Annotated in this window: 55 protein-coding genes and 1 pseudogene (1 of these 56 running past the window's edge); 21 read left to right on the top strand and 35 right to left on the bottom strand. The window is 73.7% G+C overall.

The features are described 5' to 3' along the window. The 3 genes from BLS99_RS24995 to BLS99_RS24985 form a co-directional block, all read right to left on the bottom strand. On the bottom strand, positions 1-83 hold the 5' portion of the coding sequence (locus tag BLS99_RS24995; RefSeq protein WP_245712408.1) for an ArsR/SmtB family transcription factor. It extends 313 nt beyond the left edge of the window; 83 of the gene's 396 nt are visible here — the first part of the coding sequence; its start codon is at positions 81-83; its stop codon lies beyond the left edge, outside the window. Continuing rightward, on the bottom strand, positions 80-736 hold the full coding sequence (locus BLS99_RS24990; protein WP_091054456.1) for an SRPBCC family protein: 657 nt from the start codon (positions 734-736) through the stop codon (positions 80-82). The genes BLS99_RS24995 and BLS99_RS24990 overlap by 4 nt, the downstream gene beginning before the upstream one ends. Positions 737-818: 82 nt before the next feature. Next, positions 819-2,183 carry a cystathionine beta-synthase gene (locus tag BLS99_RS24985; RefSeq protein WP_091054455.1) on the bottom strand — a complete coding sequence of 455 codons (1,365 nt, stop codon included), beginning with the start codon at positions 2,181-2,183 and terminating at the stop codon, positions 819-821. A 179-nt stretch (positions 2,184-2,362) separates the two neighbouring features. Here BLS99_RS24985 and gndA point away from each other — a divergent pair, with 179 nt between their 5' ends. Next, positions 2,363-3,793 carry an NADP-dependent phosphogluconate dehydrogenase gene (gene gndA / locus BLS99_RS24980; RefSeq protein WP_091054454.1) on the top strand — a complete coding sequence of 477 codons (1,431 nt, stop codon included), beginning with the start codon at positions 2,363-2,365 and terminating at the stop codon, positions 3,791-3,793. Positions 3,794-3,853: 60 nt separating this feature from the next. On the opposite strand, the gene BLS99_RS24975 is transcribed toward gndA, so the two are convergent. From BLS99_RS24975 to BLS99_RS26455, 6 genes are all read right to left on the bottom strand, one after another. After that, positions 3,854-4,375 carry an NUDIX domain-containing protein gene (locus tag BLS99_RS24975; protein ID WP_091054453.1) on the bottom strand — a complete coding sequence of 174 codons (522 nt, stop codon included), beginning with the start codon at positions 4,373-4,375 and terminating at the stop codon, positions 3,854-3,856. Continuing rightward, positions 4,372-4,902, bottom strand: coding sequence for an NUDIX hydrolase (locus BLS99_RS24970; RefSeq protein ID WP_091054452.1), 531 nt, complete (start codon positions 4,900-4,902; stop codon positions 4,372-4,374). Before BLS99_RS24970 ends, BLS99_RS24975 begins: the two co-directional genes overlap by 4 nt. Then, positions 4,899-5,465 carry an NUDIX hydrolase gene (locus BLS99_RS24965; protein WP_091054451.1) on the bottom strand — a complete coding sequence of 189 codons (567 nt, stop codon included), beginning with the start codon at positions 5,463-5,465 and terminating at the stop codon, positions 4,899-4,901. Before BLS99_RS24965 ends, BLS99_RS24970 begins: the two co-directional genes overlap by 4 nt. A 72-nt stretch (positions 5,466-5,537) precedes the next feature. Then, positions 5,538-6,419 carry a hypothetical protein gene (locus BLS99_RS24960; RefSeq protein WP_143034952.1) on the bottom strand — a complete coding sequence of 294 codons (882 nt, stop codon included), beginning with the start codon at positions 6,417-6,419 and terminating at the stop codon, positions 5,538-5,540. A 154-nt stretch (positions 6,420-6,573) separates the two neighbouring features. Further along, positions 6,574-6,987: a DUF6220 domain-containing protein gene (locus BLS99_RS24955; RefSeq protein ID WP_143034951.1), complete on the bottom strand. Its 414-nt coding sequence runs from the start codon at positions 6,985-6,987 to the stop codon at positions 6,574-6,576. After that, positions 6,980-7,984, bottom strand: a complete 1,005-nt coding sequence (locus tag BLS99_RS26455; RefSeq protein WP_176953531.1) for a carboxymuconolactone decarboxylase family protein — start codon at positions 7,982-7,984, stop codon at positions 6,980-6,982. The genes BLS99_RS24955 and BLS99_RS26455 overlap by 8 nt, the downstream gene beginning before the upstream one ends. Positions 7,985-8,195: 211 nt before the next feature. On the opposite strand from BLS99_RS26455, the gene BLS99_RS26450 reads away from it, so the two are divergent. Further along, complete coding sequence (locus BLS99_RS26450) at positions 8,196-9,386, top strand: sensor histidine kinase (RefSeq protein WP_176953530.1); 1,191 nt, start codon at positions 8,196-8,198, stop codon at positions 9,384-9,386. Beyond that, positions 9,383-10,045, top strand: coding sequence for a response regulator (locus BLS99_RS24945; protein WP_091054447.1), 663 nt, complete (start codon positions 9,383-9,385; stop codon positions 10,043-10,045). The genes BLS99_RS26450 and BLS99_RS24945 overlap by 4 nt, the downstream gene beginning before the upstream one ends. A gap of 69 nt (positions 10,046-10,114) precedes the next feature. On the opposite strand, the gene BLS99_RS24940 is transcribed toward BLS99_RS24945, so the two are convergent. From BLS99_RS24940 to BLS99_RS24920, 5 genes are all read right to left on the bottom strand, one after another. After that, the gene (locus tag BLS99_RS24940; protein WP_091054446.1) at positions 10,115-10,978 is read right to left on the bottom strand and encodes a YihY/virulence factor BrkB family protein; all 864 of its coding nucleotides are present in this window, start codon (positions 10,976-10,978) and stop codon (positions 10,115-10,117) included. Positions 10,979-11,045: 67 nt separating this feature from the next. Then, the gene (locus BLS99_RS24935; RefSeq protein WP_091054445.1) at positions 11,046-11,486 is read right to left on the bottom strand and encodes a DUF7144 family membrane protein; all 441 of its coding nucleotides are present in this window, start codon (positions 11,484-11,486) and stop codon (positions 11,046-11,048) included. A gap of 107 nt (positions 11,487-11,593) precedes the next feature. Further along, positions 11,594-12,187, bottom strand: coding sequence for an anthranilate synthase component II (locus tag BLS99_RS24930; RefSeq protein ID WP_091054444.1), 594 nt, complete (start codon positions 12,185-12,187; stop codon positions 11,594-11,596). Between the two features lie 16 nt (positions 12,188-12,203). Continuing rightward, entirely contained in the window at positions 12,204-12,500 is a 297-nt protein-coding gene (locus tag BLS99_RS24925) for a hypothetical protein (protein WP_091054443.1), read from the bottom strand. A gap of 1 nt (position 12,501) precedes the next feature. Continuing rightward, positions 12,502-13,419 carry a class E sortase gene (locus BLS99_RS24920; RefSeq protein ID WP_091054442.1) on the bottom strand — a complete coding sequence of 306 codons (918 nt, stop codon included), beginning with the start codon at positions 13,417-13,419 and terminating at the stop codon, positions 12,502-12,504. A 928-nt stretch (positions 13,420-14,347) separates the two neighbouring features. On the opposite strand from BLS99_RS24920, the gene BLS99_RS24915 reads away from it, so the two are divergent. Then, positions 14,348-14,611, top strand: coding sequence for a cell division protein CrgA (locus BLS99_RS24915; protein ID WP_091054441.1), 264 nt, complete (start codon positions 14,348-14,350; stop codon positions 14,609-14,611). Between the two features lie 140 nt (positions 14,612-14,751). Here the strand turns inward: BLS99_RS24915 and BLS99_RS24910 are convergent, their stop codons facing one another. Both BLS99_RS24910 and BLS99_RS24905 read right to left on the bottom strand, forming a co-directional pair. Further along, complete coding sequence (locus tag BLS99_RS24910; protein WP_091054440.1) at positions 14,752-15,921, bottom strand: thiolase family protein; 1,170 nt, start codon at positions 15,919-15,921, stop codon at positions 14,752-14,754. After that, on the bottom strand, positions 15,914-16,432 hold the full coding sequence (locus BLS99_RS24905) for a YbhB/YbcL family Raf kinase inhibitor-like protein (protein WP_091054439.1): 519 nt from the start codon (positions 16,430-16,432) through the stop codon (positions 15,914-15,916). The genes BLS99_RS24910 and BLS99_RS24905 overlap by 8 nt, the downstream gene beginning before the upstream one ends. Before the next feature lie 334 nt (positions 16,433-16,766). Here BLS99_RS24905 and BLS99_RS24900 point away from each other — a divergent pair, with 334 nt between their 5' ends. Beyond that, positions 16,767-17,885: an aminotransferase-like domain-containing protein gene (locus BLS99_RS24900; protein ID WP_342761297.1), complete on the top strand. Its 1,119-nt coding sequence runs from the start codon at positions 16,767-16,769 to the stop codon at positions 17,883-17,885. 413 nt (positions 17,886-18,298) lie between these two features. Here the strand turns inward: BLS99_RS24900 and BLS99_RS24895 are convergent, their stop codons facing one another. Further along, the gene (locus BLS99_RS24895) at positions 18,299-18,598 is read right to left on the bottom strand and encodes a hypothetical protein (RefSeq protein WP_091054437.1); all 300 of its coding nucleotides are present in this window, start codon (positions 18,596-18,598) and stop codon (positions 18,299-18,301) included. Between the two features lie 179 nt (positions 18,599-18,777). Here BLS99_RS24895 and BLS99_RS24890 point away from each other — a divergent pair, with 179 nt between their 5' ends. Together BLS99_RS24890 and BLS99_RS24885 are read left to right on the top strand one after the other, a co-directional pair. Beyond that, a complete protein-coding gene (locus BLS99_RS24890; protein ID WP_091054484.1) occupies positions 18,778-19,290 on the top strand; it encodes a peptidylprolyl isomerase in 513 nt (170 codons plus the stop codon). Between the two features lie 10 nt (positions 19,291-19,300). Continuing rightward, positions 19,301-20,227 (top strand): rhomboid family intramembrane serine protease, encoded by a 927-nt coding sequence (locus BLS99_RS24885; RefSeq protein ID WP_091054436.1) that lies wholly within the window; start codon positions 19,301-19,303, stop codon positions 20,225-20,227. A 378-nt stretch (positions 20,228-20,605) separates the two neighbouring features. Here BLS99_RS24885 and mobA read toward each other — a convergent pair whose 3' ends face one another. From mobA to BLS99_RS24870, 3 genes are all read right to left on the bottom strand, one after another. Next, positions 20,606-21,220: a molybdenum cofactor guanylyltransferase gene (gene mobA, locus BLS99_RS24880; protein ID WP_091054435.1), complete on the bottom strand. Its 615-nt coding sequence runs from the start codon at positions 21,218-21,220 to the stop codon at positions 20,606-20,608. A gap of 152 nt (positions 21,221-21,372) precedes the next feature. Further along, positions 21,373-22,353 (bottom strand): DUF4192 domain-containing protein, encoded by a 981-nt coding sequence (locus BLS99_RS24875; RefSeq protein WP_091054434.1) that lies wholly within the window; start codon positions 22,351-22,353, stop codon positions 21,373-21,375. Between the two features lie 164 nt (positions 22,354-22,517). Further along, a complete protein-coding gene (locus BLS99_RS24870; protein ID WP_091054433.1) occupies positions 22,518-22,922 on the bottom strand; it encodes a hypothetical protein in 405 nt (134 codons plus the stop codon). A gap of 131 nt (positions 22,923-23,053) precedes the next feature. Between BLS99_RS24870 and BLS99_RS24865 the strand changes: the two genes are divergently transcribed. Next, complete coding sequence (locus BLS99_RS24865; RefSeq protein ID WP_091054432.1) at positions 23,054-23,911, top strand: MmyB family transcriptional regulator; 858 nt, start codon at positions 23,054-23,056, stop codon at positions 23,909-23,911. Positions 23,912-23,996: 85 nt separating this feature from the next. Beyond that, positions 23,997-27,539: a DNA polymerase III subunit alpha gene (gene dnaE / locus BLS99_RS24860; protein WP_091054431.1), complete on the top strand. Its 3,543-nt coding sequence runs from the start codon at positions 23,997-23,999 to the stop codon at positions 27,537-27,539. 156 nt (positions 27,540-27,695) lie between these two features. Here the strand turns inward: dnaE and BLS99_RS24855 are convergent, their stop codons facing one another. Continuing rightward, positions 27,696-28,550, bottom strand: a complete 855-nt coding sequence (locus BLS99_RS24855) for an oxidoreductase (RefSeq protein ID WP_091054430.1) — start codon at positions 28,548-28,550, stop codon at positions 27,696-27,698. Between the two features lie 103 nt (positions 28,551-28,653). On the opposite strand from BLS99_RS24855, the gene BLS99_RS24850 reads away from it, so the two are divergent. After that, entirely contained in the window at positions 28,654-29,517 is an 864-nt protein-coding gene (locus BLS99_RS24850) for a LysR family transcriptional regulator (RefSeq protein ID WP_091054429.1), read from the top strand. Positions 29,518-29,603: 86 nt separating this feature from the next. Beyond that, a complete protein-coding gene (locus BLS99_RS24845; RefSeq protein WP_091054428.1) occupies positions 29,604-30,074 on the top strand; it encodes a carboxymuconolactone decarboxylase family protein in 471 nt (156 codons plus the stop codon). Between the two features lie 51 nt (positions 30,075-30,125). On the opposite strand, the gene BLS99_RS24840 is transcribed toward BLS99_RS24845, so the two are convergent. After that, on the bottom strand, positions 30,126-30,473 hold the full coding sequence (locus BLS99_RS24840) for a DoxX family protein (protein ID WP_091054427.1): 348 nt from the start codon (positions 30,471-30,473) through the stop codon (positions 30,126-30,128). A 135-nt stretch (positions 30,474-30,608) separates the two neighbouring features. Here BLS99_RS24840 and BLS99_RS24835 point away from each other — a divergent pair, with 135 nt between their 5' ends. After that, complete coding sequence (locus BLS99_RS24835; protein ID WP_245712411.1) at positions 30,609-31,262, top strand: formylglycine-generating enzyme family protein; 654 nt, start codon at positions 30,609-30,611, stop codon at positions 31,260-31,262. A gap of 46 nt (positions 31,263-31,308) precedes the next feature. Here the strand turns inward: BLS99_RS24835 and BLS99_RS24830 are convergent, their stop codons facing one another. From BLS99_RS24830 to BLS99_RS26700, 5 genes are all read right to left on the bottom strand, one after another. Further along, a complete protein-coding gene (locus BLS99_RS24830; RefSeq protein ID WP_091054426.1) occupies positions 31,309-32,121 on the bottom strand; it encodes an ECF transporter S component family protein in 813 nt (270 codons plus the stop codon). Then, positions 32,114-33,811: an ABC transporter ATP-binding protein gene (locus tag BLS99_RS24825; RefSeq protein WP_091054425.1), complete on the bottom strand. Its 1,698-nt coding sequence runs from the start codon at positions 33,809-33,811 to the stop codon at positions 32,114-32,116. The genes BLS99_RS24830 and BLS99_RS24825 overlap by 8 nt, the downstream gene beginning before the upstream one ends. Then, positions 33,808-35,463, bottom strand: a complete 1,656-nt coding sequence (locus BLS99_RS24820; RefSeq protein WP_245712407.1) for an energy-coupling factor transporter transmembrane component T family protein — start codon at positions 35,461-35,463, stop codon at positions 33,808-33,810. The genes BLS99_RS24825 and BLS99_RS24820 overlap by 4 nt, the downstream gene beginning before the upstream one ends. 2 nt (positions 35,464-35,465) lie before the next feature. Beyond that, positions 35,466-36,014 carry a hypothetical protein gene (locus tag BLS99_RS24815; RefSeq protein ID WP_091054424.1) on the bottom strand — a complete coding sequence of 183 codons (549 nt, stop codon included), beginning with the start codon at positions 36,012-36,014 and terminating at the stop codon, positions 35,466-35,468. A gap of 416 nt (positions 36,015-36,430) precedes the next feature. Beyond that, the gene (locus BLS99_RS26700; RefSeq protein ID WP_091054423.1) at positions 36,431-37,768 is read right to left on the bottom strand and encodes a prenyltransferase/squalene oxidase repeat-containing protein; all 1,338 of its coding nucleotides are present in this window, start codon (positions 37,766-37,768) and stop codon (positions 36,431-36,433) included. 370 nt (positions 37,769-38,138) lie between these two features. Here BLS99_RS26700 and BLS99_RS24805 point away from each other — a divergent pair, with 370 nt between their 5' ends. Next, the gene (locus BLS99_RS24805) at positions 38,139-38,795 is read left to right on the top strand and encodes a TetR/AcrR family transcriptional regulator (protein ID WP_176953529.1); all 657 of its coding nucleotides are present in this window, start codon (positions 38,139-38,141) and stop codon (positions 38,793-38,795) included. On the opposite strand, the pseudogene BLS99_RS24800 reads toward BLS99_RS24805, so the two are convergent. The 8 genes and pseudogenes from BLS99_RS24800 to BLS99_RS24765 form a co-directional block, all read right to left on the bottom strand. Further along, positions 38,723-39,991: pseudogene (locus BLS99_RS24800) on the bottom strand (MinD/ParA family ATP-binding protein); the annotation flags it as partial. The gene BLS99_RS24805 and the pseudogene BLS99_RS24800 overlap by 73 nt on opposite strands. 119 nt (positions 39,992-40,110) lie before the next feature. Continuing rightward, complete coding sequence (locus tag BLS99_RS24795) at positions 40,111-41,274, bottom strand: UvrD-helicase domain-containing protein (protein WP_218126852.1); 1,164 nt, start codon at positions 41,272-41,274, stop codon at positions 40,111-40,113. Positions 41,275-41,633: 359 nt separating this feature from the next. Continuing rightward, entirely contained in the window at positions 41,634-41,873 is a 240-nt protein-coding gene (locus tag BLS99_RS24790; protein WP_091054421.1) for a MoaD/ThiS family protein, read from the bottom strand. 2 nt (positions 41,874-41,875) lie between these two features. Next, positions 41,876-42,919 (bottom strand): GTP 3',8-cyclase MoaA, encoded by a 1,044-nt coding sequence (gene moaA / locus BLS99_RS24785; RefSeq protein ID WP_091054420.1) that lies wholly within the window; start codon positions 42,917-42,919, stop codon positions 41,876-41,878. 20 nt (positions 42,920-42,939) lie between these two features. Further along, complete coding sequence (locus BLS99_RS24780; RefSeq protein WP_218126851.1) at positions 42,940-43,845, bottom strand: fructosamine kinase family protein; 906 nt, start codon at positions 43,843-43,845, stop codon at positions 42,940-42,942. Between the two features lie 320 nt (positions 43,846-44,165). Further along, positions 44,166-45,281, bottom strand: coding sequence for a phosphoserine transaminase (gene serC, locus BLS99_RS24775; protein ID WP_218126850.1), 1,116 nt, complete (start codon positions 45,279-45,281; stop codon positions 44,166-44,168). Between the two features lie 110 nt (positions 45,282-45,391). Then, on the bottom strand, positions 45,392-47,413 hold the full coding sequence (locus tag BLS99_RS24770) for a PIG-L family deacetylase (protein WP_091054419.1): 2,022 nt from the start codon (positions 47,411-47,413) through the stop codon (positions 45,392-45,394). Positions 47,414-47,532: 119 nt separating this feature from the next. Continuing rightward, positions 47,533-48,621, bottom strand: a complete 1,089-nt coding sequence (locus tag BLS99_RS24765) for a citrate synthase 2 (protein WP_091054418.1) — start codon at positions 48,619-48,621, stop codon at positions 47,533-47,535. Between the two features lie 341 nt (positions 48,622-48,962). On the opposite strand from BLS99_RS24765, the gene BLS99_RS24760 reads away from it, so the two are divergent. The 8 genes from BLS99_RS24760 (at position 48,963) to BLS99_RS24725 (ending at position 55,162) form a co-directional block, all read left to right on the top strand. Beyond that, positions 48,963-49,874 (top strand): aldose 1-epimerase family protein, encoded by a 912-nt coding sequence (locus BLS99_RS24760; protein WP_245712406.1) that lies wholly within the window; start codon positions 48,963-48,965, stop codon positions 49,872-49,874. A 193-nt stretch (positions 49,875-50,067) separates the two neighbouring features. Next, positions 50,068-51,228, top strand: coding sequence for a septum site-determining protein Ssd (ssd, locus tag BLS99_RS24755; RefSeq protein WP_091054416.1), 1,161 nt, complete (start codon positions 50,068-50,070; stop codon positions 51,226-51,228). After that, entirely contained in the window at positions 51,225-52,382 is a 1,158-nt protein-coding gene (locus BLS99_RS24750) for a TadA family conjugal transfer-associated ATPase (protein WP_091054415.1), read from the top strand. Before ssd ends, BLS99_RS24750 begins: the two co-directional genes overlap by 4 nt. Beyond that, the gene (locus BLS99_RS24745; RefSeq protein WP_091054414.1) at positions 52,379-53,056 is read left to right on the top strand and encodes a type II secretion system F family protein; all 678 of its coding nucleotides are present in this window, start codon (positions 52,379-52,381) and stop codon (positions 53,054-53,056) included. The genes BLS99_RS24750 and BLS99_RS24745 overlap by 4 nt, the downstream gene beginning before the upstream one ends. Then, positions 53,056-53,655 (top strand): type II secretion system F family protein, encoded by a 600-nt coding sequence (locus BLS99_RS24740; protein WP_091054413.1) that lies wholly within the window; start codon positions 53,056-53,058, stop codon positions 53,653-53,655. The genes BLS99_RS24745 and BLS99_RS24740 overlap by 1 nt, the downstream gene beginning before the upstream one ends. 393 nt (positions 53,656-54,048) lie before the next feature. Next, positions 54,049-54,243 carry a DUF4244 domain-containing protein gene (locus BLS99_RS27715; RefSeq protein WP_091054478.1) on the top strand — a complete coding sequence of 65 codons (195 nt, stop codon included), beginning with the start codon at positions 54,049-54,051 and terminating at the stop codon, positions 54,241-54,243. Positions 54,244-54,452: 209 nt separating this feature from the next. After that, entirely contained in the window at positions 54,453-54,758 is a 306-nt protein-coding gene (locus tag BLS99_RS24730) for a TadE family type IV pilus minor pilin (protein WP_091054412.1), read from the top strand. After that, positions 54,758-55,162 (top strand): Rv3654c family TadE-like protein, encoded by a 405-nt coding sequence (locus BLS99_RS24725; protein ID WP_091054411.1) that lies wholly within the window; start codon positions 54,758-54,760, stop codon positions 55,160-55,162. Before BLS99_RS24730 ends, BLS99_RS24725 begins: the two co-directional genes overlap by 1 nt. Positions 55,163-55,454: the final 292 nt, after the last annotated feature.

The following is a 55,454-nucleotide window of genomic DNA, read 5'->3' as shown; positions in this document are numbered from 1 at the left end:
CCCTCGGCGAGGAGCTCCATGACGCGGCGGCGCACCGGGTCGCCGAGCGCGTCGAACGCGGCCTCGGCACCGTCGCCGCTCACGCCTGCGGCTCCTCCGGAGGGGCGACGGTGTAGAACGCGACGACGTTCTCCAGGGCCGCGTCGGCGGCCTCCCGGTCGTCGCCGTCGTCGACCGCGGCCTGCGCCCAGCCGCCCCCGGCGAGGCGCGCGAACGCGACCCCGTCCGGGCCGGTCATCCACGCCTCGAACTCGGCGGCGTCGAGCGGCGTGCCGGTCTCGAGGTAGACGCCGAGGCCGTACAGGCTGCCGTCCCAGCCGATGCCGACCGCGCCGGGCCCGTACTGGCGCCACATCTCGGGGTCGACGACCGCCTCGTGGACGAGTTCGAGGACGGTGCCGCCCTCGCCCTTGCTCAGGTTCACGGTCATCCAGGAGACCTGGCCGCCGAACTCCCAGGTCGCCGAGAGCGAGTCGGGGGCTTCGCAGCGCTCGACGAGGCCGCCGGCGTTCCCCTCGAACTGGTAGCGGCCGCCGACCTCGAGGTCCCCGCTGACGGGCAGGAACCAGCGCGGCAGGCGCTCGGGACTGGTGAGCGCGTCCCAGACGTCGGCCTGCTCGGCGCGGTACGTGCGGCGGGCGACCAGCACCTTCGTGGCGGCGCCCTCGCGCTCGCCGGTGCGGATCTCCCTGGCCACCATCCTGGCGGCGGTGATCGGGTCTGCGGTTGCCGACATGGCCCCTCCTTGTATAAGTTGAGACTTATATTAGGGGAGGCCGGGCCGCCGCGTCAACGAACCGCCGAAATGACCGCCGGCATCACCGCTCCACGTAGCTGAGCAGGTCCTGCCGCGTCAGCACCCCGACCGGCTTGCCCTCGGCGAACACCATGAGCGCGTCCCGGTCCTGGAGCGCCGCCACCGCCCGCTCCACCTGCTCGCCCGACCCGATCGTCGGCAGCGGCGCACCGATGTGCCGCTCGATCGGATCGTGCAGCGTCGCCTTCCCCCCGAACAGCGCGTCCATCAGGTCCCGCTCCGCCACCGCGCCCGCGACCTCGCCCGACGTCACCGGCGGCTCCGCCTTCAGCACCGGCATCTGGCTCACCCCGAACTGGCGCATGATGTCGATCGCCTCGCGCACCGTGTCCTGCGGATGCACGTGGACCAGCTCGGGGATGTCCCCGCCCTTGCCCGCCAGCACCTCGCCGACCGTCGTCTTCCCGGACCCGCCCATGAACCCGAACTCGGTCATCCACGAGTCGTTGAAGATCTTCGACAGGTACCCGCGGCCCCCGTCGGGGAGGATCACCACGATCACGTCCCCCGGGTCCGCGTCCCGCGCCACCGCGACCGCCCCGACCACCGCCATCCCCGCCGAACCGCCCACCAGCAGGCCCTCCTCGCGGGCCAGGCGGCGCGTCATCGCGAACGACTCCGCGTCCGTCACCTCCACGATCCGGTCCGCCAGGCCCCGGTCGTAGTTCGACGGCCAGAAGTCCTCGCCCACGCCCTCGACCAGGTACGGCCGGCCCGTCCCGCCCGAGTACACCGACCCCTCCGGGTCCGCGCCCACGACCTGCACCCTCCCGCCCGAGACCTCCTTGAGGTACCTCCCGATCCCGGTGATCGTCCCGCCCGTGCCGACCCCCGCGACCAGGTGCGTGATCCGCCCGTCCGTCTGCTCCCAGACCTCCGGGCCCGTCTGCGCGTAATGCGACGCCGGGTTCGCCGGGTTCGAGTACTGGTCCGGCTTCCACGCGCCCTCGATCTCGCCCATCAGGCGGTCCGAGACCTTGTAGTACGAGCGCGGGTCCTCCGGGTCCACCGCCGTCGGGCACACCACGACCTCCGCGCCGTACGCCTTCAGCACGTTCCGCTTGTCCTCCGACACCTTGTCCGGGCACACGAACACGCACCGGTAGCCGCGCTGCTGCGCCACCATCGCCAGGCCCACGCCCGTGTTCCCCGACGTCGGCTCCACGATCGTCCCGCCCGGCTTCAAGGCGCCCGACGCCTCCGCCTCGTCGATCATGCGCTGCGCGATGCGGTCCTTGATGGACCCGCCCGGATTCAGGTACTCGACCTTCGCCAGCACCGTCGCCGGAGCGCCGTCGGTGACGGACCCCAGCTTCACCAGCGGCGTGTTCCCGATGAGACCGAGCACGGATTCGTGATACTGCATGGCCCCAGCCTAAAGCCTCCCCACCGCCCCGCCCCGGGGCCGCGACCCGCGATTCCCCTCCCCGCCGACGGCCCGCCCACGTCCCGCTGCGTGGATACGATCGGCGGTGACGCCTCCCGCGCCGGGCCGACCGGCGAGAATCGGGGCGCACACCTCCACCGCAACGTAGGGAGACAGGCATGAGCACCGCCGACATCGGCGTGGTCGGGCTGGCCGTCATGGGATCCAACCTGGCACGCAACTTCGCCCGGCACGGCTTCACCGTCGCCGTCTACAACCGCACGTACGCCAAGACCACCGAGCTGATCGACGCGCACGGCGGCGAAGGCGACTTCGTGCCCTCCGAGGAGCTCGCCGACTTCGTCGCCTCCCTCAAGCGCCCCCGCAAGGCCATGATCATGGTCCAGGCCGGACCCGCCACCGACGCCGTCATCGACCAGCTCGCCGCCCTCATGGAACCCGGCGACATGATCATCGACGGCGGCAACGCCCACTTCGAGAACACCCGCCGCCGCGAAGCCGCCCTCCGCGACCAGGGCCTCCACTTCGTCGGCACCGGCGTCTCCGGCGGCGAGGAAGGCGCCCTCCTCGGCCCCGCCATCATGCCCGGCGGCTCCGAGGAGTCCTACGAGTCCCTCGGCCCCATCCTCGAGGCCATCGCCGCCAAGGCCCCCGACGGCACCCCCTGCTGCACCCGCCTCGGCCCCGACGGCGCCGGCCACTTCGTCAAGATGGTGCACAACGGCATCGAGTACTCCGACATGCAGCTCATCGGCGAGGCCTACGACCTCCTGCGCCGCGGCGTCGGCATCGAACCCGCCGACCTCGCCAAGATCTTCGCCGAATGGAACGCCGGCGAACTCGACTCCTACCTCATCGAGGTCACCGCCGAAGTCCTCGGCCACACCGACGCCGCCACCGGCAAACCCCTCGTCGACGTCATCGTCGACCAGGCCGGCCAGAAGGGCACCGGACGCTGGACCGTCCAGAACGCCCTCGACCTCGGCGTCCCCGTCACCGGCATCGCCGAGGCCACCTTCGCCCGCGCCCTCTCCTCCGGCACCAAGCAGCGCGAAGGCGCCGTCGACCTGCTCACCGGGCCCAGCGCCAAGACCGACTTCCCCGAGACCTTCGCCGAGGACGTCCGCCAGGCCCTCTACGCCTCCAAGATCGTCGCCTACGCCCAGGGCTTCGACCAGATCGCCGCCGCCTCCGCCGAATACGACTGGGGCATCGACCTCGGCTCCTGCTCGGCCCTGTGGCGCGCCGGCTGCATCATCCGCGCCCGCTTCCTCGACCGCATCACCGACGCGTGGCGCTCGGACCCCGACCTGCCGACGCTCCTGGCGGCACCGGAGTTCACCAAGATCGTCACCGACGCCCAGGACGCCTGGCGCCGCGTCGTCGCCACCGCCGCGCTCGCGGGCATCCCGACGCCGGGCTTCTCCTCGGCGCTGGCGTACTACGACGGGCTGCGCTCGCGGCGCCTCCCGGCCGCCCTCATCCAGGGGCAGCGGGACTTCTTCGGCGCGCACACGTACAAGCGCGTCGACCGCGAGGGCACGTTCCACACCGACTGGTCCGGCGACCGCGCCGAGCACGAGGTCTAGCAGCCGCTGCACGGCACGGCGCCCCCGCTCGTCCGAGCGGGGGCGCCGTCGCGTTCCGGGCTAGTCGACGAACCAGGGGCCGTAGGAGCCGCCGAGGTCCACGGGCGCGGCGGGGCGGTCGCCGTCGCGCAGGCGCTTGACGAGCGCGACGAGCCGATCGGGTTCGAGCATGCCGTCGGTGGACCCGCACTCCTCGATCGGCAGCCACTTGAACACGAGGTCCTTCTCGTAGCCGGTCTCCACGAGCATGCGGGGCGCGAACCGCTCGACGCGCAGGAAGAAGTACCAGTTCTTCTGCACCAGCAGGCGCCCTCCCCGGACGAAGCACGCGTAGATCCCGAAGCCGACCGGGCCCGCGAGCGCGGCGGGGTCGACGGTGAGGGCGGTCTCCTCGTGCAGTTCGCGGGCGGCCGCGGCGGCGAGCGACTCGCCGTCCTCGACGCCGCCGCCGGGGGTGAACCAGCGCTCGACGCCCTCGCGGCAGCGGTTGCCGCCGACGTGGAGGACGGTGTCGTCGGGGGCGAGCAGGACCAGGCGCGCGGAGGTGCGGAACTCGCCGCCGGTCTCGGACTCGATGCTCATCGGACCGAGGTGTCGGCGGTGCGGCTGCCGGCGGGTTCGAGGCGCAGCGGCGCGGTGGGGACGTCGCCGGCGATGAGGCGCTTGATGAGGTGCAGGAGCGGGTCGAACGGGGCGTCGTGGCCGTCGGCGGCGGCGAGCTCGTCGACGCCGATCCACCGGAACTCCAGGTCCTGCTCGTAGGCGTCGCCGCCGCAGACGCGGGGCTCGAACCGGGCGACGCGGGTGAAGAACAGGTAGTTGTCCTGGGTGAAGACCTCGCCGTCGCGGGCGCGGCTGAAGGACCGGCGGGCCACGGGGCCGACCACGTCGGCGGGCGGGACGTGGAGGCCGGTCTCCTCGGACAGCTCGCGCACGGCGGCGTCGAGCGGGGTCTCACCGGGGTCGATGCCGCCGCCGGGCAGGAACCAGCGGGCGGGGCGTTCGGCGGTGGCGGTCCGGCCGATGAACAGGACGGCGTCCTGCTCGTCGATCACGATGCACCGCGCGCCGTACCGGTCGATTCGGGTGGGTTCGTTCGTCGCGCTCACCGGTCAAGTATGGGGGCACGCTCGGTAGTCGTCCAGCCCCTATCGGTGTCCCACGTCCAGGCGCCCCACGGGAGGCGAAGGGGCGCAGCGGGTCTCGGACCGTCCAACAGGTCCTTGAGCAGGGCCGAGACGCCCGCGGGGAACACGAGGGCGTCGACCGCGGCGACCTCGTCGGCGCCGAGCCAGCGGGCGGCGGTGAACTCGGCCCGCTCGATGTCCTCCAGGCCGTCGCGCACGGGGTCGAAGTGCGGCACGCGCACGAAGAAGTACGCGTCCTCGGAGTCGATCACGAGGTCGGGGCCGTCGGACCAGATCCCGGCGGTCTCGGCGACCACCGCCCCGAGCGCGTCCGGTTCGAGCCGCAGGCCGGTCTCCTCGAACACCTCGCGGACCGCCCCGGCCTCCAGCGTCTCCCCCTCGTCGAGCCCGCCCCCGGGGGTGACGTAGTACTCCACGCCCGGCCCCATGTAGTCCCGGCTGTGGAACAGCAGCACCCGCCCCGCCTCGTCCACCAGCAGCACCCGCGCACACCGCCGGCGCCGCACCCTCGACTCCCCGCTCATCCTCCGAGTATGGAGGGCGGGCGGGGCGCCGGCAAAGCGCCGGCGCCCCCGCATCGTCGCGTGGTCCGAGGGTCAGTCGATGATGTCGCCGACCGACGGGGCGGTGACGGCGCGCTTGGCCCAGGCCCGGATCTGGTTCGTGTCGGTGCACTGCTCGATCCGGCGGCGCTGGTTCTCGGAGAGTGAGAGCCCGCGGGCCTCGATGACGTCGATCAGGATCTCCGCCGCGCCCTTCGCCTCGCCGCGGGCTTCGCCGCGCGCCTCCCCTCGGGCTTCCCGATCGGTGAGGAGCTTGCTCTGGTACGGGTAGGTTTCCTGCTGCACTAGGGCCTCCAAGATCGTGCGCGGCCGCTCGCTGAGCTGCCGCATCATGTATTCAGCGTATCGTGCGGCCTGGTCGGGAGGGAGCGCCGCGAGCTCCTCGGATGCTGCCGCGAACAGGCGGCGGCTGTCGGCCGCGTACTGGTGGACGAGGGTGCCGAGCACCATCTGCTCGGCGAGTTCGCCGGTGCCCGACACCGTCGTCAGCTTCGGATAATTGTCAGGGCCGAGCACCAGCGGCTGGAAGACGAACCCGGGGTGGCCGGTCTCGATCGGCTCCGCCGCCCAGTCGGCGACCGACGAGGTCGGGCAGACGACGATCAGGGCGACCGGCGCGCCGATCCGGTGCCGGATGTTGATCTGGTAGGCGGGCCAGGAGAAGCGCTTCCGCTTGTCCTGACCCTGCTGGATCTCCAGGATGATGCCCATCCGGGCGAGGCCGCCCTCGCGGCAGAGGACGACGTTGTCGGCGTTGAGGTCGCGGACCACGGAGTCGGTCGCGCATTCGGAGTAGGGGATCGCTTCGTCGTAGTCGGGGATCGGGATGCCGAGCATCTCGCTGGCGAGGTCGACCGCGAATTCCGGTCGCTCCCGGCAGAGCTTCAAGGGCGTGTCGTGTGCGTGAGTCGTCACTCGCACAACGCTACGAGCACTCGGCGACATGCGCCTCTGACGTAACACGTTGTGCGATCACGTAAGAGATGAGGTTCACTCCAGCCGAGGGGTGAGGCGTGCGCGGGGCGGCCCGCGGCGCGATGCGCCGCGGGCCTGGTCTCCTCTGGGTCCGCTAGGCCGCCACGGGGAGTGCGGTCTCGGGCTTGCGCTCCTCGATGAGGCGCTTGGCGAGCCGGCCGGAGGCTTCGGCCAGGCCCATGATCATGAGGGCGTTGATCGCATGGAAGCCGAAGATGATCTGGCCCGGCACGGTGCCGGCGACGCTCACCAGGGCGATGAGGGACTGGAGCACGACCAGGCCGAACACGCCCGCGGCCATCCCGACGAGCTTCCTGCCGGACCGGGCGAGGGCCGCGAACAGGATGCCCAGGAGGGCGACGACCGCGATCACGCGGCCGTTCACGATGTGCAGGGAGAACGACTCGTCGGGCGAACCGGTCCCCAGGGCCCCGTACCCGGCCAGGAAGAACTGGATCCCGATCAGGGCGTGCATGACGCCCGTCCACACCCGATAGAACTTAAGCATCGACATTCCTCGTCTCGATCTCGTCTTGGACGGCGTCGACGGCGGTCATCGCGCCGAACGCCAGCAGATGGACCACGCAGTGGTCGGTGAAGACCTCGCCCCGCCACGACGCCACATCGGACGCCGCGACCGCCCCGGGCGCCAGCGCCGCCGCCACCGCCAGCCGGGCGCCCAGGCCCGCCTCGCGCGGCAGGGCCGCACCGCCCGCCAGCTCCGGCACGGCGTCCGCGAGGTCCGTGCCCCGCGCGCCCACCGTCCGCGCCACCGACTCCACGGCCGCGTCCGACAGGAGCATCGACCCGTACGCGGCCATCGACCGGACCGCGCCGTACGCTCGCCCCACCGGCGACCCCGCCGCCCACGCCGGCTCCCGCACCGCCGTGCCCCGCGCCCACTGCGGCCGCTCCTCCAGCAGCGGCAGGCTCGCACCCGGCGCCAGGTCCGCCGCCATCGCCTGCCGCAGCAGCCGCGACCCCACCGACCGCCCCAGCCGCGTCGCCAGCACCGGGCTCGGCGCCTCGTTCTCGGCCAGCACCTTCACCATCCGCGTGATGAGCTCGAACACCAGCGCCGTCCCGATGAACCGCGGCGCCGCCTCGGCGAGGAACGGCCCCCGCGCCGTCGGCGCCGCCGCCCAGGCCGCCAGCGCCGCCCACTCCGGCGGCGCCGCACCCGCGCGCAGCGCCTCCGCCAGCTCCGGCTCACCGGCCGCGTGCAGCAGCGTCACGTGCGCGTCGGTGCAGAACCGGCACCCGTTGCGCACCGCGATCACCGTCGCCACGACCTCCTTCGCCCGCCGCTCCTCGGGGCCGCCGACGAGCAGCGACTCCCGCAGCAGCGACCACACCGGCGCCAGCAGCTCCGGTGCGGGCGAGAACATCGTGACCGCCGGGCCCAGCACGCCCAGCTCGCTCTTGACCTGCCGGTACACCTCGGCCACCACGCCCTCGGCGTGCTTCGGATCGACAGGGACGACATGCCTGACTGCGGGGGACATGGGGGCGCCTCCTCGGTTGACTCGGCGGCCCTCACGGCCGCCGCACCCCTCCAGGCTCCCCGGCGCCGCGCCCCGCGGCGTCCGCCCCGAGACGGCAATCCCGGCCTCGCCGCACGCAGCAGCACCGGCCCCCGCGTACACCCAGCGCGGTACGCCCCGCCTGCACCGCGAGCCGACGCCGCAGGTCCGGCCGGGCGTTAGAGTCGGAGGCATGCCGACTCCCCCCGAGACCCGGACGGCCGACCGGCGCCCGCACTCCCTGCCGGGCAGGCGCTTCGACCTCGTCGTCACCGCCGTCATGCTCCTCGACACCCTCGCCGCGGGCCTCATCAAGGACGTCCGCGACGGCATGCCGACGTGGGGCTGGCTCCCGCTCATGCTGGGGCCCCTGGTGTTCCCGCTGTGGCGGCGCCACCCGCGCCTGGTCCTGGTGGTCAGCGTCGGCTCGGTCCTCGCCTCCGGCCCCCTCGGCGTCGGCCCCCTCGCCGTGGTCCCGGCCCTGGTCGCCATCGCCGTCGCCATGTACACCGGCTACCGCGCGCTCTCGGTCACCACGGTGTTCGCCCTCTCCGCGGTCACCGCCCTCGGCAACCTCCACAACGCCGGCTGGACGCTCGACTCCCAGGTCGTCGAGCGCACCCTCCTGGTCGTCGGCTGGCTCCACGTGGCCCTCATCTCCGGTCTCTCCCGGCGCCAGCGCGACGCCTACATGGCCGAGGCCGAGCACGTCCGCGAGGAGGCGGTCAAGCGCAAGGCCGCCGACGAGCGGGTCCGCATCGCCCGCGAGCTCCACGACTCCCTCACCCACTCCATCTCGGTGATCCGCGTCCAGGCCGGCGTCGCACTCCACCTGGCGCGCAAGCGCGGCGACGACCCGCCGCCCGCGCTCGTGGCCGTCGAGGAGGCCGCGAAGGACGCCACCCGGGAGCTGCGCGAGACCCTGACGATGCTCCGCGACGACGACGGCCACCGCCTCGCCCGCCTCGCCGACCTCGCCGACCGCTACCGGGGCCTCGGCTTCACCATCGACGTCGAGTGCGACATCGACCACGCCGCCCCGATGGGCGCCGAGGCCGACCACGCCGCGTACCGGATCGTCCAGGAGGCGCTCACCAACGCCGTCCGCCACTCCGGCGGCGACGCCGTCCGCGTCCGGGTCCACCGCGACGCGGACGCCGTCACCGTCGAGGTCGCCGACAACGGCACCGCCGCCCGCGTCGCCCCCGGCCGCGGCATCACCGGCATGCGCGAACGCGTCGACGCCCTCGGCGGCACCCTCCACGTCGGCCCCGGCGAGTACGGCTTCACCGTCCGCGCCTCCCTCCCCGACCCCGCGGAACCCGCCGCCGACCCGGCCCCCGCCGCACCGGAGCACCGCGCCGAACTCGAGGAGTCGCGGTGATCCGGGTCCTCCTCGCCGACGACCAGCCGCTCATGCGCGGCGGCTTCCGCGCCCTCATCGACGCCGAGGACGACATGACCGTCGTCGCCGAGGCCGCCGACGGCCCCACCGCCGCCCGCCTCGCCGCCGACACCCTCCCCGACGTCGCCCTCCTCGACGTCGAGATGCCCGGCGGCGACGGCATCAGCGCCGTCCGCGCCATCGCCGCCGACGACCGGCTCGCGGGCGTGCGCGTCGTCATGCTCACCAACTACTCCTTCGACGCCTACGTCTTCGACGCCCTCCGCGCCGGCGCCGCCGGGTACCTCGTCAAGGACACCGAGCCCGAGGAGCTCCTGCGCTGCGTCCGCGCCGCCGTCGCCGGGGAGACCCTCCTGTCGCCGCAGATCGCCGCGAAGCTCGTCGCCGAGTACGTCGCCCACCCGCCCTCGCGCCTCGCCGGGCAGGTCGAGGGGCTCACCACGCGCGAGACCGAGATCGTCGCGCTGGTCGCCCGGGGCCTGACGAACACCGAGATCGCCGAGCGGCTGTTCATCAGCCCCGCCACCGCGAAGACGCACGTCCACCGCGCCATGATGAAGCTCGCCGTCCGCGACCGGGCCGGACTGGTGGTGTTCGCGTACGAGTCGGGCCTGGTGCAGCCCAAGGGAAGCGGTTAGGGCACCCGGCCAGGCACCACTCGGCCAGGCAGCACTCGGCCAGGCACCACCCGTTCAGGGAGCGCTCGTTCAGGCGGCGCTCGGTTCGGCCGCCTCGCCCTCGGCGGTCCCGGCCGTGTCCGTCGCCGGATCGGCGGTCGCGTTGTACTCGAAGCCGAACAGCAGCGCCGCGTTGGTGATCCACAGCCACACCAGGAACACGATGACGCCGCCGAGCGCCCCGTACGTCTTGTCGTAGTTCCCGAAGGTCGACGCGTACAGCCCGAACCCGGCCGAGGCGGCCAGCCACAGGACGACGGCCAGGACCGCGCCGGGCGCGCGCAGGCGGAAGCGCGAGCGCTTCGCGGGCGCGAGCCAGTACAGGAGCGCGACGATGACGATGACGAGCACGGTGATCGCGGGCCACTTCACCCACGCCCACACCGTGACCGCGGCGTCGTCGGCGTGCAGGGTCCGCCCGATCGCGCGCGCCACGGTCCCGCCGGTCGCGGCGACGACCGCGCACACGGCGGTGAGGGCGCCGACCACGACGGTGAGCACGATCCGCACGACGAGCACCGTCCACCACTTGCGCGACTCCTCGGTCCCGTTGACCGCGTTGAGGGCCCGCGAGAACGCGGCGACGTAGTTCGAGGCCGCCCACAGTGCGGCGGCGAGGCCGAGCAGCGCGACGAGCCCGGCGGTGCCGGGGTTCATCTGGAGCCGCGCGACCGCGTCCTCGATGATCGACATCGAGTCCCCGGGCACGAGCGAGCCGACCCCGTCGAGGAGCGACGCGGTCGCGTCCTCGCTGAGCAGGCCGATGAGGGAGGTGCCCACGAGGATCGCGGGGAACAGCGAGAGCACCGAGTAGTACGTGAGGGCCGCGGCGGCGTCGCCGCGGTTCTCGGCCGCGTATCGCTTGGCGGCTTTGACGATCGAGCGTCCACCCATCCCTCCACCGTCCCAGACGCGGCGCGCGGGCGGGGCGGTTCGGGAGAACTCGGCGCGTCCGATCCCCCTACCGCTCCAGCGGTTCGTCCTCGCGGCCGGCGGTGGGCCCGGTGGTCAGGGCCCAGATGACGAACACGTCGACGGCGATGACGAGCGTCGCCCACAGCGGGTACTGCGGCGCGAGGAAGAACTGGTTCATGGCCGACACGACCGCGACCAGCACGCCCGCGTACCCGCCGCCGCGCAGCCGCTCCAGCCGCCGCGAACGCGGCGCGCCGACCTGCATGAAGCCGATCACGATGGCGGCCAGGCCGATCGCGATGTTGACCCAGCCCCAGCCGGTGTTGTCGGCGCGGTACCAGTAGCCGCCGCCGGTGAACATGAAGGAGCCGCCGCTCGCCACGGCGTACCCGATGAAGACCTGCCAGGCCCCCACCAGCAGGAGGAGGACGCCGGCGAACGCGGAGCCGGTGCCCCTGCGGCGAGGATTCCAGTCCTCATCGGTCATGCGCGGTCCCCCCCGGGATCGGACGGGCGCGGGCCGCCCCGCACTCAGCCTAGGCGACGACGGCGCGCGACCGCGGCATCCACACTCGACGCCGGGCCCGCGAGCCCTCACGCGCCCCCGCCCGGCGCGAGGCGCCGCAGCCAGTTGGCGAGGAGCGCGCTGCCGTCCTCGGTGAGGATCGACTCGGGGTGGAACTGGACGCCCTCGACGTCGATCCGGCGGTGCCGCAGGCCCATGACGGTCCCGTCGTCACTGGTCGCGGTCACCTGGAGCGGGTCGTGGACGCTGCCGGGCTCGACCGCCAGCGAGTGGTACCTGGTGGCGGTGAACGGGTTCGCGAGCCCGGTGAACACGCCGGAGCCGTCGTGGCGGATCGGGGAGGTCTCGCCGTGGCGCAGTTCGGCCGCGCGCGAGACGACCGCGCCCCAGTGCTCGGCGATCACCTGGTGGCCCAGGCAGACGCCGAGGACGGGGACCTCGCCGGCGAACCGGTCGAGCAGGTCGTGCCCGAGCTTGGCCTCGTCGGGGCGCCCGGGGCCAGGCGAGAGGAGCAGCCCGGTCGGGCGCAGCCGCGCGGCCTCGTCCACATCGGTCCTGTCGGAGCGGCGCACGTCGACGCGGGCCCCGAGGGCCCGCAGGTAGGAGACGATGGTGTGGACGAACGAGTCGCGGAAGTCCACCACCAGGACGCTCCGGGTCACGGCGCGGCCCCGCGGGTCACCCGTCGTCCTCCCCGGTCGGGGACTCGGCGGTCTGCCAGTCGTCGGGGTCGAACTGGGTGTCCTGGCAGTCCACGCCGGGCGTGCAGGTCGGCGACTCGCCGCCGTCCTCGTCGGCGGGCTGGTCGACGTTGACGCCCCCGGCGGGGTCGACGTTGCTCCACGGCATGTGCGGGCGCACGGCCGGGAAGAGCACGAACCACAGCAGCGCGCAGGCGCCCGCGCCGAGCGCGACCGAGCCGATGATCTTGCCGGGCAGGCCGAACGGGAGCTTCCTCCAGATCCACGAGTACACGTCAGGCCTCCGGGTCGATCGCCGCGGGCGGCAGCTCGCCGGCGGGGTCGCGCTCGATCGTGTCGACGAGCTGGCTGTAGACGACGTACCGCTCGTAGTTGTCCCACAGCGGATGGCAGGTGAACAGGGTCAGCCAGTAGTCCTCGTCGCCGGGCTCGGAGCCGGGGTCGCCGGGGACCGGCGCGGTGATGTCGACCTGCGTCTCGTCGACGACGACGTGCTCCTGCACCTCGTACACGTAGAAGTAGTCCTTGGTCTCGATGACGACCTTGTCGCCGGGCTGGAGGTCGCGGATCTTCTGGAAGATCGCGGGCACGTTGTGGCCGGCGAGGGTGAAGTTGCCCTGCTCGCCGGGCATCGCGCCGTCGAGGTAGCGGCCGGGCGCGTACTCGATGTCGGCCGGTTCGGTGCCCTCGACGAGGGTCCAGGACTCGGCGCGGATGTCGGGCGCCCACATGCGGGCGAACACGTCGCCGAGCTCGGGGACGGGGTTGCCCTCGTCGTCCTCCTCGGCCTCCCAGATGGTGTCGAGGTCGGTGGAGAGGGTGTCCTGCTCGGCGTTGATCGCCTCGGAGACGCCGAAGACCTCGTAGGCGGCGTACATGAGCACGACCGCGCCGAGGGTGATGAGGGCTTCGCCGAGGCCGCGGACGGTCGAGCGGAGGCCGCCGCCCTCGCCGCGGTGGCGCTTGACGGTGCGCTTCTTGCGGGCGGCGCTCTCGGCGCCGGGCAGGGCGGGGACGTCGTCGGCGGGGATCACCGGGAGGATCGCGGTGCCGTCCGGCTCGGGGACGAGCGGGGCCTTGGCGAGGCGCGGGGGCCGCAGCGCGGTGGTGGTGTCGAAGTCGGGCTCGGCCGGTTCGGCGGGGGCCATGCCGCCGCCGAAGGCGCCGGGGACCTTCGCTTGCCCGCTCGGCACGCTCGCGCGGCCGGGCCCGGCGGTCCGGGGCGGGCTGGGCTGCTTCGGGGGGCTCTGCGGCCGGGGCGGGCTCGGGGGTCCGGCGGGGGACGCGGCGGGTCCGGGAGGCGCGGCGGGTCCCGCCTGGGGGGCGGCCTGGGGCGGCCCGGGCTGGGGACGGCCGGCCTGCGGGAGCCCGTGCGGCGGCTGTCCTTGCGGCGGTTGCGCGTTCGGGGGCGGGAGGTGCGGAGGAGGGGCGCTCGCGGGTCCGTGCTGCACCGGTCCACCCTGCTGCGGAGCGCTCTGCGGCTGCGCACTCTGCGGCGGTCCGCCGGGCGGCGGTGCCGACGGGGGCGTGACGGGCGGTTGCGGTTGGGGCTGAGGAGGTCGGGGCGCGGCCTGCGGTGCCGGGTCGGGCTGCGGGGTGGTGGTCGGCGGGGGCGTCTGCGGCGCTTCGGGGCGCGGCGGCGGTGCTTCCGCCTGCGGCGGCCGGGCTTCGGGGTGCGGCGGCCGGCCCGCGGCGGGGGCGCCCTGTGGCGGAGCGGGCGGCGGCCCCTGCGGAGGCAGCCGGCGCGGCGGCGGCTCGTCCGCGAAGGGGGACCAGTCCTGATCGCTCACCTGGAACTTCCCCTCAATCGTGCCCGTGTTCTGAACGTGTGGGCGCTGTCGTAACCATAACGCGCGAGGCAATCCTAGGGTTGTCCCGCGAAGGCGAGTATCGCCCGAACGGGCAGCCCACCGCGGGCGCGGGCGCGGCCCGGGAGTGTCGGGCGCGCGGGCGGACGCGGTGCGGTCCATCCGGATGCGCTACTACTCCTTACACGCCGCCGGACCCCGGAATCGGGCAGTGCGCCTCCGGGGTGTGAGCTACGCGATGCCGCGCGGACGGCGCGTCACCGGCGGACGGTACCCTGGGGGCCGGACATGTCCCTCAGTTGGAGAGTCGTCGATGCCGAAGTCACGCATGCGCAAGAAGAAGGTCTACTCGAGCTCGGGCCCGGGTAAGAGCACGACCTCGGGCGAGAGCTACGAGCCCAGCCCGACGTGGGTCCCCATCACCGCCGTCGCCCTCATCGTGATCGGCATCGGCTGGCTCACGCTGTTCTACCTCTCGGGCATGGCGTTCCCCGTGGCGGCCTGGGGCTACTGGAACCTCGCGGTCGGCTTCTCCTGCATGGTCGCGGCCCTGCTCGTCCTCTCGAAGTGGCGCTGACGCACCCCCGCTGAGACCCGAGCGTTCCTCGTATCGCTCGGCCCCGGAACGATGTCGGACCCCCGGCGTACTCTTGTGCCAGGGGTCCCTTAAGGGGGATTTATCAGGATATTTCCTGATGCGCCCCCTTGCTCCGGTTCCTAGAGGAGCTCGAACACCGTCGCGTTGGCCATGCCGCCGCCCTCGCACATCACCTGGAGCCCGCGCCGCAGCCCGGTCTCCCGCATGTGGTGGAGCATCGTCGCGGCCAGCCGCGCGCCCGAGGCGCCCAGCGGGTGCCCGAGGGCGATCGCGCCGCCGTTCGGGTTCAGCCGCTCCTCGTCCGCGCCGGTCTCGGCCAGCCACGCCAGCGGGATCGCCGAGAACGCCTCGTTCACCTCGAACACGTCGATCTCGTCGAGGTCGAGCCCGGTGCGCCGCAGGATCTTCGCGGTCGCCGGGATCGGCCCGTCGAGCATGAGCACCGGGTCCGACCCGACCGCGCACGCCGCCGCGATCCGCGCCAGCGGCCGCACCCCGAGCCGCCGCGCGTGCGCGTCGGTGGTGACCACCAGCGCCGCCGCCCCGTCGGAGATCTGCGACGACGTCCCCGCCGTCACCGACCCGTCCGCCTGGAACACCGGCTTGAGGCCTGCGAGCCGTTCGAGGCTCGTGTCCCGCCGGACGCCCTCGTCGGCGCCGACCGTTCCCGCCGCCGTCGCGACCGGCGCGATCTCGGCCGCGAACAGGCCCTTGTCGGCCGCCGCGGCGGCCTTCTCGTGGCTGGCGAGCGCGAACGCGTCCATCGCCTCCCGGCCGATCCCGTACCTGGCGGCGACCCGCTCGGCCGCCACGCCCTGGTTGAACGGCATCGCCGCGGCCGCGTCGACCTGCGCCGCATAGCGTTCGCGCACCGCCGGACCGTACGGCTCGCCCGCGCCGGCGCCGAGGCTCGACCCCATCGGGACGCGGCTCATCGACTCCACGCCCCCGGCGACGATCACGTCGGCGTGCCCGGCGAGGACCGCCGCGGCCGCGAACGCGACCGCCTGCTGGCTCGACCCGCACTGCCGGTCCACGGTCGTCCCGGGGATCGCGTCGGGCCAGCCCGCGGCGAGGACCGCGTTCCGGGCGACGTTCCAGGACTGCTCGCCGACCTGCGAGACGCAGCCGAGCACCACGTCGTCGACGGCGTCGGGCCCGAGCCCGGACCGCTCCAGGGCCGCGTTCATCGCGTGCGCGGCCAGGTCGACGGCGTGCACGCCCGCGAGGGCGCCGCCGCGGCGCCCCAGCGGCGTGCGGGCGGCGGCGAGGACCACGGCCTCAGGCATTGCGGTACACCGGGGCGATGACGGCGCGCGCGATGGCGTTGAACGTCAGGTGGAACGCCCCGATCGCCATCGACGAGGCCGGGTCGACCGCGACCTGGTCCTTCAGGGCGTGGACGGCGAACAGGTACCGGTGGTCGGGGTCGCCTGGCGGCGGTGCGGCGCCGGCGAAGCCGACCCCGCCGGAGTCGTTGCGCAGCTGGAACGCGCCCAGCGGCGGCGATCCGGCCGCGCCGGTCGCCAGCTCGGTCACCGAGGCGTCCAGGCCCAGGAGCATCCAGTGCCACCAGCCCGAGCCGGTCGGCGCGTCGGGGTCGTAGCAGGTCACCGCGAACGCGGCGGTCTCGGCGGGGAAGCCGGACCAGGCCAGGTGCGGGGACACGTCCTGCCCGGCGACCTGCGCGGCCGGGAGGGTCTCGCCGTCGGCGACGTCGTCGGAGACGAGCGTGAACGACGGGACCGGGGGAAGGAAATCGTAGGGCCAGGGGGCCCGCGTGCGGTCGAGCGACGTCATCGTCCTCCTCCTTCCGGGCCCGCGCGGGCGGCTCGCCGCCCGGGGACCACGGGTTCGATTGTGCTCTCACCAGCCGGGCGCCGCCGCGAGACCTCCGCGGCGGCGCCGCCCGCCGCCGCGGTCCGCCGCTGCGGCGGCTCCCGTCGGCGGCGGCGCGGTGCGGTTCGGCGCGACCGGCTTCTCCTGCACCGTATCGCGCCGGGCTCCTCGCGCGGCGCGGGCCGCGCGGGGAGCCGCCCGGTGCCGCGCCCTGACCGCCCCTGACCCGCCCTCACTCCCCGTGACGCCGGGTGAGGCCCGCCATGGCCTGTGCACATGCCGGTCGACGTCCGCCCTGTGGGCCGCTTACGCTGGTGTCATGCCGAACACCGACGTCATCTCTTTCTCCCGGGGCGCCCCGTCGCTCGACATCGTCGACACCGAGGGCCTCAAGGCCGCGGCCGTGGCCGCCCTCGACGCCGACCCGGCCGGGACCACCGGCTACGGCACGTCCGTGGGCTACCCGGCGCTGCGCGAGTGGATCGCCGCCAAGCACGACGTGAACCCCGAGAACGTGCTGGTCACCAACGGCTCGATGCAGGCCGACGCGTTCCTGTTCGACGCGCTCGTCAAGCCCGACACCCCGGTGATCGTCGAACGGCCCAGCTACGACCGGACCCTCCTGGGCCTGCGCGAGCGCCGCGGCCAGCTCCACCCGGTGCGCGTCCAGGCCGACGGCCTCGACGTCGACGAGCTCGAAGCCCTGCTCAAGGGCGGCGTCCGCCCGCGCCTGGCGCACATCATCCCGAACTTCCAGAACCCGGCCGGCGTGACGCTGTCGGGCGAGAAGCGCACCCGCCTGCTCCAGCTCGCGGGCGAGTACGACTTCACGATCTTCGAGGACGACCCGTACCTCGACATCCGCTTCCGCGGCGGGCAGTTCCCCACCATGCTGGAGCAGGACGACGAGGACCGCGTCGTGTACGCGAGCTCGTTCTCCAAGACCGTGTGCCCGGGCCTGCGCACCGGCTACCTGGTCGGCCCCGCGGACCTGATCGCCTCGATCGCGGCCGCCGCCACCAACACGTACATCGCGCCGAACATGTTCGCGCAGGCCACGATCTACCAGTTCGCGGCCTCGGGCGCGCTCGACCGCTCGATCGCCACCGTGAAGGCCGCCCTGGAGGAGCGCGTCGACCAGCTCGCCGCGTCCCTGCGCGCGCACCTGCCGAACGCCGAGTTCGTGGTGCCCGACGGCGGCTACTTCCTGTGGGTCGACCTCGGCGAGGGCGTCGACTGCGCGAAGGTCGCCGCGGCGGCCGGAGACGAGGGCGTCCAGGTCGTCAAGGGCACCGACTTCGTGCTCGAAGGCGGCGAGTCCTGCCTGCGCCTGGCGTACTCGGCCGTCAAGGCCGACCGGATCGACGAGGGCGTGCGCCGCCTCGCCAAGGCCGTGGAGTCCTCCCGCGCCTGAACAGCGCACCGTCCGTGACGATCCACGGACGTTCCGTCGACAGTGGATGGCGGTTATGCGCCATGGCGTATAACCGCCACCGCCTCGCCCTTCCCAGAACGCGAACGGGGCGCGACAATCGGTTGCGTGGCCGCGGCCCTGCCGCGGCGGTACCCGTTATCCCGCCCCCATGACGCCGGATCGGTGGACTCGCCCACTCCCCCCCGAGGCGAGGCACCGGTCCGGCGTTGCCCTTCCCGGGGTTCCCGATTCCCAAGGCGCGCAAACGGTTCGGGGACCCGTGTCCCCACGGATCCCCGAGTCGCCCGTCCACCGGTCCCACCCGGCGGCGCTCCGCGCCACCGGCCGGCGTCCGGCCGGATTCTTCACTTGTCGCTCCATCGCTGCCGCGGCGTCCCCCCGGATCGCCGCGGTTAGCGGCTGACGCTGTCGACGAGCTCGTCCTGGAGCGCCCGGTCGTCCAGCTCCGTGTCGTCGAGCAGTTCGTCCGCGAGGAGCTGCTCCCCGATCGACTCCGTCCGCTGCCGGTACCACAGGTACGCGACGGCCCCGCCGATCGCGAGCCCCGCGCCGATCGCACCCGCGACCCACGGCCACTTCGGTGCCGGGGGCTTGCGCAGCCCCACCTTCGCCAGGACGACGTTGACCCTCGGCGCCGCGGCCTCCTTCGTGCCCCGTGCCGCTGCGAATCCCGCGTCCTTGAACGAGGTCACACCGTGTTTGAAATGGTCCACAGCCTCCCGGGCGGGAGTGGTGGAACGTCGGCTCAAGCCCATCGTGAATGCCTCCTCTAGGTGCCTGTACAACTCATCGTGCACCGGGCTGTGACACCCGTCGAGGGAAACGGGGGAGAAAGTTGGACGAACCTCGGCCGTCTGGCACCATGGACGCCATGACCAAGGCGACGCTGAAGACCAATGCCGGCGACATCACCATCGAGCTGCTCGACAACCACGCGCCCAAGACCGTGGCGAACTTCGTGGGACTGGCCGAGGGCACCAAGGAGTACAAGGACCCCGAGACCGGCGCGGCCGGATCGGGACCGTACTACGACGGTGTCATCTTCCACCGGGTCATCGACGGCTTCATGATCCAGGGCGGCGACCCGACCGGCACCGGCCGCGGCGGCCCCGGGTACCAGTTCGCCGACGAGTTCCACCCCGACCTCCACTTCGGCGAGCCGTACCTCCTCGCCATGGCGAACGCCGGACCGGGCACCAACGGCTCCCAGTTCTTCATCACGCTGGGCCCGACCCCGCACCTCAACTTCCGCCACACCATCTTCGGCAAGGTGAGCGACGAGGACTCCAAGGCCGTCGTCGACCGGATCGGCAAGACCGCCACCGGCCCGATGGACCGCCCGGTCAACGAGATCGTCATCGAGTCCGTCGTCATCGAGAAGTAGTAAGGACTCGATGAGCGAAGAGCAGTCGGCCCCGGTCTGCTATCGCCACCGGAACCGCCAGACCTACCTGCGCTGCGTGCGCTGCGACAAGCCGATCTGCGCCGACTGCCGGATCGACGCCCCCGTGGGCTTCCAGTGCCCCGACTGCGTGGCCGAGGGCCGCCGGACGATGCGCAAGACGCGCTCGTCGTTCGGCGGCGGCGCCCGCGCGGGCGCCGCGGGCACGGTCACGAAGGCCCTCATCGGCGCGAACGTCGCGGTCTTCGTGCTGGCGCTGGTCGCCGGCGGCGGCCTCGCGGCGGCCACGTCCTCGGCGCTGACGCCGCTGCACCTGCTCGGCGCGGAGATCGGGTACCTCCCGGGCTACCGCTCCGAGGTCACCGCAGAGGTCTTCGGGATGTCGATCACCGCGCCGTTCGTGGCCGCAGGCGGGTACTACCGCATGATCACGGGCATGTTCCTGCACTTCGGCGCCATCCACCTCCTGTTCAACATGGTGGTGCTGTGGATGCTCGGGCGGATCCTCGAACGCGACCTCGGCCCCGCGCGGTTCACCGCGGCCTACTTCCTGTCCGGTCTGGCCGGATCGGTCGCGGTGTACCTGTTCTCGTACGACACCTTCACGGCCGGCGCCTCCGGCGCCGTCTACGGCCTGTTCGGGCTGCTCATCATGGTGAACCGCAAGCTCCGGCGCGACAACCAGGGCATCTACGTGCTCCTGGGCCTCAACCTGGTGCTGACGCTCATCATGGGCTTCAGCTTCGCCGGCCACGTGGGCGGCCTCGTGGGCGGCCTGATCTGCGGCGCGATCCTGACCTTCACGCCGCGCGAGCGGCGCCGGCTCCACTGGGTCGGCTTCGCGGTCTTCCTGATCGCGCTCGCCGTGGTCACGTTCATCCAGACCGGCTCCCTCGACAACCGCTTCGACATCGTCTAGCTAATCGACCCCGGGAGGCCGCCGCCAGGCGGCCCCGGGGTCGCTTGCTGTCTCCGGTTCGTATCCGCCCGTGCTGCGGCTCGCGTTCAGCGTGTACGCGACCTTCGTGCGCACCTGGTCGAGCGAGGCTGTTCGCCTTGGGGGCCTCCCCCTCCCCCCTCCCCCCCACCCACCCCTCGCCCACCCGCCCGGATGTCGATTGCCTGCATGGTCGTCAGGGCTGAAGCCGGGGCTTCGGCCGCGGTCGTCGTTGACCGCCTCAGCGGATGGTCGACTCTCGTTCGGCGATGGCGCGATGGCGCGATGGCGCGATGGCGCGATGCGTTCGTGCCGGTTCGGCCGGTCGTCGCGGTGCCGTCGAGTGGGAGTCGCTGCCGCTTATTTCATGTCGGCGGCCCAGGCGCGGGCCTGATCGAGGTCGTCCGGGGTGTCGCAGTCGAACCACGGGGGCGGACTGGCGTCCTCCCAGACCACGGTCTCGACGTCGATCCCGGTGAACAGGAGCCGTGCGGGGGCTCCGGGTTCGACCGCTGCCGCGTTGCGACGGAGCGGGCCGGCCGGCCAGACGCCGCACAGCCACTGGCGGCGACCCGCGTTGTCGCAGAAGAGGGCTCCGGACTCGGGGCCCGCCGCGTTCGCCGTGTCGATGAGGAGCCGCAGCGCCTCGGTCGACAGGAACGGGAGGTCCCCGGCCAGGACCGCTACCCGGGTGCAGTCGCCTGGCACATGCTCCAGGCCGGTCCGCACCGACCGCGCTGGGCCTGAGCCCGGCGGGTCCTCGAGGACCTGGACCGCCCCGTTCGGCAGGGGCGCCGCGTCGGCGGGCCGCGTGCCCACGACCACTCGTGCAGCCGCCCCCTCGCAGGCCGCCAGCACCCGCTCGAGGATCGTGGCGCCTTCGACGACCAGTTCGCATTTCGCGCATCCGGCGAATCGCCGGGCCTTGCCGCCGACCAGGAGGATCGCGGCGAAATCGCTCGGGAGTTCACCCATGCACCCAGCCTAGCGATCAGGTCCGAGGTGCGGTGGCCTGTGGCCGGAGCGGTACCGATGCGTCTATGACGGATTCTTGTCGTCATTCGGTTCCCTTCTGACTTGTGGCGGTGGCGGTGGCGGCGGTGGGGTGGGGCGGGGTCGTGCGGCTCTCATTCCTCTCTTCCTGCGGCTTCCAGTTCCGCGGTGCCGATGTTGGCGAGGGAGGCCGGCGGGTAGCCGGCTTGGAGGGCGGCCCTGAGCATCTGCGCGAGCCGGTAGTTCGGGCTCGACTTGAGGGCCGTGTCGAAGGCTTCGAGGGCGAGGACCCCGTTCCCGAAGCGGTAGGCGGCGAAGCCCGCGACCGTGGCGGCCGGGGCGCGGAGGTCGTCGGCCATGTGGCGGGTCACCCAGGTCCACAGGTCCAGCCGGTTGGACTCGAACTGCCCGGTGCAGATGCGGCGGATCGCGTAGTCGCGGATGTCCAAGTCCCCCAAGGCGAGACCGATCGAGGCGATGTCGTCCGGGCCCGGGAGCGCGGTCGTGCTCATCCAGTGGTCGATCGCGTGGAGGTCCTGGGACCGCTGGGTGGCCCAGTCGAGGTCGGCTTCGGCGGCGAGGGCCGCCGCGACCGCCCGTTCGACCGCGGCGCGGCGGCCCGGTGCGGCCGGGGCGAGGAGTTCGGCGACCTCCGCGCGGTCGGCCGCGGCGTAGCAGCCGGCGAGTGCGACCTCGCAGGAGGCCGGGGAGGTCTCGGGGATCGGGGTGCCCTCGGGCGGGCAGCAGGGCTTGTCGCAGGTGAGGCTGAACCAGCGCCCGTCGGCGACTCGGAGCCGGTCGAGCGGTGGAATCCCGGCGTTGAACAGGCGGGCGGCAGCCCGTTCGATCGACGCCTCGGCGACCTCCTTCTCGCCGTAGGCCACGACCACGCATTCGTCGCATTCGTTGAGGCTGAGCTGCCCGGTCAGGTCCGGCAGGTGCTCCAGGTGGTCGGCGGAGCCGGGCAGGTCGACCCTGAAGGTGCACTGGAGCTGCCGGGCGGCCAGTCCCACGACTACGAGGCTGTGCTCCGGCTTGAAGCCCAGCAGCAGGGGGATCGTGGTGAGGAGGTCGTTGGGGCCGTTGATGCTGATTCGCGCCTGTGTCATGTTCATTGGTCAACTGTCCGCCACATGCGCCGCAGTGTCGAGAAATGTTTTTTGGGCTGTGGATAACTGATTCAGGCGATTTCGCGTTGTGGATTGTTTGGCGTGTCGCCGTCGGCGGTGGTAGCGCGTTTCGGGGCGGCGCGACAGCGCCGCCCCGTTCACCGACGCGATCAGATGCGGGCCGCACCCGCGGCTTCGAGGACCGCGAAGAGCGCGACCAGGGCGGCGCCGCCCAGCAGGACGATGTAGCCCGCGACCGTCAGGTCCACCAGGCCCGTGAACGGCAGCACCGCCAGGGCGAGTGCGGCGATCGCGTTGTTGACGACCACGCCGGTCACCTGGCCGCGCACCAGGTCCGGGTAGCCGGCCACCAGGGCCAGGGCGACCGCGCAGCCGAGCAGGTACACGCCGAACGGCACCGCCCACGCCGGGCCGAGGCCCAGCAGCGAGTCGACCAGGGCGAAGCCCGCGGTCATGAGGAGGCCGAAGGCGGCGCAGGCGACGGCGTCGAGGCGCAGCACCGAGCGCAGACGGGTCTCAGCGGCGGTCGCGGCGGGGGCGGTGAGAGCGGTCATGGTTCCCTCCAAGGGGTCCGGGCGGGACTCGGGTCGTCCCTGCATGCCGCCAATGCTGGACCCGCCGGGTCAGGTCCGCAATGACCTCTGAGGTCATGGCCGGGCGCCGCGGCCGCGGTTACGGTTGCGCGATGAACGTCCAGACCCTCCCCGCGTTCGGCGGGCTCCTGCGCGAGTGGCGCGAGCGCCGCCGCCTGAGCCAGTTCGACCTGTCCGTGCAGACCGGGGTGTCCGCGAGGCACCTGTCGCGCATCGAGACCGGCCGCGCCGAGCCCAGCCGCCGCATGGTGCTGCGCCTCGCCGAAGCCCTCGATGTGCCGCTGCGCGAACGGAACGCGCTGCTCGTCGCCGCCGGGTTCGCGCCCGCGTGGGCCGAGACCGACTACTGGGACGAGCGGCTGGCGGTGGCCCGGGAGGCGATCGGGTGGATCCTGGAGCACCACGACCCGCTCCCGGCCGTGGTGGTCGACCGGTTCGGGAACCTCCTCGACTTCAACGGCGGCGCCGGCGTCCTCATGGAGGGAGTCGACCCGGAGCTGCTGAGCGGGCGCGTCAACCTCGCGCGGGTCGCGCTGCACCCGCGGGGGATGGCGCCGCGGCTGCGGAACTTCGGGGAGGTGCGGCAGTACTTCCTCGACCGGCTGCGGGCGCAGCTCGCCGTGGACGACCACCCCGCGGTGACCGAGCTGATCGAGGAGGTCCTCGCGTACGAGCCGGTCGCGCCCGACGACGGCGGGTGGGACGGGGCCTCCCCGAGCCCGATCGCGCTGCCGCTGCGGGTGCGCAGCCGCCACGGCGACCTGTCGATGTTCACGACCATCGCGACCTTCGGCGCGCCCCGCGACGTGACGGTCTCCGAACTCGCCGTGGAGCTGTTCTTCCCCCTCGACGACACCACCCGCCGGGCGTTCGCGGCGGCCGCCGGCGGGGGTGGGACGGAGCCCATCGGGGCCGCGGAGGCCGCGCGGACGGGCCGGGAGGGGGACTAGGCTGGAGGGTCCGGAGCGGGTCCTCGGCGGGGGCGCGGGACCGGCGTCGGCGAGGACAACACCACAGGTCAAGCGGGAGCGAAGCGTGTCGAACCAGTACGTCCACCTGCACGTGCACAGCGAGTACTCGATGCTCGACGGGGCCGCGAAGCTCAAACCCATGTTCACCGAGGCCGAGCGCCTCCAGATGCCCGCGATCGCGCTCACCGACCACGGCAACATGTACGGCGGCTACGCGTTCTACCAGCAGGCGAAGAAGACCGGGGTCAAGCCGATCATCGGCATCGAGGCGTACCTCGCGCCGCACGACCGGTTCCACAAGAAGCCCGTGTTCTGGGGCGAGCCGGGCCAGCGCCCCGACGACATCTCCGGCGGCGGCGCGTACACGCACATGACGATGCTCGCGAAGGACTCCGCGGGCCTGCGGAACCTGTTCCGCCTCTCCAGCCTCGCGTCCTTCGAGGGCTACTACTACAAGCCGCGCATGGACCGCGAGCTCATCGCCGCGAACGCGGCGGGGATCGTGGCGACGACCGGCTGCCCCTCGGGGGAGGTGCAGACGCGGCTGCGGCTGGGCCAGGTGGAGGAGGCCATGCAGGCGGCCTCGGACTACCGGGACATCTTCGGGGCGGAGAACTACTTCCTGGAGGTCATGGACCACGGGATCGGGATCGAGCAGCGCGTCAAGTCGGAGCTGTACGACCTGGCGAAGAAGCTGGGCCTGCCGCCGCTGGTGACGAACGACTCCCACATCGTGACCGAGGACCAGCGGGACACGCACGAGGCGCTGCTGTGCGTCCAGTCGGGGACGACCCTGGACGACCCGAAGCGGTTCAAGCTCGACGGCGAGGGCTACTTCCTGCGGTCGGCGGACCAGATGTACGGGCTGCGCAGCGACGACTTCTGGCAGGAGGGCTGCGCGAACACGATGCGCGTGGCCGACATGGTGTCGTCGTACGACGACATCTTCGCGGTGCAGGACCGGATGCCGATCATCCAGGTGCCGGAGGGCCACGACCAGGGGACGTGGCTGCGCGAGAAGGTCGCGATCGGCCTGAAGGAGCGGTTCCCGGGCCAGGACGTGCCCGCGGAGTACCTGGAGCGGGCCGAGCTCGAGCTGAACGTCATCATCAACGCCGGGTACCCGTCGTACTTCCTGGTGGTCGCCGACCTCATCTCGCACGCGCGGTCGATCGGGATCTACGTGGGCCCGGGCCGCGGTTCGGCGGCGGGTTCGCTGGTGGCGTACGCCATGAAGATCACGAACATCGACCCGATCGAGCACGGGCTGCTGTTCGAGCGGTTCCTCAACCCCGAGCGCGTCTCGATGCCCGACATCGACATCGACTTCGACGACCGGCGCCGCGGCGAGATGATCACGTACGCGACGGAGAAGTACGGCAAGGAGTTCGTCGCCCAGGTCATCACGTTCGGCACGATCAAGACCAAGGCCGCGATCAAGGACGCCGCGCGCATCCACCACGGCCAGCCCGGGTTCTCGATCGCGGAGCGGATCACGAAGGCGCTGCCGCCGCCGGTGGCGGCGACGGACATCCCGCTGTCGGGGATCATGGACCCGGAGCACCCGCGGTTCAAGGAGGCCGGGGAGGTGCGGAGCCTCATCGAGAACGACGGCGAGGTCCGCACGATCTTCGACACCGCGCTGGGCCTGGAGGGGCTGATCCGGAACGCGGGCGTGCACGCGTGCGCGGTCATCCTCTCGTCGCAGCCCCTGGTGGACTGCATCCCCATGTGGGCCAGGCCGGACGGGTCGATCATCACCGGGTGGGACTACCCGTCCTGTGAGGACATCGGCCTGCTGAAGATGGACTTCCTGGGGCTGCGGAACCTCACCGTCATCGGCGACGCGATCGAGGCGATCAAGATCAACCGGGGCATCGACCTCGACCTGGACACGCTCGCCACGGACGACAAGAAGACGTACGAGCTCCTGTCGCGCGGCGACAGCCTGGGCGTGTTCCAGCTCGACGGCGGGGCCATGCGCGAGCTCCTCAAGCGCATGCAGCCCACCGAGTTCAACGACATCATCGCCGTGAACGCCCTGTACCGGCCGGGCCCAATGGCCGCGAACTCGCACAACAACTACGCCGACCGCAAGAACAAGCGGCAGGACGTCGTCGCGCTCCACCCCGAGCTCGCCGAGGCCCTGGAGGAGATCCTCGCGGAGACGTACGGCCTCATCGTCTACCAGGAGCAGATCATGCGCATCGCGCAGAAGCTCGCCGGGTTCACGATGGGCCAGGCGGACATGCTCCGCAAGGCCATGGGCAAGAAGAAGCTCGACGTGCTGGAGAAGCAGTTCGCGTCGTTCGAGGCGGGCATGCAGGGGAACGGGTTCTCCAAGGAGTCGATCAAGACCCTGTGGGACATCATGCTCCCGTTCGCCGGCTACGCGTTCAACAAGTCGCACGCCGCGGGGTACGCGCTCGTCGGGTACTGGACGGCGTACCTGAAGGCGAACTACCCGGCCGAGTACATGGCGGCGCTGCTCACCTCGGTGGGCGACTCGAAGGACAAGGCCGCGGTGTACCTGTCGGAGTGCCGGCGCATGGGGATCACCGTGATGCCGCCGGACGTGAACGAGTCGCGGCACATGTTCCACCCGGTCGGCAAGGACATCCGGTACGGGCTCGGCGCGGTCCGCAACGTCGGCGCGAACGTGGTCGCGGGGATCATCGAGGCCCGCGAGGAGAAGGGCGCGTACGGGGACTTCAAGGACTTCCTCCAGAAGGTCCCGGCGCCGGTGTGCAACAAGCGGACCGTGGAGTCGCTCATCAAGGCCGGGGCGTTCGACTCGCTCGGGCACGCGCGCCGCGGGCTCGCGGAGGTGCACGAGAAGGCGATCGACGCGATGGTCTCCATCAAGAAGGAGGAGGCGCGCGGCCAGTTCGACCTGTTCGGCGGGATGATGGAGGAGACCACCGACACGCTCGGCGTGGACCTCACCATCGCCGACGACGAGTGGGACCGGCGCGACAAGCTCGCGTTCGAGCGGGAGATGCTGGGCCTGTACGTCTCCGACCACCCGCTGAACGGGTTCGAGCGGCTGCTGTCGGCGAACGCGGACCGGCCGATCGCGCTCCTGCACGGCGAGGACGTCCCGGACGGCGCGAACGTGCGCGTCGCCGGGATCCTCCAGAACGTCGCGAAGCGGGTCACCAAGCAGGGCAAGTTGTGGGCGTCGGCGACCCTGGAGGACCTGGCCGGCTCGATCGAGGTGCGGTTCTTCCCGAACACGTACGAGCTCGTGTCCGAATCGCTCGCCGACGACCTCGTGTGCTGCGTCAAGGGCAAGCTCGACCGGCGCGACGGCACCGCGCAGCTCATCGCCCAGGACCTCGCGGTCCTCGACACGTCGACGGGCCCGGAGTCGAACTCGGCGCCGATCACGCTCGCGCTGCGGGCCGCGTCGGTCAACCCGGCGCTCATCGAGAAGCTGTCCGACACGTTCAAGACCCACCGCGGCGAGGCCCAGGTGCGGGTGCAGCTCGCGAACGGGCCGAAGACGCAGCTGTTCGCGCTCGGCGACGCCTGGCGGGTGCGGCCCTCCATCGAGCTGTCCGCCGACCTGAAGGCGCTCCTCGGCGCGGGCGCCCTCATCGGGTAGGAGTGGGACGCGGACCGGGCCCGCCCTGCACAGGGCGGGCCCGGTCGCCGTTCCCGGGCGCGAACACGGCCGCCGGGGCCGCGGGCCCGCTCAGGGCGCCGACGCTCGTGTCACTGCGGGCGGAGCCACCGCGCTGGCGGTGGCTGCTGGTGGCCGCTAGCCGAAGTCGGTGCCGCGGGCGACCGGCTCCCACTCGGTGAACTCGGCCTGCTGGGCTTTGAGCTCCGCGCCGATCGCGTCTGCCGCGTCGTTGCCGAGCACCAGCCGGAACGGGACGGTCTCGGCCGCCAGCGCGGCGAGGATCGCCGCCGCGGCCTTCGCGGGGTCGCCGGGCTGGGTCCCGGCCGCGTCCGGGAACGCCGTCCGGAACGGGCCCACGGTCGCCGCGTACGCGTCGAGCGGCGCCGACTGGGAGTGCCCGGTCCCGTTCAGGCCGGTGCGGAACGCGCCCGGTTCGACCACGAGCACGTCGATGCCGTGCGGGCGGACCTCCGCGGCGAGCGCCTCGCTCAGCCCCTCCAGGGCGTGCTTGGTCGCCGAGTAGGCGCCCACGCCCGGGAACGACATGCGCCCGCCCATGCTGGAGAGCTGCACGATCGCGCCGGAGCCGTTGGCGCGCATGTGCGGCAGGACCGCCCGGACCAGGTTCGCGGGCCCGAAGAAGTGCAGGTCCATGAGGGTGCGCAGTTCGGCGTCGGTGGTCTCCTCGACCGCGCCGACGTGGCCGCGGCCGGCGTTGTTGACGAGGACGTCGATGCGGCCGTACCACAGGACGGCGTCGGCGACGACCCTGCTGACCTGGGCGGGGTCGGTGACGTCGAGGGCGACCGGGACGAGCCGGTCCGGGTGGGCTTCGGCGAGATCGGCGAGGGCTTTGGGGCGGCGGGCGGTCGCGATGACGGTGTCGCCCGCGGCGAGGGCCGCCTCGGCGATGGCGCGGCCGAAGCCGGAGGCGGTGCCGGTGACGAGCCAGACGCGGCCGTCTGCGGTGCGGGTGGGGTTGGCGTGCATGGGGTTTCCTTCCATCGGTGTCGGGACATTTATCCCCCCGCGGGCCCGGGGGCGTCCAATACCGGTATTCGACGGCGCCATAAACGCGGCTTATGATCGCTGCATGGAGCTGCGGCAGTTGCGGTATCTGGCGGCGATCGCCGCCCACGGGAACCTCGGGCGGGCCGCGAAGGCGCTCTACGTCAGCCAGCCCGCCCTCTCCTACGCGCTCAAGCGGCTCGAAACCGAACTCGGGGTGCGCCTGTTCGACCGGACCCCCGCCGGGGTCGCCCCGACCCCGGCCGGCGTCGACGTCCTGGCCGCGGCCGCCGAGGCGGTCGCCGCCGCCGACCGGGTCGGCGCGGCCGCGCGGCGCCACCGCACCGGCGGCGTGCTGCGGGTCGGCTTCGAGGCCAGCGGCGCCGGGGAGCTCACCACGCGCGCCCGCGCCGAGTTCGCGCGCCGCCGGCCCGGCGTCCAGGTGGTGCCCAAGCGTTTCGACTGGGGCGCCGAGGCCGCGGCCCTGCGCGAGGGCGCCGTCGACGCCGCGTTCGTGTGGCTCCCTGCCGACCTCGGCGACTGCGAGTCCGCGACCGTCCACACCGAGCCGCGCGTCGTCGGCCTCCCCACCGGGCACCGCCTCGCCGGACGCGCGTCCGTCACCCTCGCCGAGACGAGCGGCGAACCCCTCATGTGGACCGACAAGGCCCCGCGCGAATGGGTCGACTGGTGGGCGGTGAACCCCCGCCCCGACGGGTCCGAGCCCCTGTGGGGGCCGAAGAACGACAACGTCGAGGAGATGCTCGAACAGGTCGCCGAAGGCGCCGCCGTCTGCTTCGCGCCCGCCTCCCTCGCCGCCTACTACGCCCGCCCCGACCTGGCGTGGGTGCCGCTCGCCGACGCCGAACCGCTGCGCGTCGCCCTCGCCTGGCATCCGGGGAACCCCCTCGCGGCCGACTTCGCGGCCGTCGTCCGCTCCCTCCTGTGACGCGCATCGCATCGAATGCGGTCACATCGGCGGTCCGGCTTCCGTCAACGGGGTGAAGCGAACCACGGAAGCGAAGGAAGACCGCCATGAGCATCAAGCCCCGCATCGAGAACCCCGCCCAGTACCTGCCCGTCGTCAACGAGATCGCCGCCGCCGTCAACAAGGTGAACGCCGCCGGGGTCCTCCCCGCGACCACCGTCGGCCTCGTGCAGCTGCGCGTCGGCCAGCTCCTCGGCGACAGCTACTTCACCGCCCGCCAGTACGCGGGCGACGGCGACACCCGCGAACGGCTCGGCGCCGTCGCCACCTGGCGCACCTCGCCGCTGTTCACCGACGCCGAGCGCGCCGCGCTCGCGCTGGCCGAGGCCGTCCACACCCCGAACCCGACGGGCGAGCGCGTCAGCGACGAGCTCGTCGACGAGGCCCGCAAGCACCTCAGCGAGGAGGAGATCGTCGTCCTCATCGGGGTCCTCGGGCAGATCGGGTTCTTCATCCCGCTCGCGCTCATCGGCGCCCCGAAGGTCGGTGTCGCGCTTCACGAGCAGTGGGTGCGGTAGCAGGGAACGACGACAGGGCCCGCGCGATGCGCGGGCCCTGTCCCGTCGCCGCTAGGCGAGGACGCCGAGGGTGAGCGCGGCGGCGGCCGGGACCAGGTACATGAAGGGCGCCACCAGGGTCCCCCACGAACGCGCCCGCACCACGGTGACGACGGCGCCGAGGAAGTACAGGACCAGGCCGGCGGCGGCGGCGATCCCGATCCAGGGGACGACCAGGCCGGCGAGGAGCCCGAGCGCGCCGGCGGCCTTCGCGAGGCCGAGCCAGAACCACCAGCTCTGCGGGACGCCGTAGTGGGCGAGGGGCCCGACCACGTACGGGGCCTTCGCCCAGATCGAGTAGGCCGAGAACCCGGTCCAGAGGGCGGCGGCGACGGTGACGATGATGAAGGCGGTGTGCATCGGACTGCTCCGGTTCTGCTGCGGGACGCTGATGCCCGTGTGAACCGCGGGCCGGACCCGACGTGACCGACAGTGACCAGCGTCACTAGCGCGGGATGGGTTCACGGATGCCGCGGTTCCTAAAATGCGGTGGTGATGCCACCGATGCGGCCCGTCCCGGCCGGGACCGCGACCCTCCGCGACCGGCGCACCGAGCGGGCCTGGACCGTCGAGGTCGCGCCGTTCCTCATGGCCGCCACGCAGGTCACGCGCGCGCTCTACGCCGACGTCCTCGGCCGCGAGGACCCGGGCGGGCGCCTGCCCGCGGTCGAGGTGTCATGGCTCGACGCCGTCCGCTGGTGCGACGCGCTCTCGGTCCGCGAAGGGCTGCGGCCGGTCTACGAGGCCGCCGCGGACGGGACCGACAGCGCGGCCGTGGCCCCGGACCGCGGCGCCGACGGCTACCGGCTGCCCACCGAGGCCGAATGGGAGCACGCCTGCCGCGCCGGCACCGACGGGCCGCGCTACGGCGACCTCGACGCGATCGCCTGGTACCGCGGCAACTCCGGTGAACGCCCCCACGAGGTGGGGCTGAAGGAACCGAACGCGTGGGGCCTGCACGACATGCTCGGGAACGCCTGGGAGTGGTGCTTCGACGTGTACGACGCGGAGGTCTACCGGGACTACCGGGTCATCAAGGGCGGCGGCTGGTTCGACGAGCACTGGTCCTGCCGGGCCGGCGTCCGCCGCCGCACCATGCCGGTACTCCGCATCGACGACCTCGGCTTCCGCCTCGCCAGGAACGCGTGAAGGCCCGGGGCCGCCGCCCCGGGCCTGCGACCGCGTCTCTGGACGGCTAGGACCAGTTCGCGCGCCTCGCCGCGCGCCGCAGCACCCGCAGCAGCAGCGGGCCCGTCAGGACCAGCAGCACCGCGGTCGTCACGGCGCGGCCGACGTCCCAGCCCAGGGACGTCGCGATCGTGTACGCGAACAGCCGCGGCAGGTTCTCGTCCAGGCCCCCGCCGGGCACGTACGCGAGGCTCCCCTGGGTGATCGCGAACGGCCAGAACGACAGGTTCATCAACAGCCCGTAGGCGAGCGACGCGACCACCCCGTACCCGGCGAGCAGCGCGACCTCGCCGGCCCGGCCCGGGCGCGAGTCCGGCGTGCGCGGCAGCAGCCCCGCGCCCAGGCCCACGAACGCCGCCGCGAACATCTGGTACGGCATCCACGGGCCCACGCCCCCGGTGAGCAGCGCCGACGCGAACAGCCCCGTGCAGCCCAGGAGGAACCCGAACCCGGCCCCGAACACCCTGCCCGCCAGGATGATCAGGAAGAACACCGTCTCGACCCCGGCGGCGCCCGCCCCGAACGGCCGCACCGCCGCGACCACCGCCGACAGCACCCCGAGCATCGCGACGGCGCGCGCGTCCAGGCCCCCGCCGGTCAACTGGACCACCACGGAGGCCGTCACCAGCGGCAGCAGCAGCGCGAACAGCCAAGGGCCCGAGGTCGTCTCGGTGAGCGCCCCGCCCGGCGCGGCGAGCAGCGGCCACGACATCGCGACCAGGCCGAACCCGGCCGCGAGCACCAGCGCGACCGCCGCGCGGCGGCGCACGGCCGGGCGCGCCGCCGCGAGCGGCGGCCCCTCCGGGCCGGCCTCAGTCATCGCCGGACTCCAGCGCCGCCTCGACCTCGGCCACGGTCATCCAGCCGGGCAGGATCTTCTCCACCTGCGGCGCGAACATCGGCGACGCGGCCGTGATCTGCCGGGCCGGGCCGTCCGCGACGACCTCGCCGTCCGACAGGACCACCACGCGCGAGGCGAACTCGGCGCAGAACTCGACGTCGTGCGTCGAGACGACCACGCAGTGCCCGGCTCCCGCGAGTGTCCCCAGCCGGGCGGCGAGCGCGGCCTTCCCGGGGTAGTCGAGGCCGCGCGTCGGCTCGTCGAGCAGCAGCAGGGGCGGTGCGGCCGTGAGGGTCACGGCCAGCGCGAGGGCGAGCCGCTGCCCTTCGGAGAGGTCCCGGGGGTGGACGCCGGGGTCGACGCCCTCCACGAGGTCGTCGAGGATCTTCGCGCACGTGCCCTTCGGGGCGCGGCCGTCCTCGTCGGCCCCCGCGCACTCGGCGGCGACGGTCTCGGCGTACAGCAGGTCGGCGGCGTCGGCGGGGACGAGCCCGGCGAGGGTGCGCCGCTCCCCGGGGCGCCGCGCGGCCGGGTCGGCGCCGCCGATCGCGACCGTCCCGCCCGAGCGCTTCCCGGTGCCCTGGAGCGCCCACAGGAGGCTGGACTTCCCGGAGCCGTTGCGGCCCATGAGGGCGATGCGCTCGCCCCGGGCGGCGGCCAGGTCGACCCCGGCGACGGCGCGCACCCCCGGGTAGTCGACGGTGAGCCCGCGTGCCTCCAGCAGAGGCGGCCCGGCCTGCGCCGCGGACGGGATGTCGGTACCCCGAGCTACGGTTCCAGCACGCTCGGCGAGGATCTTCCGCAGCGGGGCCGCGTGACGGCGGGCCTCGCGGATCGTCACGGGCGGGCCGGGCCAGCCGGCGAGGCGCCCGAGCCCGACCACCGGAGGCGCGACCGGTGAACGGGCGAGGATCTCGCCGAGGGGACCGGCGGTGCAACGGCCGCCGTCGAGGAGGAGGGCAGAGTCTGCGTATTGGACGACGCGTTCGAGCCGGTGCTCGGCCAGGAGGACGGTGATCCCGAGGTCGTGGACGAGCCGGTGCAGCGCCGAGAGGACCTCGTCGGCCGCGGTCGGGTCGAGTGCGGAGGTCGGTTCGTCGAGGACGAGCGCCGTCGGCCCGGCGACGAGCGCCGCGCCGATCGCCACCCGCTGCCGCTGCCCCGAGGACAGCTGCGCGAGGGCGCGGTCGCGCACGTCGGCGAGGCCGAGGAGGTCGACGATCTCGGTGACGCGCTTGCGCATCGCCGCGGGGGCGACCCCGAGCTGCTCGGCGGTGTAGGCGAGTTCGAGTTCGACCTCGTCGGTCACGAAGCCCGCCAGCGGGTCCTGGCCGACGTAGCCGACGACGTCCGCGAGGTCGGCGGGGGTCGCGCCGCGCACGTCGCGGCCGGCGACGGTGACGCGTCCGTGCATGTCGCCGCCGGTGAAGCGGGGGACGAGCCCGTTGACGGCCTTGAGGAGCGTCGACTTGCCCGCGCCCGTGGGGCCCACGAGCAGGCAGAACTCGCCCTCGGGGAGCGTGAACGACACGTCGTCGAGGACGGGCCGATGGACGGCCGGGCCCGAGTCGGCGGAGTGCCCGCCGATGCCGCGGACGCCGGTCGCACCCGAAGGCGGCGCCCCGTAGGCGAAGGTGACGTGCTCGAACACGATGGCGTCGACGGTCATCGGGTGCCTTCCGTTGCCGAGGTGCCGGTGCCCGCATCGGATGATGGGTTGCCGCCGGGTGCGGTGGTGTCGTCGTCTGCACTGGAATGCGGGTCGTCGTCGTGCGGTGCGATGTCGTTGCTCGCGGTGCCCGCGCGCGGGTTGCCGTGCAGTGCGGCGGAGTCGTCGCCGGCACCGGAATGCGGGTCGTCGTCGTGCGGTGCGATGTCGTTGCTCGCGGTGCCCGCGCGCGGGTTGCCGTGCAGTGCGGCGGAGTCGTCGCCGGCACCGGAATGCGGGTCGCCCTGTGGCGCGCTGTTGTCGTTGGCGCCGCCTGAATGCGAGTCGCGGTCTTGGGTGGCGGGGCCTGGTGCGGCGCTGTCGAGTACGGCACCGTCTGGTTCCGCGCTGGCGCTGTCGGCACGAATGCGTTCGTGGCGGTCCTGCACAGTGGCGGCGCGGCCTGCGGAGGTCGCTCCTGCGGTCGCATTGCGCCCGTTGGTACCGGCAAGCGGCGCCGTGCGGCCGGGTGCCGGTGCGCCGGTCTCCGCGGCGTGCGCGCCCTTCGACCGGGAGATGCCTTCGGGTGTCGAGGGGACCAGGAGGGCGGGGGCGGCGGCGATGAGGACGCCTGCCGCGGCGGCGAGGGGGAGCGGGGGTGCGTGGAGCGGCGCGGTGGCGGGCCACAGCGCGGCGGGCTCGACCGCGAGGCTGACGGCGGTGCCGATCACGGCCGCCGCGCCGGAGGCGACGACGGCCCAGTCCTTGGGGCCGAAGCGGTCCGGCCGGTACCTGGTGTGCGGGACCCGCCTGGAGGCGAACGCGATCCCGAAGACGGCCGCGGCGGCGCCCGCCGCGAGGACCGCCCACGCGAGCGGCGCGGGCGTGGTCGTGCCCAGCAGCGCGTACGCGCCCGCGCAGAGCCCGAAGAGCCCGACGAGGAGCGCGGCGCCGGTGGCGCGGCGGGCCGGTGCCGGGACCCCGGCGGCGCGGCCGTAGCCGCGCGACGCCATGGCCGCCGCGAGGTGCAGCGACCGGTCAAGCGCGTCGTGCAGGACCGGGGCGACGACGGTGCGCATGAGGTTCGCCGGGCTGCGGCTCGTGTTGCCGCGCAGGGCCCTCGCGCGCCGCACCCGGCCGACGCCGGCCACGAGCTGCGGCGCCACCGACAATGCGACGACGACCGCGACGCTCACCTCGTACAGCGCGGCCGGAACCGAGCGCAGGAGCCGCCGCGGGCTCGCGAGCGCGTTCGCGGCGCCCACGCAGACCAGGAGCGTCGCGAGCCGGAGGCCGTCGTACAGGGCCGCGAGGGCGCCCTCGGCCGTGACGTTCCCGCCGAGCCGGAACCCGGCGGCCCACTCCGGGAGCGTCACCGCAGGGAGCGTGAACAGGACGGTCGGCCCGTCCGACCCGCCGAAGACCACGTAGAACGCCATCCGGACCGCGACGGCGCTCAGTCCGATGTAGAGGAACACGCGGTACGCCCCCGACCAGGGCTCGTCGCCGCGGCAGAACGCGACGACCAGCCCGGCGACGGCGGCGATGAGGAGCAGCAGCCACGGGTTCGCCGTGCGCCCGGCGGCGGTGGCGAGGAGCAGCGCCCACCCCCACCAGGCCGCGGGGTGGGCGGTGCGGCGGCGCATGGGCCGGACGGCTGCGGCGGTCGGCACGGTCAGGCGCGCCGGTCGCGTCGGAGCCGCCACACCACGAGCCCGCCGATGATCGCGAGGGCCGCGACGGCGACGATCCAGGTCCAGTCGGCGCCTTCGGACTCGGACTCGGTCTCGGGCGCGGCTGACGCGACGGCGTCGCCGGGCGCGACAGCGGGCGGCGTGGAGCCGTCGCCGAAGGCCCAGCCTTCGAGGTCGCCCTGGTCGGGAGTCGCGTCGGCGCCGCCGACCATCGAGTAGGTCCACTCGTCGTCGCCGGGGTTCGCGTGCCAGTAGGACCAGTACGCGTCGGCGGGCGGTGAAGCGCCGCAGTCGGTTTCGGGGAGCGCGTCGATCCGGCACACCATCCCGCGGATGGAGGCGACCTCGGTGACCGAGAACCCGGCCTGCGCGAGCGCATCGAGCCCGTCCGCCGGACCGGCGGCGCACCCGGTCTTCGGATCGGTTGCGAGCGTGCCGAAGTCGACCACGACGGTGACCCCCGCGCACGGCTCCTGCGCCGTTGCGGACGACGCCGGGCCGGCGAGGCCCGCGAGCAGGAGGAGCAGCACGACGGCGAGACCGGCGCCCGCTCGCCGGGCCGCCGACCGGACACCGGCGGTACTCCGTCGCGCCGCCGGATCGAGCCCGGTCGAAGCGTGCCCGGCCGTCCTACTGCGCCAGGTCGCCCCGAGCGGCGCGAGATCCAGTGCACCTGCGGTTCGAACAGCGTCCGGATCGAGCCCGGCACCCGCCGGCGCCGCGAGGCCGGTCGCGGGCGCAGTGCGCTCGTGGACCGCATCGAGCCGGATTGCTTGTGGCGGTGCGATCGGTCCGGCGAGCGCCGCGCCGCCCCCCGAGGTCGGGAGTGTCCGATCGCGACGCCCCCGGAAGCAAGGGTGGCTCGGGGGTGCGACAGCGCGCAGGCAGCGCCCGCCGGATCGGCGGGCGCTGCCTGCGTGTCGTTCGTCTCTGGGCACGAGCGGGACTACTTGTCCTTGCCCTCGTCGGAGCCGTCGGCCTCGGGCTCGCCCGAAGCGGGGCCCTCGGCGCCGGACTCGTCCGCGGTCTCCGCGTCCTTCACTTCGTCGGTCGCAGCCGAACCGGCGGCCTCGTCAGCGGTGGTGCTCGCACCGGCGGCCGGAGCCGACCCGGCGGCGCCGTTGCCCGCAGCGTCGCCGCCGCGGCGGGCGCGGAGCGCGAAGACCAGGATCAGGGCGCCGATCACGACGACCGCGGCGACGATCGCCCACGGCAGCCACGACGAACCCGACTCGTCCTCGTCCGCCGCGGCGGTGGTGGCGTCACCGGCGTCCGCGGCCTCGCAGCCGTTCGCCGGGACCTCGGAGTCCGCACCGGAGGCGTCGAGCGTCGCGAGGTTCTGGCCCGAGACCGGGACGATCGCCTGGGCGGTCGCCAGCAGGCGGGTCGCCTCGCCGAAGTCCGGGTCCTCCGGGTCGGTGTACATGAACGCGCCCGGCTCGTCGCTGGAGCAGTCGAACTGGAGCGTCAGCAGGAACGCCACCGCGCGCCCGGCCGCCTCGGACCGGTCCGCCGCGAGCAGCGCCTGCGCCGCCATCGCCGTCGAGTTCGCGTTCGCGCCGAAGCCGCCGTCGAACCCGCCGTCCTCGGCCTGCGCCGACTCCAGCCACGCCACGGCCGCCTCCAGGGACGCCGCGCCCGGCTCCCCGAGCGCCACCAGCGCCGAGACCGCCAGGCCGGTCGTGTCCGGGTCGGAGACGCAGTCGTCCCCGCCGTCGACGTCCGCGTAGTTGAACCCGCCGTCGGGGCACTGGACCGCCGCGAGCCCGGCCGCGGCCGTCGCGGCGGCGGGCGTGTCGGTGCGCGAGAGGCCCAGCACGGCCCACGCCGTCGATCCGGCGGTCCCGTCGCCGTAGGTCCCGTTCGCGGTCTGCGCCGCGGCCACCTCGTCGGCGAGCTTGACCCCGCCGAAGTCCGTCGGGTCCCCGCCCGCGGTCGCGACCGTGTACATGACCTTCCCGGCCGAACCGGCGTTGAAGCCCGCGGCGCCGTCGGCCGCCGTGTTCACGTACGGGTCGAGGACCGCCGGGTCGTTGAGCCACTGGAGCGTCGCCTCGACCTGGTCGCCGCCGACACGGGCGGCGAGGAGCCCCAGGACCGCGTCCAGCGAGGTCGCCGGGTCCTGGTTCCAGGCCGTCCCGTCGGACTGGGCGGCCAGCCACGAGGCGGCCGCCTCCGCGGGCTGTTCGAACGGGGCGGACTGGGCGTGGGCGGGCACCGCCACCGAGAGCAGGGTGACGGGCAGGGCCGCTGCGGTGAGCAGACGGCCGGCAAGCTGGCGCATTGCCTGACCTTTCCTTGAGCGAGTGGGGTCTTCGGGCAGGCGGCGGCGCCGCAAGCGCCTGTAGACCACGACAGGCGTTGACAAATCGGGGGCGCGGCGGGCATTCGGGCTCACGCGGGTGGACCGGGCGGGAATGAAGGGTGCTCGGTTGTCGTCCTGGGACGACCGCGACTACCGTTGCGGGTCAGCGCCGGCCTTTCACCGGACTTCCCCCGCGGCGCCTGTTCAGTTTGCGCCCATTCTCGCGGGTGCCCGCGAGGAGTGTCAAGCCGAACGGCTTCGCAGTGCGACCGTTCACTCGCACCTCGTGAGTCAACTCCCGCCTTCCGGTTATTGACCCGTAGCACCGGGTGTCGATACGGTGCACAACGTGAGCAGAAATAAGAACGCCGATTTGGACAGAGTCCTGCGCGCTGCGACACGGGTGTTCCTGGACAGGGGGTTCTCCGCGACCTCCATGTCGGACCTCGTGGCCGCGACCGGCATGAACCGCGCCGGGCTCTACGCCGCGTTCGGCTCCAAGCATCAGCTGTACATCACAGCGCTGCAACGATATAGAGACGACACCGAACCCGAGCTGCGCGCCGTCTCCCGCCGCGCCGAGGACGAGGACGACTCCGGCGGCGACGCGCTCGGCGCCCTCGCCGACCTCCTCGACGTCGTCGTCCGCCACTCCAAGGAGGGCGGCTTCATCGTCCGCGCCGCGGTCGAACTCGCCGACGACCCCGCGACCATGCGCCGCGTCCAGGACGCCTGGAACGACCTCGAAGCGGACCTCGCCGCGATCCTCGCCCGCGCCGTCGCGAGCGGCGAACTGGACCCGGCCGCCGACGCCGGCCGCCTCGCCCGCACCGCCCTCGTGTTCGTCCAGGGCGCGCTCGTCACCGGCCACGCCGACGAGGACGAGAGCCGGCTCGCCGACGCCGCCGCCGGCCTGGTCGACCTCCTGGCCTCCTACAGGCCCTCGGCCACCGCCGCGCCGATGCGCAGCCAGGCCGCGGACGACGCCTTGCTCAACGAGTCGTAGCGGATCGGCTCCCCCGAGTCCAGCAGCTTCTCGTACGGCGCCAGCAGCACCGCCCGGGTCCGGGCCGCGAAGTGCCGCTGCACGGCCGGCAGGTCCACGTCCTTGCGGTGGGCCGGCATCGACACCACCGACACCGCGCCCCGCACCAGGTCGCGCCGCCCGGTCTGCTCCAAGTGGTCGAGCATCCGCGCCGCCGTCTCCGCCGAGTCGTTCCGCGCCGACATCGTCACCACGAGCTGGTCCGTCGCGTCGATCGCCGACTGCCAGTTCTCGGCGCGCACGTTGTTCCCCGTGTCGACCACGATGAGCTTGTAGAACCGCGAGACCGCCTCGCGCAGGTCGCCGAACGACCGCGCCGTCAGCATCTCCCCGGCCGTCGCCGACTCGTCCGACGCGAGCACGTCGAACATCGCGCCGCCCTGCGCCCGCACGTACTGCGACAGGTCGCCGATGCGCCCCGTCGGGCCCTTGAAGTGGTCGAGGTCCCGCAGCAGGTCGCGGACCGTGCGCACATGGAAGTCCTGCTGGGCGCGCATGCCCAGCGTCCCCTGCGTCTCGTTGTTGTCCCACGCGAGCACGTAGCCGCCGCGGTGGCGGCCGAACGTCATGGCGAGCATGAGCACCGCCACGGTCTTGCCCGCGCCGCCCTTCGGGTTCACCACGGTGATCTGGCGCAGGCCCCCGAAGTTGCGGCGCACGGTCTCGACCGCGCGCTGGCGGGCCCGCTCGCGCGGCCCGGGCGGGAGGGCGACGACGCCGAAGCTGAGCCTGTGCAGGGCGCCCCGCAGGCCGGTCTCGGCGACGGGCGCGCGCGGCGGCACGACCCGGCGGGACGCGAAGTCGTCGGCGGTGACGCCGATCCGCTCCAGCGCGCCCGCGTGGTCGGGGAAGAACGGCACCGGGAGCTGCGCGGGGGACCCCTGCGCCGGCGGCGTCGGCCAGCCGTTCGCGGGCGCCGTTCCGGACGGCGCGACGGACGGTGCGGCGGGCATCGGCGTCGCGGTCGGCGGGGGCGCGCTCGGCACGTGGTCGGCGGTGCGCGGGTTGTGGACGGCCTCGGGGCCGGCCGCGAACTGCGCGTTCACCTCCGGCGGCGCACTGTGCACATGGTTCGCGCCTGGCGGCGCACTGAGCACATGGTTCGCGCCTGGCGGCGCGAACGGGGACCAGGCGGGAGCATCCGGCCGGTGCAGAGGAACGGTGTCCTCTTCGGTGTGCTCCATCGGTACTCCCAGCGTGAGACGGCGGTTACCCGACTATTGTGTCCCATGCCCGCGTGTCCGCGCGGGAACTCCGCGTGGTCGGACCGCCCGTGCTACAGCAGTCGCGGCTGCTCAGGGCCCGAGTGCAACTGCGGGACCATCCCGAATGGACTGAACAGTCCCTGGTCCACATCGGCCAGGAGGGGCGATCCGCTGCCGGTGTGCGACACGTAGGCGAGGTCGCGGGTGCGCCCGAGCGCGACGTACAGCTCGCGGCGGGCCGCGGCGGTGTTCGGCCAGTCCTCGGCGGTGACGCCCGTGAGGCACACCACCCGGTACTCGCCCTCGGCGGCGGCGGCCACCGACAGGCCGTCCGGACCGATGACCGCGAACTCGTCGGGCTCGACCCCGAGTTCGGCGAGCCGGTCGGCGAGGGTCGCCACGAAGTGCTTCTCGTCGTCGGCGTCGACCGCGAAGTACCGGCCGATCCCCGAGCCCTCCAGAGCCGGGCGCTCGGGCTGCACGAGGCGGCCCGGGACGCGGCTGATCGGCTCGATCACCTGCGAGGCGGCGACGAGGACGGCGGCGGGGCTGCGGTGGTTGCGCGACAGGCGCATCACGTGCGCCTGCGGGAACTGCTCCCCGAACGCGGCGAACGCGGCCGGCTCGCCGGTGCACAGCGCCGAGTCCGGGTCGCCGGTGGCGGTCACGTCCGACTCCGGCCCGCGGTGGTCGGTGAGCTGGCGGAACAGGCGCATGGGCATGCGCGGCAGGTCGTCGATGAAGAGGTGCCCCAGCTCGGGCGGGGCGGCGGCGGCGAAGTCGTCGAACTCGGCGACGGTGATCGCGGCGGCCTCGCGGCCCAGCAGCGCGCCCAGCTCGCGGCGGATGCGCGCGGCGCCCGGCGTCGAGGCGGCCAGCACCAGGCACTGCCGCGCGGGCACGCCCAGCTCCTGCACCAGGTACGCGGTGCGGCGGATGAGCAGGTGGGTCTTCCCGGTGCCGGGCGAGGCGTTGATGAGCAGCGGCCCGCGGCCGGCGGAGGCGGCCACTCGCTGCATCGCGTCGAGGGAGTCGAGCAGGCCCGCGCCCACCTCGTCCATGCCGGTGAGCAGCGGGGCGGAGTCCAGCCACGGGTCGGGCGTCCGCGTCGTCAGCGCCGGCTCCGGCATGGGCACGGCTTCGCGGACGTATCTGGAATGGGGCCGGTGCGAGCGGCGGCGCCGCTCGGCGGTGGTCCGCATGTCGGCCGAGAGCTCGAACAGCGGTGACGCCACCTGCGGCTGCTTTCGTTCATCAGGACGGCGCACACATGCATCCTCGCAGACAGGCGACGCGCACGAACCGGCGCCTCCCGCCCCGCCCCCCGACCCCCGCCCCGATCCGCCCCCCGACCCGACCGAACATGAAGGAAGCGCACCGTGTCGTACCCCTGGCGTACGGTCATGGATAGGGGCGTCCGTGCAGGACAAATCCGGAATATCCGCTTTCACATTTCGCCGCCCGCGCAGCCCACCGACCGCCCCGCCGCGGCTCCGCCGTATGCCGGAACTTCCGATCACGGTCCGCTCGATCGCCGGGCCTTCGCGGCCCCGCCGCAGCCGCGCACCCCGCGCACCGGCGCCGCGGCCCGGTCTCACCCGCCCGCGAAGGGCGGCAGCACCTCGACCGTGACCCCCGCGGGGAGCACCGTGGCCGGGTCCTTCGCGGCCAGGCCGTCCACCAGCAGCGTCGACGCCGACAGCACCTTGTCGAGCAGCGGGCCGTGCCGCTGCGCCAGGACCGTCTTGAGCTCGCCGACGTCGGCGGCGCTCACCTGCTCCTCGCCGCGTCCCGCGGCCGCCTTCGCGCCCGCGAAGTACCGCACCGTGACCACCCTCAGCCTCCGATCGCCGACATCGGCCGCGCGGGCTGGAGGAACGACGGGTCGTCGATCCCGTGCCCGGGCAGCTTGCCCCACATCGCCTCGCGCCACCGCCCGGCGATCTCCGCGTCGGACGCCCCCTCGCGCATGAGCCCGCGCAGGTCGGTCTCGCCACGCGCGAACAGGCAGTTGCGGACCTGCCCGTCGGCGGTGAGCCGGGTGCGGTCGCAGTCGCCGCAGAACGGGCGCGTGACCGAGCCGATGACGCCCACTTTCGCGGGCCCGCCGTCGACCAGCCACGTCTCGGCCGGGGCCGAGCCGCGGTGCGCCGGATCGGGCGCGAGGTCGAACTCGGCGCGGAGCGCGTCGAGGATCTCGGCGGCCGTGACCATCTCGTCCCGGCGCCACACCCCGGCCGCATCGAGGGGCATCTGCTCGATGAACCGCAGCTCGTAGCCGTGCTCGACCGCGAAGCGCAGCAGCGCGGGCGCTTCGGCGTCGTTGACGCCGCGCATGAGGACGGTGTTGATCTTGACGGGGGCGAGCCCGGCGGCGGCCGCGCCCGCGATGCCGCGCAGCGTCGCCTCCAGGCGGTCGCGCTTGGCGAGCTCCTTGAACGTGGCGGGGTCGAGCGTGTCGAGCGAGACGTTGATCCGGTCGAGCCCGGCGCCCACCAAGGCCTCCGCGAGGCGGTCGAGGCCGATCGCGTTGGTGGTCAAGGAGATCTCGGGGCGCGGCTCCAGGGCCGCGGCCTCCCTGACGATGTCCGTGAGGCCCGGCCGCAGCAGCGGTTCGCCGCCGGTGAAGCGGACTTCGCGCACGCCGAGGTCGCCGACGGCGATGCGGACCAGGCGCGAGACCTCGTCGTCGGTGAGGAGCGTGGGCTTGGGGAGCCACGGCAGCCCGGCCTCGGGCATGCAGTAGGTGCAGCGCAGGTTGCACCGGTCGGTGAGGGAGACGCGGAGGTCCGCGGCGACGCGCCCGTGCCGGTCCCGCAGGGCGCCGGGGCCCTGGGCACGGGCCTCGGGGGCGCCGGGTGCGGGGATCGGTGCAGGCATGCTTCGAGCGTAGTCCCCCACTATGACAGTTTCGTAAAGTGAGACACGAGTCCCATGAGCTGGGAGCGATACGGGCGGCCGAAGAGCGTGGTGTGGACCAGGAGCGGGAAGACCTGGTGCAGCGGCGTGCGCTCCTCCCAGCCGTCGGCGAGCGGCGCGGCCTCGTCGTACGCGGCGAGGACGGTCTCCAGCAGCGGCGTCCCGCCCCACAGGCGCAGGTTCGCCAGGTCGGTCTCGCGGTGGCCGCCGTGCGCGGCCGGGTCGATGAGCCACGCCCGCTCCTCTCCCCACAGGACGTTCCCCCACCACAGGTCGCCGTGGACGCGCGCGGGCGGCTCCTGCGGCCCGGCGAGCCGGTCGAGGCGCGCGGCGAACCGCTCGATCGCGGCGACGTCCCCGGCGTCGAGCGCCCCGTTGTCGCGCGACGGCCCCAGGTACGGGGCGATGCGCCTGGCCGCGTACCACTCGGCCCAGGCCGGCCCGGCCGGGTCGTTGTCCATGAAGGTCTCGCCGATGAAGCCGCGCCAGGGCGCGCCGAACGCGTCGGCGCCCGCGAGGTGCATGCGGGCGAGGTCGCGCCCGAGCGCGGCGGCGTGCTCGCGGGTCGGCTCGGCCGGTTCGATCCAGGGCTCGACGAGCATCGCGTCGTCGGCGTACAGCAGCGGCACGGCCGCTCCCGTCGCCTCGCCGAGCCAGCGGAGCCCGTTGGCCTCGGCGGCGAGGTAACCGGGGGTGCGGCCCTCGGTGAACTTCGCGAACAGGTGCGAGCCGTCGTCGAACGTGAGCCGTTGCGCCGATGCGGAACCGGCGCTCGGCGTCGCGGCGGGCATCGCGAAGTCGCCGGCCTTGACCGGGGTCGTGCGCACCCGCTGGTGCTCGATGAGCTGCGGCAGCAGCCGGAGCTCGACGTCCGATGCAGTGGTCACGCCCCCAACGGTAGCCGCCCCGGGCGCCGCCCGCGCGCACGCACGAAAGGCCGCGACGGCCGGCGCCGCGACCGGGAGGAGGCGGTCCGTCCACGTTCGACCCGCCGGGGCTTCACCGAGTCGCCGCAGTGCAGTGCAGTGCAGTGCAGTGCAGTGCGACGCGTCGGGCCGGGCCGCGGCCCGGCCCGTTCGGTGCGCGGTGATCGGTTCGAGGGGTCTCGGCGGCGGGCGTTGTCGGTCCCCGCCGGTACGGTCGTGACGGTCGGGCGGCTCGGCATGCGGGTGCCGGGTCGCCCGGCCGGCCGAAGCCGGCGGTCGTGCTAGCCGAGCTTCGCGGCCACGAAGTCGATGGCCTCGGTGAGCTTGGCGGTGTCCGCCGGGTCCACGGCCGGGTAGGTCGCGATGCGGAGCTGGTTGCGGCCCAGCTTGCGGTACGGCTCGGTGTCGACGACCCCGTTGGCTCGCAGCACCTTCGCGATCTCGGCGGCGTCGACGCCCTCGAAGTCGACCGTGGCGACCACGTTCGAGCGGAGGGAGGGGTCGGTCACGAACGGAGTGGCGAACGCGCTCGCGTCCGCCCAGGAGTAGATCGCACCGGCCGACTCGGCGCAGCGCTTCGCGGCGGCGTCGAGCCCGCCCGCGGCGTTGAGCGCGTCGACCTGCTCGGCGGCGAGCACCACGGTGGCCACGGCCGGCGTGTTGTACGTCTGCTCCTTGCGGGAGTTGTCGATCGCCGTCTTGAGGTCGAGGAACGCGGGGATGTACCGGCCGGAGGCGGCGATGCGCTCGGCGCGCTCGATCGCGGCGGGGCTGAGAACCGCGATCCACAGGCCACCGTCGGAGGCGAGGCCCTTCTGCGGCGCGAAGTAGTAGCAGTCGGTCTCGGTGAGGTCGACCGGCAGGCCCGCGGCGGCGGAGGTCGCGTCGTGGAGCATGAGCGCGCCCTCGTGCGCGACGCGCTTGACGTCGACGGCGACACCGGTGGAGGTCTCGTTGTGCGGGGTGGCGTAGACGTCCACGCCCTCCTCGTAGGACAGGTACGCGGCGGTGCCGGGCTCGGCGGTGACGATCGTCGGGTCGCCCAGGTGCGGGGCGATCTTGACCGCCTTCGCGAACTTGGACCCGAACTCGCCGAACGTCGCGGCCTGGGCGCGGTCGTCGACGAGGCCGAACACGGCGACCTCCCAGAACGCGGTGGCGCCGCCGACGCCGAGGACGACCTCGTACCCGTCGGGGAGGCCGAAGAACTCGGCGAGGCCGGCGCGCAGGCGACCGACCTGCGACTTGACGGCCTTCTGGCGGTGGGAGGTGCCCATGACGGACCTGCCGAGACCGGACAGCGCGCTCATGGCCTCGGACGGCACCTTGGAGGGGCCGGATCCGAAGCGCCCGTCGGCGGGCAGCAGCTCTGCGGGGATGGTGATCTGGTCGGTCACGGTAAGGCTCCCATCTGGGTCGGTCCTGGGCCTCACTGTAAACCCGGGCCTGCGGGGCGTGATCGCGCGGTACCGGCCCGGCCGCAGGCTGGGACGCGAGGACCGGCAGGTCAGGCCGCGGGCGCCCAGCCGACGGGCGGCGGCGCGCCGGGCCCGGCCTGCGCCGTCCACAGTTCACCGTCGGCCGCGAGCGCCCACAGGCGCAGCGTCCCGTCGGAGCCGAACGCGGCCGCGGGGCGCTTGAGGACGGTGACGTCGCCGCGGGTCCACGGCCGCGACAGGAGCGTGTACGGGCCGCCGTGGTCGAGGTCGGCGAGGGCGAGGACGAGGACGGCGGGGGCGCCGCTGCCGTCGTCGCAGGCGACCGCGAGGGCCCCGTCGGGGCCGATGGCGAGTGCGGGGGCGAGGAGCCCGCCTTCGAGGGGGACCACCGTCCCGGTCCACGTCTCGCCCTGTCCGTAGTGGAGGACGACGTCGCTGCTGCCGGCGGCGCGGGAGGCGATGACGGCGCGCCCGTCGGGGCCCTGGGCGGCGGTGACGGCGCTCGCGGGGATGTGGACGGCGCCGTCGGGCCCGGGCAGGTCGAGGTCGCGGCGGGTCCAGGAGGTGCCGTCGCCCTCCCAGGCGGCGGTGTTGCCGGGCGTGGCGGCGACGATGGTGAACGCGCCGGCCGCGCCGTACGCGGCGGGCGCCTCGTGGACGGGGGGCCCGTCGAGGTGCGTCCATGCGCTCCAGGCGGTGCCGGTGCGGGTGCGGACGGCGAGGCCGCCGTCGGGGTGGCGCAGGCAGGCGACGGCGGTGGTGCCGTCGTCGGCGGCGGCGGGCTGGCCGACGGTGCGGGCGGGGCCGCCGGTCCCGGCGGGGTTGCCGAGGTCGGTCCATTCGCCGGTGTCGAGGTCGAGGCAGTGGAGGTCGCGCACGTGGCCTGCGGGGTCGCGCGTGAAGCCGGGCCCGATCGCGTAGAGGCGGTTGCCGGCGCGGGTGAGCGCGGGGAGAAGCGGGGGCCCGCCGAGGTCCTCCCAGGCGCCGCCGCGGAGGATCGCGGCCCGGTCGCCGCGGACGGCGGCGGGCAGGATCTCGCCGTCGCGGTCGACGGCCGCGACGGCCTGCGTGTAGCGGGGGTGGGTGGCGTGGCCGTAGGTGGTGCCGGCGCCGGGGCCGACGATGAGGCGGTCGCCGCATCCGGCGGCGTGGCCGCAGCCGCCGCCGTCGGCCCACGCGTAGGCGTCGAGGGCGGCGCCCTTCGCGTCGAGGTCGGCGGGGCCGAGGTTGCCGGGCCAGCGGCGGTTGTAGTAGCCGCGCCAGGACTCGACGGCCTTCGCGCCGCCCCAGGCGGTGACGGCGTCCCAGGCGAACAGGGCGGCGGCGGTGTGGTCGATGTGGTCGGAGAAGCCGTCCTGCTCGGCGCCGAGCCGTTCGCCGGCGACCGGGTCGGGGTCGGGGTCGAGGGTGTTGACCGCGACGGGTGCGTACCGTTCGAGCAGTTCGACGAGGCTGGCGCGCACGGTGGCGCGGTCGACGGTGGACTCGGAGGTGAGCGGCGAGTCGGCGGGCGCGAGGACCGCGGCGGCGTCGAGGCGGCCCTCCCACAGGGCGAGGAGCCGCGTGAACTCGCCGGTGACGCGCCCGAGGTTCGTCCATAGCGAGCAGAGCACGAGGTGCACGCCGGGGCGGTCGCGCAGGACGCACAGCTCGACGTCCTGGCCGGAGTCGAGGGTCGCCCGCCTCCGGTCCCAGGGGGCGTCGGGGTCGCCGAGGGCCATGCGCGCGTAGGCGCGGCGCAGGCCGTTGCCGCGCGCGGCGGCGTACCCGGCGTAGTCGACGGGGGCCGCGGTGTCCCACGTGTTGCGCCCGTCGGCCTCGCCGGCGGTGAGGACCACGGTGCACAGGTCCGCGCCGTCGTCCAGGAGGCGGGCGACGCGGGGGTTGACGAAGTACAGGCAGTCGTCGGCGTGGGCGCCGATCTGCAGGTGGACGGGGCCGGTGCGGGGCGGCTCGGGGAAGGACGCGCCGGTGGCGGCGTCCCACACGGACCGGGTGGACTCGGCCGCCGCGGCGGTCACGGCCAGCCCGGCGAGGCCGCCGACCAGGAGGTCGCGGCGGCGCAGGTGCGGTGGCCGGGGGGAGGGCATGGCGGTCTCGTTCGGGTGGTCTCGGGTTCCGGCCCGATCCTATCCCGCACGCGCGCCGGGCCCGGACGCGAAGCGGCCCGCACCCGGCGGGGTGCGGGCCGCTCCGGAAGCGGTTCCGGCTACTGCCAGCCCTCGACCTCGTCGAGGCCGCGCGGGCCGGGGCCGACGTAGGTCGCGGAGGGGCGCACGATCCGGCCGAGCTTCTTCTGCTCGAGGATGTGGGCGCTCCAGCCGCCCACGCGGGCGCAGGTGAAGATCGGCGTGAACAGCTCGGCGGGGACCTCGGCGAAGTCGAGGAGCACGGCGGACCAGAACTCGACGTTGGTGGCGAGCACGCGGTCGGGCTTGCGGGCGCGCAGCTCGGCGAGGGCCGCGGACTCCAGGGCCTCGGCGACCTCGTAGCGGGGGGCGCCCAGGGCCTTGGCGGCGGCGCGGAGCACGCGCGAGCGCGGGTCCTCGGCGCGGTAGACGCGGTGGCCGAAGCCCATGAGGCGCTCGCCCGAGTCCAGCAGGTTCTTGACGTAGCCCTCGGCGTCGCCGGACTTCTCGACGCCCTCGATCATGTGGAGCACGCGGGAGGGGGCGCCGCCGTGGAGCGGGCCCGACAGCGCGCCGATGCCCGAGGAGATCGCGGCGGCGGCGTCGGCGCCGGTGGAGGCGACCACGCGGGAGGTGAAGGTGGAGGCGTTCATGCCGTGCTCGGCGGCCGACATCAGGTACGTGTCGACGGCCTTGACGTGGGCCGGGTCGGGCTCGCCGCGCCAGCGGCGCATGAAGCGCTCGGTGATGGTCTCGGCCTTGTCGATCTCCGACTGGGGCACGGCCGGGCGGCCCGATCCGCGGGCGGACTGGGCGATGAAGGACAAAGTGGTGACCGACACTCGGGCGAGATCGTCCCGGGCGGTCTCGTCGTCGATGTCGAGCAGCGGCTTCAGGCCCCAGTAGGGGGCGAGCATGGCGACCGCGGCCTGGGCGTCGACGCGGGTGTCGCCGGAGGAGACCGGGACCGGCACGGGCTCAGCGGCGGGCAGGCCGCTTCCGAACTTCCCGTCCACGAGGAGTCCCCATACGTCGCCGTAGGTGCTCTGCGCTACCAGGTCCTGGATGTCCACCCCGCGGTAGCGGAGCGAACCACCCTCTTTGTCAGGCTCGGCGATCTCGGTTTCGAAGGCGATGACGCCCTCGAGGCCGGGCTTGAACTCAGACATCGTTGTACTCCTGAGTGTGTTGTCCCTGAGGTTGCCGACCGGGGGCTTCCGGGAGGCGACGGTTCGTAGTTATCTGGAAATGGTGCCTCAAGGCCGTCCGCGACGGAAGTGCCCGCAGCGCGGGGGTGATCCTGAATGCCGGTACGGAAGTGGCGCAAAATATGAGACAAGCATCGCGAGCCTGGTTGTTTGTCCATTTTTGTCGCTTTTGATGGGAGGGTTTCGATAATGGGTCTTGTTGGTTTCAACGGTTTCCTGCGATCTCGCCCACATCGACACGCGTGCCGCAGGTCATCCGCCATGAGCTAACGTCAAAGCACATCCAGCCCATCGATAACGACATGGAGGTAACCCCTATGGCGCTGTCCGGCGAGCAATGGGTGATCGCCTACAACGACCACGAGGCCACCATCGTCGCTGTCGGCGGCGGCGTGCGCTCGTACACCTACCGGGGACGTCCGGTGGTCATGTCCTACGGCGACGACGAACTCGCCCCCGGCTGGTCCGGCCACATGCTGGCCCCCTGGCCCAACCGCATCCGCGACGGCAAGTACACGTACGACGGCACCGAGTACCAGCTCCCGGTCAACGAGATCGAGACCAACACCTCGCTCCACGGGTTCGTCGCCTGGGCCGAGTGGTCCGCCGTCGACGTCACCGACACCTCCGTCACCCTCGAGTGCCGCCTCCCCGCGCGCCTCGGCTACCCCTGGACCCTCCAGCTGCGCACCCGCTGGTCGGTCGGACCCGGAGGACTCCGCGCCGCGCACACCGTCTCCAACCCCGGGTCGAAGACCGCCCCCTTCGGCTTCGGCACGCACTCCTACCTGCTCCCCGGCTCCCTGGAGCGGATCGACGAGGCCACCCTCCACGTCCCGGCGGCCAAGAAGCTGCGACTCGACAAGCAGCGCATCCCCGTCGGCTCCGGCGGCGGCGACTTCGACGAGCCGACCGTCCTCAAGGACCTCGTCATCGACGACGCCTACGGCGACCTCAAGCGCGGCTCCGACGGGAAGGCCGAAGTGCGGCTCGCCGACCCCGTCTCCGGCCAGGCCGTGACCGTCTGGATGGACGAGTCCTTCGGCTGGGTGCACATCTACACCTCCGACGGCCTCGACGGCGACCGCAAGCGCGCCTCCGTCGCCATCGAGCCGACCACCTGCCCGCCGAACGCCTTCGCCACCGGCGAGGACCTCGTCGAGCTCTCACCCAGCGAGGCGTGGTTCGGCGTCTGGGGCATCCGCCCCGAATAGGAACCGCGAACGCGCACGAGGGACCGTCCAGCCGGGACGGTCCCTCGTGCGCGTTCGCGGAGTTATCCACAGGCCCGCCGCGCCCGGCCCCGCGGGTTATCCACAGGCCCGGAAAGTTTTCCTCGACAGTTCCCCGCCCCACCCTGCAAGGTTGCTCCAAGTCACGTGAACACCACTGAGCGTAGGAGCAATCATGGCCGCGACACTCGACCGCACCACCATCACCGCCGCACCCGCGGCCGAATCCCTCCTCGTCACCGCCGACGACCGCCTCGCCGAGGCCGTCACCCCGCTCGCCGCCGCCGCGGGCCACCCCCTCCGCCGCGTCCACCACGCCCTCGACGCCGAGAGCGCCTGGCAGCGTGCCCCCATGGTCCTCGTCGGACCCGACCTCGCCCCCGAATGCATCGCCCTCGACTACCCCACCCGCGACCACCTCGTCCTCTGCACCACCATGGCCTGGCTCGGCGCCGACACCACCGACGCCTCCATGCTCTGGCCCCTCGCCATCCAGATGCGCGCCGGCAGCGTCATCGCCCTCCCCGGCGCCGACGACTGGCTCCTCGACCTGTTCACCCGCACCGCCCTCGACACCGAACCCGCACCCGTCGTCGCCACCGTCGCCGGACACGGCGGCGCCGGCGCCTCCACCCTCGCCCTCGCCGCCGCCACCGACGCCGCCCGCGACGGCAGGCGCACCGTCCTCATCGACCTCGACCACACCGGCGGCGGCATCGACGCCGCCGCCGGACTCGCCGCCCAGCCCGGCTGGCGCTGGCCGTCCCTGACCGGCGGCACCGGCCTCCTCGAACCCGAACGCCTCCTCGACGGCCTGCCCCGCCGCGGCGGCCTCCACGTCGTCGGCCCCGACCCGCGCAACCCCGCCGACGTCCCCGCCGGCGCCTTCGACCAGGTCCTGCGCGCCGCCCGCCTCGCCGCCGACCTCGTCGTGGTCGACCTGCCCCGGTCCCGCACCGACGCGGGCGTCCGCGCCGCCACCGCCGCCCGCGCGGTCGCCGTCGCGATCGGCCCCGGCGAACGGTCCTGGGAGGCCGCCCGCAGCGTCACCGCCGCCTACGGCCTCTACAACCCCCACCTCGGCGTCGTCCTCCGCGGCGACGCCCGGCCCCGGCCCGCCGGCGTCTCCTGGGACGGCCCGCTCGAAGCCCACTGGGCCGAACCCCCGGTCTGGGGCGCGGTCCCCACCGACCGGCGCCTCCCGGCCCTCCTGCGCCAAGGTCGCGTCCCCCGCGGGCGCCTCGCCCGCGGCATCCACGACCTCACCGCCGAACTCAGCCGCGAACGCCCCCGCCGCGACCTCGCCCTCGCCGGCCGGACCGGAGCCTCCCGATGAGCCTCGAACTGGTCGACAAGGTCCGGCGCCAACTCGCCGCCCAGTCCCGTCCCGGCCGCGACTCCGCCACTACCACCGCGACCGCCGAGATCGTCCGCGCCCTGCGGGACTCCGGCACCGCCCCGCCCGACCAGACCTCGCTGCTGCGCATGTCCCAGGCCCTGAGCGGCGACCTCATCGGCGCCGGACCACTCCAGCCGCTCCTGGACGACCCCGCCGTCACCGACGTGGTCGTCAACGGCGCCAACGGGGTCTGGGCCGACCGCGGCGACGGCCTGCGGCCCGCCGACGTCCGCCTCGGCCGCACCGACGCCGTCCGCTCCCTCGCCTGCCGCCTCGCCGCCGCCGCGGGCAGGCGACTCGACGCGGGCAGCCCGTACGCGGACGTGCGCCTCCCCGACGGCACTCGCTTCCACGCCGTCCTCCCGCCCATCGCCACCGCGGGCCCGTACCTGTCCTTCCGCACCCACAGATCCAAAGCCTTCACACTCGCCCAGCTCGTCGACGCCGGCACGCTCACCACCGACATGGCCGACCTGCTCCTGCGCATGGTCACAGCGAAACTGCCCTTCCTGGTCACCGGCGGCACCGGATCCGGCAAGACCACACTGCTCGCGACACTGCTCTCCCACGCACCCGAGGACGAACGCATCGTCGTGGTCGAGGACGCCGCCGAACTCGCCCTCGACCACCCGCACGCGCTCACACTCGAAGCCCGCCCCGCGAACGTCGAGGGCGCCGGCGCCGTCGACCTCGCGGCCCTCGTCCGCCAGGCCCTGCGGATGCGCCCCGACCGGATCGTCGTCGGCGAATGCCGCGGCGCCGAGGTCGTCGAACTCCTGGCCGCACTCAACACCGGCCACGAAGGCGGCGCCGGCACCCTGCACTGCAACGCCGCCGCCGACGCACCCGCCCGCCTCGAAGCCCTCGCGCTCCCGCACGGCCTGCCCCGCGCCGGACTCCACGCGCAACTGGTCGCCGCCCTGCGCGTCGTCGTCCACCTGAAACGCACCGCCACCGGCCGCCAGGCCACCGAGATCGCCGTCATCGAATCCGGCACCGCCGGACTCGCCGTCACCGCCGCCTGGACCCGCCACGGACCCGGCCCGTCCGCCGGAATCCTCGAACGCCTGCTGAGGGAGCGCACCGCATGACCGCCATCGCCAACGCACTGATCACCCACCGCCCCAAGACCACCGCCATCGGCATCGCACTCGCCGCCGCGGCACTCGCGGCCTGGTTCGCCGGCCACCGCCACCAAGGCGGCCTCGGCCCACTCGCCGCCGCCACCGCGGGCACCCTCGCCGCCCTCTACGCCTCCGCCGCGGCCACCGCCTGGCACCGGGCCCTGCGACGAAAACGACGGCGCGACGCCGAACACGCCGCCGCCGACACGGTCGCCTACCTCGCCGCCGACCTCGCCGCGGGCACCGACCCCGACCGCGCGATCACCGCCGCCGAACCCGACTGGCCCGCCGAAGCCGCCGCCACCGCGGCACGCCTGCGCGCCGCGCTCGCGATCGCCGCCGAACTCGGCGCCCCCGCGGCCGAACTCTGCCGCCGCCTCGCCGACCACCTCCGCGAGACCGAGCAGGCCAACGCCAGAGCCCACGCCCAGACCGCGTCGATCCGCACCACCGCCGCACTGCTCATCGCACTCCCCCTGGCGGGCATCGGCTTCGGCGAACTGCTCGGCGCCGACGCGCTCGCGTTCCTCCTCGCGAACCCGCTCGGCATCGCCGCCGCCGCGACCGCCGTGGGCCTCCAGGCCGCGGGAGCCGCCTGGACCGCGGCGCTCATCGCCTCCGTCGGCACGGGAGGCGCGTGATGCTGCGACGACTCATCGGCCCGCTCACCGGCACCGCCGTCGCCTTCGCCGTCGGCGGACCGGCCGGCATCATCGCGGGCTTCGCCGCCTGGTGGCTCGCCGCCCGGCTCGTGCGCACCGACCCCGACCGCAAGGAACGGGCCGCCGCCGAACGCCTCGCACCCGACTGGCCCTGGACCCTCGACCTGATCGCCGCGGGCCTGCGCTCCGGCGCCCCGTTCACCCAGGCCGCCTTCGCCGTCGCCGACACCGACGACTCCGCCATCGGCGACCGGCTCAGCCGCTTCGCCGGAGCCGTCCACCTCGGCGCCACCGCGGCCGAGGCGCTCCCCGAACTCGGACGGCTCCCCGGCGCCGACCGCCTCGCCCGCCAACTCGACCGCTCCGGCGACACCGGCGCGGCCATCGCGGGCGGACTCGAACAGCTCGCCGCCTCGCTCCGCGCCGACCAGCGCATCCGGACCGAGGAACGCGCCGGACGCGCCGCGGTCGCCCTCGTGGGCCCGCTGTGCCTGTGCTACCTGCCCGCGTTCGTCGTCGCCGGCATCGGCCCCGTCGTCCTCGGCGTCGTCGCCGAGACCCTGGGCCCCGGCCTCTGACCCACCAGACCACCGAAGAGAGGAACCGCAATGCGAACCGACACCGAGACCACCGTCGCCCTCCAGACCCGCCGCCCGTCCCCCCGCCGCCCGGCCGCCCACCCGGCCGCGTGCCGGCCCGAGTCGATCCGCTGGCCCACCTGCCGCGCCGCGACCTGCGACGCACCCAGGTGCAGGGTTTCCCGCCACGAACCCGACACCGAGCACGACGACCTCGAAGAACCCACGGTCCGCATCACCGCCGCCGCGGTCGACCGACCCGCCTGGGACCCGGGCAGCAACCGGGCCCGCACGCCCATCACCGTCGAAGCACCGCAGCCACCCGACGACCGCCCCACCACCCGCTACCGCCGCCCGGGCCCCGACGAGCCCGACGAATGGCGCACCGGCCGCATGCGCGCCAACGCGAAACCGAGCTGGGGCGGCCGGTTCGCCTCCAAGATGCGCGGCGAGAGCGGCATGAACACCGCCGAATACGCCCTCGGCACCCTCGCCGCCGTCGCCTTCGCCGGCGTCCTCATGAAGGTGCTCACCTCGGGGCCGGTCGAAAGCGCCCTGCGCGCGCTGATCGAAAGGGCCCTCTCATGACCGCGCGAACCCGACCGGGCCGCAGCGGGCGCTGGCCACTGCGAAGGCGGGGCCGACCACCGAACCCGGAACGCCGCGCACGTGACGACTGCGCCCGCGACGGCTGCGCTCATGACGACTGTGCCCGTGACGAGTGCGCTCGTCACGACCGCGCTCGTCACGACCGCGCACATGGAGACGCTGGACAGCGGGGGTTCGTCACGGCCGAGATGGCCGCGGCGCTCCCCGCGGTCGTCGCGGTGCTGGCCCTCGGATTGTGGGCGGTGTCCGCGGTCGGCTTGAAGGTCAGGGCGATCGACGCCGCCAACAGCGCCGCCATCGCCGCCGCCCGCGGCGAAGACGCCCAAGCGGTCGCCGCGCCCTACCTGCCCGAGGGCGCCACGGTCGCGGTCTCCGAGGACGGCGACATCGCGCGGGCGGTGGTCACGGCCGCGACCCGACCGCTCGGGCCGCTCACGCCGTCGATGGTCATCACGGCGACGGCAGTGGCGCCACTCGAACCAGGACTGCCGTGATGGACCGGACTCGGACACGTCGTGGTCGAGCACGGCAGCGCCCGGAAGGCGCGCCTGCCGACGAGAAGGGCTCGGCGACGGTCCTCGCGGCGGGAGTGGCGGCCGCGCTGGTCGCGACCGCGGTGGCCTTCACCGCGATCGGCCAGGCCGGAGCGGCCCGCCACCGGGCCCAGGGAGCCGCCGACGCGGCGGCGCTCGCGGGCGCGGCACGGGTGCTCCTCGGCGAGGGCGAGGCGTGCGCGGCGGCGCAGGAGATGGTCGACCGGACCGCCACGGAGTTCGTGCGCTGCGAGGTCGACGGCCTCGAAGTGACCGTCTACGTCAACGAGACCCCGACCGGCCTCCCGCAAGCCCTCGGCCCGGCCCGAGCCGTCTCCAGAGCAGGCCCGGTCCTCCTCGAATAGCCCGACCCGACAACCAACCACGAGCCCCCGGCGGCCCAGGCCAGGCCGCCGGGGCCCGAAGAACGACTCAAAGCTTCGACGATCAATCGGTGTGCAGGTAGGCGGAGGGTGGGCACGGGGAGGGGGAGGGGCCCCGGAATCCGTCCGCCCCAGCGAGCCCCGGCGCTTGCCGAATCCCGCCCGGAGCGGTTCGCTCTGCCGGTGCGGGGTGCGGGGTGCGGGGTGCGGGGTGCGGGGTGCGGGGTGCGGGGTGCGGGGTGCGGGGTGCGGGGTGCGGGGTGCGGGGTGCGGG

It is taken from the genome of Glycomyces sambucus (genome assembly GCF_900102815.1).
Taxonomy (GTDB): Bacteria; Actinomycetota; Actinomycetes; order Mycobacteriales; family Micromonosporaceae; genus Glycomyces; species Glycomyces sambucus.
This window is presented reverse-complemented; position numbering and strand designations above follow the sequence as displayed.

What these genes read in the sequence shown, in the direction of transcription:
- BLS99_RS24990 (WP_091054456.1), bottom strand. Translation starts at nt 736, where the DNA reads ATGTCGGCAACCGCAGACCCGATCACCGCCGCCAGGATGGTGGCCAGG.
- BLS99_RS24985 (WP_091054455.1), bottom strand. Translation starts at nt 2,183, where the DNA reads ATGCAGTATCACGAATCCGTGCTCGGTCTCATCGGGAACACGCCGCTG.
- gndA (WP_091054454.1), top strand. Translation starts at nt 2,363, where the DNA reads ATGAGCACCGCCGACATCGGCGTGGTCGGGCTGGCCGTCATGGGATCC.
- BLS99_RS24975 (WP_091054453.1), bottom strand. Translation starts at nt 4,375, where the DNA reads ATGAGCATCGAGTCCGAGACCGGCGGCGAGTTCCGCACCTCCGCGCGC.
- BLS99_RS24965 (WP_091054451.1), bottom strand. Translation starts at nt 5,465, where the DNA reads ATGAGCGGGGAGTCGAGGGTGCGGCGCCGGCGGTGTGCGCGGGTGCTG.
- BLS99_RS24955 (WP_143034951.1), bottom strand. Translation starts at nt 6,987, where the DNA reads ATGCTTAAGTTCTATCGGGTGTGGACGGGCGTCATGCACGCCCTGATC.
- BLS99_RS26455 (WP_176953531.1), bottom strand. Translation starts at nt 7,984, where the DNA reads ATGTCCCCCGCAGTCAGGCATGTCGTCCCTGTCGATCCGAAGCACGCC.
- BLS99_RS26450 (WP_176953530.1), top strand. Translation starts at nt 8,196, where the DNA reads ATGCCGACTCCCCCCGAGACCCGGACGGCCGACCGGCGCCCGCACTCC.
- BLS99_RS24940 (WP_091054446.1), bottom strand. Translation starts at nt 10,978, where the DNA reads ATGGGTGGACGCTCGATCGTCAAAGCCGCCAAGCGATACGCGGCCGAG.
- BLS99_RS24935 (WP_091054445.1), bottom strand. Translation starts at nt 11,486, where the DNA reads ATGACCGATGAGGACTGGAATCCTCGCCGCAGGGGCACCGGCTCCGCG.
- BLS99_RS24915 (WP_091054441.1), top strand. Translation starts at nt 14,348, where the DNA reads ATGCCGAAGTCACGCATGCGCAAGAAGAAGGTCTACTCGAGCTCGGGC.
- BLS99_RS24910 (WP_091054440.1), bottom strand. Translation starts at nt 15,921, where the DNA reads ATGCCTGAGGCCGTGGTCCTCGCCGCCGCCCGCACGCCGCTGGGGCGC.
- BLS99_RS24905 (WP_091054439.1), bottom strand. Translation starts at nt 16,432, where the DNA reads ATGACGTCGCTCGACCGCACGCGGGCCCCCTGGCCCTACGATTTCCTT.
- BLS99_RS24890 (WP_091054484.1), top strand. Translation starts at nt 18,778, where the DNA reads ATGACCAAGGCGACGCTGAAGACCAATGCCGGCGACATCACCATCGAG.
- BLS99_RS24885 (WP_091054436.1), top strand. Translation starts at nt 19,301, where the DNA reads ATGAGCGAAGAGCAGTCGGCCCCGGTCTGCTATCGCCACCGGAACCGC.
- mobA (WP_091054435.1), bottom strand. Translation starts at nt 21,220, where the DNA reads ATGGGTGAACTCCCGAGCGATTTCGCCGCGATCCTCCTGGTCGGCGGC.
- BLS99_RS24875 (WP_091054434.1), bottom strand. Translation starts at nt 22,353, where the DNA reads ATGAACATGACACAGGCGCGAATCAGCATCAACGGCCCCAACGACCTC.
- BLS99_RS24870 (WP_091054433.1), bottom strand. Translation starts at nt 22,922, where the DNA reads ATGACCGCTCTCACCGCCCCCGCCGCGACCGCCGCTGAGACCCGTCTG.
- BLS99_RS24865 (WP_091054432.1), top strand. Translation starts at nt 23,054, where the DNA reads ATGAACGTCCAGACCCTCCCCGCGTTCGGCGGGCTCCTGCGCGAGTGG.
- BLS99_RS24855 (WP_091054430.1), bottom strand. Translation starts at nt 28,550, where the DNA reads ATGCACGCCAACCCCACCCGCACCGCAGACGGCCGCGTCTGGCTCGTC.
- BLS99_RS24850 (WP_091054429.1), top strand. Translation starts at nt 28,654, where the DNA reads ATGGAGCTGCGGCAGTTGCGGTATCTGGCGGCGATCGCCGCCCACGGG.
- BLS99_RS24845 (WP_091054428.1), top strand. Translation starts at nt 29,604, where the DNA reads ATGAGCATCAAGCCCCGCATCGAGAACCCCGCCCAGTACCTGCCCGTC.
- BLS99_RS24840 (WP_091054427.1), bottom strand. Translation starts at nt 30,473, where the DNA reads ATGCACACCGCCTTCATCATCGTCACCGTCGCCGCCGCCCTCTGGACC.
- BLS99_RS24835 (WP_245712411.1), top strand. Translation starts at nt 30,609, where the DNA reads ATGCCACCGATGCGGCCCGTCCCGGCCGGGACCGCGACCCTCCGCGAC.
- BLS99_RS24830 (WP_091054426.1), bottom strand. Translation starts at nt 32,121, where the DNA reads ATGACTGAGGCCGGCCCGGAGGGGCCGCCGCTCGCGGCGGCGCGCCCG.
- BLS99_RS24825 (WP_091054425.1), bottom strand. Translation starts at nt 33,811, where the DNA reads ATGACCGTCGACGCCATCGTGTTCGAGCACGTCACCTTCGCCTACGGG.
- BLS99_RS26700 (WP_091054423.1), bottom strand. Translation starts at nt 37,768, where the DNA reads ATGCGCCAGCTTGCCGGCCGTCTGCTCACCGCAGCGGCCCTGCCCGTC.
- moaA (WP_091054420.1), bottom strand. Translation starts at nt 42,919, where the DNA reads ATGCCTGCACCGATCCCCGCACCCGGCGCCCCCGAGGCCCGTGCCCAG.
- BLS99_RS24770 (WP_091054419.1), bottom strand. Translation starts at nt 47,413, where the DNA reads ATGCCCTCCCCCCGGCCACCGCACCTGCGCCGCCGCGACCTCCTGGTC.
- BLS99_RS24765 (WP_091054418.1), bottom strand. Translation starts at nt 48,621, where the DNA reads ATGTCTGAGTTCAAGCCCGGCCTCGAGGGCGTCATCGCCTTCGAAACC.
- BLS99_RS24760 (WP_245712406.1), top strand. Translation starts at nt 48,963, where the DNA reads ATGGAGGTAACCCCTATGGCGCTGTCCGGCGAGCAATGGGTGATCGCC.
- ssd (WP_091054416.1), top strand. Translation starts at nt 50,068, where the DNA reads ATGGCCGCGACACTCGACCGCACCACCATCACCGCCGCACCCGCGGCC.
- BLS99_RS24750 (WP_091054415.1), top strand. Translation starts at nt 51,225, where the DNA reads ATGAGCCTCGAACTGGTCGACAAGGTCCGGCGCCAACTCGCCGCCCAG.
- BLS99_RS24745 (WP_091054414.1), top strand. Translation starts at nt 52,379, where the DNA reads ATGACCGCCATCGCCAACGCACTGATCACCCACCGCCCCAAGACCACC.
- BLS99_RS24740 (WP_091054413.1), top strand. Translation starts at nt 53,056, where the DNA reads ATGCTGCGACGACTCATCGGCCCGCTCACCGGCACCGCCGTCGCCTTC.
- BLS99_RS27715 (WP_091054478.1), top strand. Translation starts at nt 54,049, where the DNA reads ATGCGCGCCAACGCGAAACCGAGCTGGGGCGGCCGGTTCGCCTCCAAG.
- BLS99_RS24730 (WP_091054412.1), top strand. Translation starts at nt 54,453, where the DNA reads ATGGCCGCGGCGCTCCCCGCGGTCGTCGCGGTGCTGGCCCTCGGATTG.
- BLS99_RS24725 (WP_091054411.1), top strand. Translation starts at nt 54,758, where the DNA reads ATGGACCGGACTCGGACACGTCGTGGTCGAGCACGGCAGCGCCCGGAA.